Genomic DNA, 54,237 nt, shown 5'->3' with positions numbered 1-54,237 from the left:
TGCCGGTGGCCGACGCGGTGGGGCTGGCCTTCGCGGTGTCGGCGTCCTCCTTCTGCCCGCTCCTCGTCCTCGGCATCTGGTGGCGCCGGCTGACCCCGCCGGGCGCGGCCGCCGGGATGCTGGTGGGCGGCGGGTCGGCGTTCCTCGCCGTCGCCGCGACCATGGCCGGCTTCCCCGGCACGGGCGGCCTGCACGCGCTGCTCGCCTGGCCCGCGCTGTGGTCCGTCCCCCTGGGCTTCCTCACCATGATCCTGGTGTCCCTGGCCACCCCGGGGCGCGTCCCGGCCGGCACGGCGGCGATCCTGGCCCGCTTCCACCTGCCCGAGGAACTGCGCACGGAGGAGCTGCGGGCGGCGGAGACGAAGGCCGCGGAGACGACGGCCGCGGAGACGAAGGCCGCGGAGACGAAGGCCGGGGAGCCAACGGCATGAGCGGCTTCCTCGCGGGCGTCTGCATCGCCATCCTCCCCTTCCTCGCCGCGGGCTTCTGGCTGGGCCGCCGCACCGCACGCCCGGAAAGCCTGGGCGGGCTGGGCACCCCCGTCGAGCACGCCACCTTCCAGACCCTGCACACCGCCTCCCTCGCCGCACCCCCGCTGCGGGCCGGCCTCACGGAGGAGACGGCCCGCAGATCGGCCCGCAGACTGCGCACCCTGCTCGGCACGGACGCCCTGTGCCTGACCGACGAGAAGGAGGTGCTGGCCTGGGACGGAGTCGGCGCACACCACCGCGCCGAGATCATGGAGCGGCTCGCCGGCCCCCTGGAGAGCGGCCGCGGCGAGGCCTTCCGCCTGACCTGCGAACACGCCGACTGTCCCGTCCGCTGGGCCGTCGTCGCCCCGCTCACCGTCGACGACCGGGTGCACGGCGCCCTGGTGGCCTGCGCGCCCCGCGAGTCCGCCGTCCTGGTGCGGGCGGCCGGCGAGGTGGCCCGCTGGGTGAGCGTCCAGCTGGAGCTGGCGGACCTCGACCAGTCCCGTACGAAGCTGATCGAGGCCGAGATCAAGGCCCTGCGCGCCCAGATCTCCCCGCACTTCATCTTCAACTCGCTCGCCGTGATCGCGAGCTTCGTGCGCACCGACCCCGAACGCGCCCGCGAACTGCTCCTGGAGTTCGCCGACTTCACCCGCTACTCGTTCCGCAGGCACGGCGACTTCACCACCCTCGCCGACGAACTCCACGCCATCGACCACTATCTGGCCCTGGTCCGGGCGCGCTTCGGCGACCGCCTCGCCGTCACCCTCCAGATAGCGCCCGAGGTCCTCCCCGTGGCGCTGCCCTTCCTCTGCCTCCAGCCGCTCGTGGAGAACGCCGTCAAGCACGGCCTGGAGGGCAAGACCGGCACCTGCCACATCCAGATCACCGCACAGGACGCCGGCGCCGAGGCCCTGGTCGTCATCGAGGACGACGGCGCCGGCATGGACCCGGTCGCGCTGCGCCGCATCCTGGCCGGCGAGGTGAGCCCGTCCGGCGGCATCGGCCTGTCCAACGTCGACGACCGGCTCCGCCAGGTCTACGGCGACGACCACGGCCTGGTCATCGAGACCGCCCTCGGAGCGGGCATGAAGATCACCGCCCGGCTTCCGAAGTACCAGCCGGGCGTGCACTCGGCGGCCCGGCTCACCCCCGGGTGATCAGCTCGTCCTGGTCACGACCATCGCGAGCGTGATCAGCCCCAGCACGACCCAGCCGAACCACAGCCAGCCGTTGCTGCCGAGCGCCACCGTGTAGGCGGTCACCATGACGAGCCCGCCGACGGTGAGCGCCCCCATGGTCTTCGTGGAACTGTCCGTGGTACCGGCCATCGCGACACCCTCCTCAGGGCCGCCCTCGGCCGGGCGGGTCCCCCTCCATGGTGCCCCGGGTTCAGCGCCCGCGTGCCTGGAGCGACGCAAGATAGGCGTTGTACGCCTCCAGCTCCTGGTCCCCGTCGCGGTCGGCGGCCCGGTCCTTGCGCTTGGCCTGCCGCTGCTCGGAGCCGTACCACTGGAACAGCAGGGCGATCAGCACCAGCACGGACGGGATCTCGCTGAACGCCCAGGCGATGCCGCCGGCCGCGTTCTGGTCCGACAGCGCGTCGATGCCGAGCGAGGCGGGCGGGTTCTTGAACGTCTCGACCATCGGCTGCGAGGCCATCATCAACGCGATGCCGAAGAACGCGTGGAACGGCATGCCCGCGAACAGCTCCAGCATCCGCATCAGATAGCCCGGCCGGCTCGGGCCCGGGTCCACGCCGATGATCGGCCAGAAGAACACCACGCCGACGGCGAGGAAGTGCACCATCATCGCGACGTGCCCGGTCTTGGAGCCCATCAGGAAGTCGAACAACGGCGTGAAGTAAAGCGCGTAGAGACTCGCGATGAACAGCGGGATGGTGAACGCGGGATGCGTGATGATCCGCATGTAGCGGCTGTGCAGCAGCATCAGCAGCAGCTCACGCGGCCCCTTGCGGCCCCGGCCGGCGGCCGGCAGCGCGCGCAGCGCGAGCGTCATGGGCGCGCCCAGCAGGATCAGGATCGGCGACAGCATGCTGATCACCATGTGCTGCACCATGTGCACGCTGAACATGACCATCCCGTAGTCGTTCAGCCGGGTGCACATCATCAGCCCGACGGTCAGCACACCGACGACGAACGACACGGTCCGACCCACCGACCAGGCGTCCCCGCGCCTGCGCAGCCGCACCACCCCCCAGCCGTACAGACCGAGCCCCACCAGGCAGGCGACGAGGAAGAACGGGTCCGCCGACCACTGAAGACCCCGTCCCAGCGTGAACGGCGGCAGATCCATGGTCATGCCGTGCCCGCTGTGATCCATCCGCCGGCTCCTGATTCGTGGGGGGTTGTACGTTTCCTGCCGCCCACCAGAGTAGAGAAGCCCCCGGCGGCCTCCGGCACCGGGGCGGTTCACTCGGGCGGTCCCGACTCGGAAGCGTTCACCGCGGGGAGGCTTGTGCCATGTCTGTCATCTTCTTCGACATCGGCGCGACCCTGGCGGATCCCCGGAGGGAGCCGGACGGCTCCCTGACCCTGCGGCCCCTGCCGCGGGTCCTCGCCGCGCTGGACGCCCTGGGCGAGGCACGCAAGGGCATCATCTCCAACCCCGGGTCGGCCGAGGCCGCCGTGGCACGGGCGCTGGCGGAGGCGTTTCCCGGCCGTTTCACGGACGCGGCGCTGGTGAACTGGGGAGTGAAGGACAGCCGCGGCATCTTCGACCGGGCGGTCGCCGCCACCGGCGGCGCGGCCGACGCCTGCGTCTTCGTGGGCGAGGACGCCCAGGAACGCGGCTTCGCGCGGGAGGCGGGGATGCGCACCGCGGCCCACCCCGTGTTCGCCCTCGCGGCGGCGGAGGGCAGGCCCGTGCTTCGGGCGCGGATCGAGGTCCGCGACGGCCAGGACCTGCGCTCGTTGACCGCGGCCATGGACGAGACCGAGGCCGTGCCCGCCGAGGTGGTCTCCGAGCGGCTCGTGCTCGCCATGGTGACCACGCGGGGCGTCGATGCGCTGGAGCGCGCCGGTTTCACGGTGGACGTGCGGGGGCCGGTGGAGGAGACGGCCCGCGCCGACGCGCAGCAGGACGACGCCGAGCGCCGGGCGACCGAGAAGTTCGTCGACGACCTGCTGGCGCGCGGCGAGGCGGTCTACGAGGGTGAGGAGCCCACTCCCCGGACGACCCATGTGGTCGAGCGCACGGACGACGGACGGCTCTCCGTCCGTCGTCTGCGCTTTCTGAACTGAGCCGACGTGTCTACGGCCGACGTATTGCCGGCCGACGTGCTGACGCCGGCTTGGCGACCGCTGAGGCTCGGGGTCAGTCGAAGCCCCGCCGGACCAGGGCCAGGCCCTCGCCGGTCTCGCTCCGTGTGATCTCGTGGGTCTTCAGCCGGGCAGGGCTGTCGTCGACGAACGCCGTGGCGGAGCGGTGCTCCTCGGGCACATGGACCCGGCCGCGGCGGAACAGGTCCTCGAGGAACGAGGTGGCGACCCGCTCCGGGTCGGCGGGCCGCACCGAGCCGCCGGCCGGGTCGGAGCCCGCGATGCCGAAGCGTCGCTCCTGCGCCGGGGCGGAGAGGGAGAGCGGCTGGGTGACGCCGTACATCGCCCCCGGGACCGTCACGGCCGTCTGACCCTGATCGTCGGGTCCGCCGGGCGTCGCCTCGGCGATCGCGGCGGCGCGGCGGGTCAGCTCCGGCTCGGTGAGGGACGTGGCGGCCTCCAGGGAGAGGATGCCGTGCCGGATGAACGCCGAGCGCAGGGAGGGGCCGTACTTGCCGCCGTTGCGGCGCTGGTCCGCGGCGATCATGTGGCCCGCGACCTGCGCGTAGTAGGCGGACACCACGGGCGCGGCCACGACGGCGTCCACCAGGAGCTGTCCGGCCATCTCGGCGGAGAACGCCAGACCGGCCTGGTCCTGCAGGTCCTGCTGGTGGAAGATCCCGGCGACGATCTTCAGGAACGCGCCGCTGAAGACCCGGGAGAACGAGTGCGGCTCGCTGGTGAGCATGCTCGCGGGCCCGTTCGGCTGCAGCAGCACCGGGTCGAGGTAGAAGAAGCTGTTCGCCATGTTGCGCAGGCAGTCCGGGTCGACCCGCTCCGGATGGCGCTGACGGATCGCCCAGCCCAGCTGCTCGGCCATCCTCGACACCCGCGAGGACAGTTCGAGTTCGCCCTGCGTCTCGGCGAGCACGCCGATCCGCAGCGATTCCAGCCGGAGCGAGCTCAGCAGGGCGCTGATGTCGCCGAACGCCTCGTGAAGGGCGGCCGCCTCCGCGCTCGCGGTGTCGAACAGCTGGGGGCGCAGGGCGTCGAGGACCGCGTGCCCTGTCTCGTGCTCGACGATCTCGTTGCTCTCGCATGTGGCGACGAGGACGCCTGCCACGGTACGGCGGAAGAACCACAGGCCTTTACGGTCGTAGAAGGCGTTGAGGTCGTTGCCCGCGTCGAGGTGTGCGGTCAGGAGGCGTCCGACGCGCGGATGCCAGTGCGTCCCGGTCGGGACCAGCGGCCCCCAGGTCTGACTGGCCCTGCTGAGGGCGTCGGCCGCCACCCAGTACCGGAAGGCCTCGGTGCCGGGTCCGGCACCGTTCGGCTGCGGGGTGTTGCCCGCGATGGCCGTGGGGAAGGGCTGGGTGTCGAGCTGTGGCACGGGATGCGGTACGGGCATGTTGACCAGCGGAGGAAATCCGGGGTCGTCCTCGTACACCAGCACCGTCGGAAGGGTGACCTGCTGTTGCTGCACCGTCATGGGGACTCCCTGAGAGGGGAGGGAAATGGGGGGTTTGGTCCTGCGTGTTCAGTACGAGGCCCCAGGTGCCGGGTGTCAATTCGAACACGGGCGGGCGGTGACGCCCGAGGCGGCCCGCGCCCAGTGCGCACGGGCCACCGAAGCGTGACGGTTCGACGGCCGGACGGGTGACCGTCGGTGCGTCGAACCGTCGGACGACTAGAGCACGCACTCCGCTTCCGCGTACCGCTCCTGCGGAACGGTCTTCAGCGTCTCGACCGCCTCGGCGAGGGACACCATCACGATGTCCGTCCCGCGCAGGGCCGTCATGTTGCCGAACTCCCCCCGGTGCACGGCCTCCACCGCATGCCACCCGAACCGGGTGGCGAGCACCCGGTCGTACGCGGTCGGCGTGCCGCCGCGCTGCACATGCCCCAGAATCACCGGCCGCGCTTCCTTCCCGAGCCGCGACTCCAGCTCGATCGACAGCTGCCGGGCGATCCCCGCGAAGCGCTCGTGCCCGTAGATGTCCTTGGCGCCCTCGTCGAAGTCCATACCGCCGGGCGCGGGCTTGGCCCCCTCCGCGGCGACGACGATCGCGAACCGCTTGCCCGCCTCGAACCGCTCGCCGACCCGCCGGGCCAGCTCCTCGATGTCGAAGGGGCGTTCCGGTACGACGATGGCGTGGGCGCCGGCGGCCATGCCGGAGTGCAGCGCTATCCAGCCGGTGTGCCGCCCCATGACCTCGACGACCAGCACCCGCTGGTGGGACTCGGCGGTGGTCTTCAGCCGGTCGAGCGCCTCGGTGGCCACCCCGACGGCCGTGTCGAACCCGAAGGTGACGTCGGTGACGGCGATGTCGTTGTCGATGGTCTTCGGCACGCCCACGATGGGCAGCCCCGCGTCCGACATCAGCCGGGCCGCCTTGAGGGTGCCCTCACCGCCGATCGGGATGATCGCGTCGAGACCGAGCTCCGCGACATGGCCCCGGGCCCGCTCCACGCCGTCGCGCAGATGCGAGGGCTGGACCCGGGAGGAGCCGAGGATCGTGCCGCCGCGGGCCAGGATGCCGCCCACCGCGTCGAGGTCGAGCTTGAGATAGTCGCACTCCAGGAGGCCCTTCCAGCCGTCCCGGAAGCCGATGACCTCGTCGCCGTGGTCGGCGACGGCACGGTGCACGACGGACCGGATGACGGCGTTCAGGCCGGGGCAGTCGCCGCCGGACGTGAGGACACCAATGCGCATAGCCCGAAACAACCTTCTCCACGTGGGCCGGTCCGGACCACGCTGTCCGGCTCGAATCCCCGCCACCCTAGCGGCAGGAGGGGGCGGGGCCGTAGCACGCGTCCGCCTGCTGGACGTGCCCGCTCACCTGTGCGGACGCACTGTCAGACGGGCTGCTGACGGTGCGCTGAAAATCAGGTGAACATCCAGGTCAGGCAGGCTGCTGCGCAGCCGCGATGCGCTCGCCCCGCAGCGCCTCGTACCAGCGGTCGTCGATCGGCGGCAGCGCGTTCACGTCGAGCGCCAGCTTCAGCAGCAGGTCCGCGATGAGCGGGTTGCGCGCCAGCACCGGGCCGTGCATGTACGTCCCGAACACGGTGTCGTTGTACGCGCCCTCGGTGCCGTCGCCGGTGCCGTTGCCCTTGCCGAGCTGGACCCGGGCCAGGGGGCGGGCGGTCGGGCCGAGGTGGGTGACGCCCTGGTGGTTCTCGAAGCCGGTCAGCTGCGGCAGACCGAGCCGCGGGTCGATGTCCCCGAGGACGTCGCCGACGCACCGCTCGCCCTCGCCGCGCGTCGTCGTCACGTCCAGCAGGCCGAGACCCGGCTCGCGCTGCCCGAGGTCGTTGACGAACTCGTGGCCCAGGATCTGGTAGCCGGCGCAGACCGCGAACACGATCGCGCCGTTGTTCACCGCCTGGTACAGGTGCGCGTCCCGGCGCAGCCGCTCCGCCGCGAGCCGCTGCGGACGGTCCTCGCCGCCGCCGATGAGGTAGATGTCGCCGGACGTCGGGATCGGCTGGTCGCTGCGCACGTCGAGGCGCGCGACGTCGAGACCGCGCTGCCGCGCGCGGCGCTCGACGACGAGGGCGTTGCCCTGGTCGCCGTAGGTGCTCAGCAGGTCCGGGTAGATCCACACCAGCCGCAGTTGGTTGTCGCTCATGGAAACGTCCTTCGTGGTCAGTTGCCGACGCGGCGGCGCAGGTCCTGGAACGCGGTGTAGTTGGCGATGACCTCGATCCGGCCCGGCGGAGCCTGCTGCACTGCCTGGTCGAGGTTCTCGCACACCTGGAAGTGCTGGTTCGCGACCTCCAGACGCACCGCGAGGTCCAGCTTGCGGTCACCGACGACGAAGATCGGGTGGCCGGTCAGCCGCGTGTAGTCGACGTCCCACAGCCAGGAGGTGTCGGTGCCGTCGGCGCCGCGCGCGTTCACCGAGAGGATGACCGGGGCCGGCGGCGGATCGATCAGGCTGAACGTCTCGAGCCAGCCCGCCGGGTTCTTCGCGAGCAGGAGTCTCAGGTCGCGCTGCATGAACTGGACGACGTCGTAGCGTCCGGCGACGGCCTGCACCTGGTACATCCGCTCCAGCGCGACCTGCGGCGGCACCCCGAAGACGGCGGCCACGGCGGCCGAGGAGGCGGCGTTGGCCTTGTTGGCGCGGCCCGGCAGCTGCAGATGGATCGGCCAGGCGGACCCGTGCGGATCGAGCACATGGTCCCCGGACAGCACCCAGCTCGGCGTGGGCCGCCGGAACCCGCACTCGCCGCAGAACCAGTCGTCCCCGGGCCGCTGCATGACGCCGCCGCAGGACGGGCACGACCAGGCGTCGTCCTTCCACATCTGACCGGCGGCGACCCAGATCACGTTGGGCGAGGAGGAGGCCGCCCACACCACCAGCGGGTCGTCGGCGTTCGCCACGACGACGGCCTTGGAACCGGCAAGCCCCTCACGCCAGTTCTCCGCGAGCATGCGGGTCTCGGCGGCGCGGTCCAGCTGGTCGCGGGAGAGGTTGAGCAGCGCGATGCACTTGGGGGCGGTGTCGCGGGCCACGCCCGCGAGGTACTTCTCGTCGACCTCGATCACGCCGTAGCGCGCGTCGGAGCCGCCCGCGAGGGCCGAGGTGATGCCGGCCGGCATGTTGGCGCCGAGCGCGTTGGACACGACCGGCCCGGCGGCGCGCAGCGCTTCGGCGATCAGCCGGGTGGTGGTGGTCTTGCCGTTGGTCGCCGAGACGAGGACGACGTCCAGGTTCTGGGCGAGCCGGGCGAGGAGGTCGGGGTCGAGTTTGAGCGCCACCCGGCCGCCGATCACCGAACCGCTGCCGCGCCCCGCGGCGCGCGACGCCGCCGCGACCGCCTTGCCGGCGGTCACGGCGATCTTGGCCCGCGGCGTGAGCGGGTCCGAGTTGCCTGCCATCAGTTCTCGATCCTCCTTGCGTACGCGCCGCGCCTCTGCCGTACGGCAACGTGGTAGGTGGTCAGCCTATCGAGATCCATTCGCACTCCCGAATCCCGGGACCGCGTCACACCCGTGGACGGCATGCGCGTGTCAGAAAGGACCGTACCCTTGCCGCCATGCGACACGGCTCCATCCCGGGCGCCCGCGGGCGCGTCCGGCCCCTCACCCTGCTCGGCGACCCCGTCCTGCACGCCCGTTGCGAGGACGTCACCGACTTCGGCCCCGAACTCGCCCGCCTCGTCGAGGACATGTTCGCCACGATGTACGCGGCCAGGGGGGTCGGCCTGGCGGCCAACCAGATCGGCGAGCCGCTGCGCGTCTTCGTCTACGACTGCCCCGACGACGAGGACGTCCGCCATCTGGGCCATGTGGTGAACCCGAGGCTGGTCGAGGCGGACGGCATCGTGCTGCGGGGACCGGAGGGCTGTCTGTCCCTCCCGGGCCTGGAGGCGGGAACGGAGCGCTACGACCACGCGGTGGTCGAGGGCGTCACGGTGACCGGCGAGCCGGTCACCGTCGACGGCACGGGATTCTTTGCCAGATGCTTGCAGCACGAGGCCGACCACCTGGAAGGCCGCGTGTACGCGGACCGGGTGGAGGGCCGGCGCAGGCGGAAGCTGATGCGCCAGGTGGCCCGAGCCTCCTGGCGCCCAGGGCGCGGTCCGGTCTGAAGGGGCGCGGGGCGGCCCTCAGAACCCGGGACCGCCGATCTTGTCGCCGGCCGCCGCGAGGCGGCCCCACAACAGGTCGGCCAGACTGCGCACCAGTTCGGCCCGGGAGCAAGGCCGCTCGCCCAGCCACCAGTCCCCGGCCGCGTGCATCATCCCGACGATCCCGTGCCCCCACACCCGCGCGAGCTGCTGGCTCGCGGGCCCGAGATCCAACCGGTCCTCGATGACCTGGGCCAGCTCCTCGCCCATCCGCCGAAGCAGCGGAGCGGAGTGCTTGCCGACATCGAACCCCTGCTCCCCGGGTGACCCGTCGGCCGGATGCATCAGAAACCGGTAGACCTGAGGCCGGGCCTCGATCGCCGCGAGATAGGTGTCGAGGGTCGCCTCGACCCGCTCCCGGCGCTCGGCGGGGGCGTCCAGCGCCGCCCGCAGCGAGTCCAGCAGCGCGTCGGTGTGCCGTTTGGCGAGGGCGGCGTACAGCCCTCCCTTGTCACCGAAGTGGCGATAAAGGATCGGCTTGGTGATGCCCGCCTCCGCCGCGATGGCGTTCATCGAGGCCTGCGGCCCGTCGCGCAGCACCACCCGGTCGGCGGCCTCCAGCAGCTCGCGCCGTCGGCGGTCGGCGGACCGTTGCTGCTCGGTCCGCTGCGTGGTGTCCATGTGCTCTCCCCACCCGGTGCTGATTCGGTGACGCCTGCGCAAACTAACACCTGACAGCAGCCTGACATCGAACGGGCTGGCGGGCTCCGGGCCCGCCATCAGGAGTTGACTTTCCCTACCGATCGGTAACAGACTCTGGTTACCGCTAGTAACATGCACGTTCCGCCGCTGGAGGGGACATGGCCGAGTTCACCATGGAGCTCAACGACGAACAGAAGGAGGTCCGGGACTGGCTGCACGGCTTCGCGGCCGACGTCATCCGCCCCGCGGCCGCCGAATGGGACGAGCGTGAGGAGACTCCCTGGCCGGTCATCCAGGAGGCCGCGAAGGTCGGCATCTACTCCCTCGACTTCTATGCGCAGCAGTACTTCGACCCCACCGGCCTCGGCATCCCGATGGCCATGGAGGAGCTCTTCTGGGGCGACGCGGGCATCGCCCTGTCGATCGTGGGCACCGGCCTCGCCGCGGTGGGCGTCCTCGCCAACGGCACCGAGGAGCAGATCGGCACCTGGATCCCGCAGATGTACGGCGACGCGGGCGACGTCAAGGTGGCCGCGTTCTGCTCCTCCGAGCCCGACGCCGGCTCGGACGTCGCCTCGATGCGCACCCGTGCCGTGTACGACGAGGCCAAGGACGAGTGGGTGCTCAACGGCACCAAGACCTGGGCGACCAACGGCGGCATCGCCAACGTCCACGTGGTCGTCGCGGTCGTGGACGCCGAGCTGGGCTCCAAGGGTCACGCCTCCTTCATCGTCCCGGCGGGCACCCCGGGTCTCGCCCAGGGCCAGAAGTTCAAGAAGCACGGCATCCGCGCCTCGCACACCGCCGAGGTGATCCTCGACAACGTGCGCGTCCCCGGCTCCTGCCTCCTCGGCGGCAAGGAGAAGCTGGACGAGCGGCTGGCGCGGGCGCGCGAGCGGGCGAAGGCGGGCGGCGAGCGCGTCAAGAACGCGGCGATGGCCACCTTCGAGGCGTCGCGGCCCGCGGTCGGCGCCATGGCCGTCGGCACCGCCCGAGCCGCGTACGAGGTGGCCCTCGACTACGCCAAGACCCGGGAGCAGTTCGGCCGTCCGATCATCGACAACCAGGGCGTCGCCTTCCAGCTCGCGGACATGCGCACACAGATCGACGCCGCACGCCTGCTGGTCTGGCGCGCCTCGTGGATGGCGGTCAACGGCAGGCAGTTCACGGCCGCCGAGGGCTCCATGTCGAAGCTGTTCGCCAGCGAGACCGCGAAGAAGGTCACCGGGCAGGCGATCCAGATCCTCGGCGGCAACGGCTACACCCGGGAGTACCCGGTGGAGCGCATGCACCGCGACGCGGCCATCTACACGATCTTCGAGGGCACGAGCGAGATCCAGCGGCTGGTGATCGCCCGGACCTTGTCGGGGATGCCGATCCGGTAGCGCCGTCGGGGCGCCTTCCTCACCGGTGCCTCAAAGGCGTGAGCTGTTCGATGTCGTAGCGCTTCCTCAGTTCCTCGATCGCCGCGTGGTCCGGCGGGCCCCCGGGGGCCAGGATCTCGAGCAACTCCTCGAAGTAGCGCTCGTGGTCGGGGGGCGGGGACGCCTGGAAGAACACACGGGCCGTGGCGTCCGTCGGGTTGGCGAAGGCGTGGGGGCAGCCCGGGGGCACGACGATGACCGTGCCCGGGGTGGCCCGAACCACCCCCGCGCCCGAACTCGACTGCCAGAGCTGCCAGTTGTCGGCCGTACGCACCCGCGGCTCGAAGGCGAGGACGTCCAGCTCGCCTTCGAGGACGTAGAACAACTCCTCGCTGCGGGTGTGCACATGGGCGCCCACGTCGAAGCCCGGCGGGACCTCCACCTCGAAGGTGGAGGCCACGCTCGAGTGCGTGCCGGTGACCTTGAACGTCACCCGCTGGGCCGGGGTCTGGACGACCCTGCCGTGGCCCGGCGGCACCAGCAGCCCGTCGCTCACCATGGGACCGGGAGGGCTTCGGGGCCGCGGATCAACGCGCCCTTCCGGGGCAGGGTCTCGGTGATCGTCGTCTCTTCGGTCATGCGTGCTCACGCCCTCCCGTCGTCCGTGCGCTGCCAGCGCCCCAGTGTCATCTCGGCGGTGATGCCGGGCCCGAACCCGGCGAGCAGTCCGCGCGCCCGGTCGGCGGCGCCACCCTCGTCGAACAGCCGGCGCGCCGCGTCCAGGACGACGGCGCTGGCGATGTTGCCGTACTCGGTGAGCGTGGCCCGGCTGAAGCGGAAGGCGTGCGGGTCGACCTGCAGGAACACGCTGAGGTCGTCGAGGATGCGGGGGCCGCCCGCGTGGACTATGTAGAAGTCCAGGTCGGCAGCGTCCCAGCCATGCTTGCCCGCGAGGTCCTGCAGGGCCGGCGCGAGCGGCTCCATCGTGGCCGGCACCCGCTTGTCCAGCAGGAAGTGGAAGCCGGTCGCCCGGACGTCGTACATGATCCACTCTTCGGTCTTGGGGATCACGTACGAGCCGTTGCGCTCCAGCCGGATGCCCTCGCCGCCCCGGCCGCGCACCACGGCGGCCGCGATGCCGTCGCCGAACAGGCCGTTGCAGAGCAGGGATCCGACGCCGAGGTCGGTGGGCTGGTAGCACAGCGAGCAGAACTCGCAGGCCACGATGAGGGCGTTGGCCTCGGGGTAGGCGGTGCAGAAGTCGTGCGCCCGGTTGATCGCGGCACCGCCGGCCGCGCAGCCCAGCTGGGCGATCGGCAGCTGCCGGGTGGTGCTGTCGAAGTCCATCTCGTTGATCATCCAGGCCGTCAGCGAGGGCATCATGAAGCCCGTGCACGACACGTAGATGATGACGTCGATGTCGCTGGTGAGCAGCTCCGCCTCGTCCAGCGCCCGCTGTACGACCGCCGGGACACGGGCCTTGGACTCGGCCACGTAGACCCTGTTGCGTTCCTCGAAGCCTGGATGTTTCAGGGTCTCCTCGATGGGCTGCACGAGGTGTCGGGTCCGGACGCCGGTGTTCTCGATCAACCGGAGAGCCAGCGGCAGCTGGGCGTGGTCCCCATGGCGGGAGCGCGCCAGTTCGAGCGTCTCCTCCATCGTGATCACGTGCTCCGGAACCGACACCGAGGGCCTGCACAAAGTCGCCATGAACCGTCCCTCCAAAAGGTGGTTCACCACTGGGGTGCGTGCACACCCACGATCACCCGTTAGGGCGACGACTTCGCGCGGTGCTACTCCATTCGGGGGATATTTCCAGGTCAGGGGCGCGGGGAACTGCGCGACCAGCCCCAGGGCACTACGGCGCACCCCCGCTGCTGTGCGCGATACAAGCCACATCGATACGATCGGCAAGCTTTGCGAGCTCAATGGTCAAAGCAGCAACGGTGTCCTCGTCAAGCCCCTCGGCCCCGGCCTCGACAAGATGCAGCCACCGTCCACCCAACGTGCGGAGCAGCTTGCTCACGTCGGCCGCAGCCACCTGCAGGGTCCCGCGGTCATCGACGATCAGAGGCAGAGTCACTTCGCGGTTCACACCCGGGATCGTAGCCGCGCGGCGCTCACGCACCGTGCCAAACCGTGGTGATGTTGCAGAACTCCCGGATTCCGTGCCCGGACAGCTCACGGCCGTATCCGGACCGCTTCACCCCGCCGAACGGGAACCCCGGATGGGACGCCGTCATCCCGTTGACGTACACCCCGCCGGCCTCCAGATCCCGTACGAAACGGTCGACCTCGGCCTCGTCCCGGGTCCATACGTTGGAACTCAGACCGAACGGCGAGTCGTTGGCGATGAGCACCGCCTCATCGAGGTCGGCCGCCCGATACAGCGTGGCCACGGGCCCGAAGGCCTCCTCCCGGTGGATCCGCATCTCGCGCGTGATGCCGGCGAGAACAGTCGGCGGGTAGTACCAGCCGGGCAGCTCGGGCCGGCGGAGCCGATGCCCGCCGCACAGCACCGCCGCTCCACTGCGCCGGGCGTCCTCCACCAACTCCTCCAGGTCCGACCGCCCCTGTTCGCTCGCCAGCGGCCCGACCTCCGTCTCCTCCTGAAGCGGGTCGCCGACCTTCAGCGCCGTCATGCCCGCCACGAACCGTTCGGCGAACGCGTCGTACACGTCCGTGTGAACGATGAACCGTTTGGCCGCGATGCAGGACTGCCCGTTGTTCTGTACGCGCGCCGTCACCGCCACCTGCGCGGCCCGGTCGACGTCCGCCGACGGCATGACGACGTACGGGTCGCTGCCGCCCAGTTCCAGCACCGTCTTCTTGATCATCTCCCCGGCGGTGGAGGCGACCGCCCGCCCGGCCGGCTCGCTGCCGGTCAGCGTCGCGGCCTTGACGCGCTCGTCGCGCAGCAGGTCGTCCACCGCCCCCGACCCGATCAGCAGCGTCTGGAAGCAGCCCTCGGTGAAGCCGGCCCGATGGAACAGGTCCTCCAGGTACAGCGCGGTCTGCGGGACGTTCGAGGCGTGCTTGAGCAGCCCCACGTTGCCCGCCATCAGCGCCGGCGCGGCGAACCGGACCACCTGCCACAGCGGGAAGTTCCACGGCATCACCGCGAGCACCGGACCCAGCGGCCGGTAGCGGACCAGGGCGCGCGAGGCGCCGGAGTCCTTCACGTCGGCGGCGGCCGGCTCCTCGTCGGCGAGCAGTTCCTCCGCGTGCTCGGCGTACCAGCGCATCGCCTTGGCGCACTTCGCGGCCTCCGCGCGGGCCTGCTTCACCGGCTTGCCCATCTCCGTGGTCATGATCCGGGCGATGTCCTGCTGGTCCTCGTCCAGGAGGTTCGCGGCCTGGATCATCAGGCGCGCCCGGTCGACGAAGCGCGTCGCCCGATACGTACGGAACGTGGCCTCCGCGAGCTGGAGCCGGCGCTCCAGTTCCTCCTCGCCCATGGCCTCGTACGTGCGAAGCGTCTCGCCGTTCGCCGGGTTCACCGTCGCGATGGGCATGACCGACCTCCTGAAGAGCTGCCTGTGTCTCGACCTTCCCGCGCCGGACCCGAGGCCGCAACGCGTGCGCATCCGCTCAGGGCGAGTGCTCCGTCAGGCGGTCGAGAAACGCGGACTGCGCCGTGACGATCACCTCGTGGGCCCGGGCGAGACCGAACCAGGCGACCCGGTCCAGTTCCGGGAACTCCTGGAGGCGTCCGGATCTCGGCGGCCACTCCAGGGTGAACGTGCCGGGGACGATCGTCGCCGGGTCGAGGTCCGCCTCGACGGCCCACGCCGTGACGATCTTGCCGTTCTTCTGGCGGACCTCGCCGAGCGGTATCGCCTCCCCGTCGGGCGGGGGCAGCCCGAGCTCCTCCCGGAACTCGCGGCGGGCCGCCTCCCAGGCCGGTTCGCCGGGTTCGTACTCGCCCTTCGGGACGGTCCACGCCCCGGCGTCCTTCCTCGCGAAGTACGGGCCGCCCATATGGCCGAGCAGCACCTGAGGGCCGTCGTCCGTGCGCCGGAACAGCAGCAGGCCCGCGCTGCGCCTCGGCGCGGCGGGCGTCGCGGGTGTCGCGGGTGTCACGGGTGCACCTCCGGGTGCGCGGCGAGCAGGGTCTGCACGGTGTCCGCCTCCGCCGGGCGCTTGTCCTCGCGGTAGCGGACCACGCGGGCGAAACGGAGGGTGACGCCGGCCGGGTAGCGGGTGGAGCGCTGCAGACCGTCGTAGGCGATCTCGACGACGAGTTCGGGGCGTACGGTCACCACATGGCCGTCGTCCTCGACGGCGAGCTCCTTCAGGCGGTCGGTCTGCCAGGTGAGCATCGCGTCGGTCATGCCCTTGAACGTCTTGCCGAGCATGGCGAAGCCGCCGTCGGCGGTGCGGGCCCCGAGGTGCAGGTTGGAGAGCTTCCCGACGCGCCGCCCATGGCCCCACTCGGCGGCCAGCACCACCAGGTCGAGCGTGTGCACGGGCTTCACCTTCAGCCAGGACGCACCGCGCCGGCCCGCGCTGTAGGGCGCGTCGAGGGCCTTGACCACGACTCCCTCGTGGCCGCGCAGCAGCGTCTGGCTGGTGAACTCCTCCGCGGCCTCGGCGTCCTCGGGGCCGGACACGACCCTGCGGCGCACCCGCATCGGCTCGGGCACCAGCCGGGCCAGCTCCGCGTGCCGTTCGGCGAACGGCAGGTCGAGCAGGTCCCGGCCGTTCACGGACAGCGCGTCGAAGAAGACGGGGGAGACCGGGACCGCCTCGGCGGCCGTCGCCACGTCCACGCGGGAGCCGACGCGGCCGGCCGTCTCCTGGAAGGAACGGGGGCGTCCCGTCTCGTCGAGGGCGATGATCTCACCGTCCAGGATGAAACGCGACCCGGCCAACTCCCTTGCCGCGGCTGTCACTTCGGGCAGTCGGTCGGTGATGTCGTCCAGCGTGCGGGTGTAGAGGCGGATGTCGTCGCCGGCGCGGTGCACCTGGACGCGGATGCCGTCCAGCTTCTCCTCCACCGCGCAGACGCCGAGCTTGCCGACCGCCTCGGTGACGGAGGACGCGGTGTGCGCGAGCATGGGCAGGACCGGGCGACCGACGGTGAGCCGGAACGTCTCCAGGGTCGGCGGCCCGTCCGCGAGCAGCGCCTGCGCCACCGTCTGCAGGGAGCCCGCCAGCATCACCGCCCGCCGTACGTCAGCCGGCGGCGCGCCGGTCGCCTGCGCCAGACCCTCCACGGCTACGGCGTCCAGCGCGCCCTGCCGGACCTCGCCGGTGATGAGGCCCAGCAGGAAGCGCTGCTCGTCCGCGGTGGCCGCGCCCATCAACGCGCCGACCAGCCGCGCCCGTTCGGCCTGCGACCCGGGGCCCGACACCGTGCCGAGCTCGGTGAGGAGGGCGTCCACCTCGCGCACGGTCAGGGTCGGCGCCCCGGCCGGGGCGACCGGTTGGCTCAGCACCTTCCAGCCGACGCCCAGGCGGCCCTGGGGGAGCCGCCCGGCGAGGTAGGGGATGACGATCGGCACGTCCTCCGCCTCCGCGTCCCGGAAGAGTTCGGCGAGCAGGGCGATCTTGCGGGAGCGCGCCGAGGTGGCGGCGACCTCCCGGGACACGTCGGCGAGCCGGGTCAGCAGCATGCAGCCATGGTGCGGCGCGCTCCGCTGTTTTACCCGCCGAGGAACGGGGTCGTTTTTTCGTTCGCGGGCGTGTCGTGGCCGCTCGCGCCGTTCCCCGCGCCCCTTAGGGTGCTGCGTCCAGGTCGGCCATCAGCAGCTCCCCGTTGATCGCGGCTCCGGTTCGGTAGCCGCGGCTCGCGGCGTTCACGACCTGCTCGGCGAAGCCCGAGACGTTGCCCGCCGCCCACAGTCCGGGGACGGTCGTCAGGCCCCGTCCGTCGACCACGGGGTACGTCCCGAAGGGGGTTTCGGCGGTCTCGGCGCCCAGCCGGGTCAGCAGGTCGGTCTGCGGGACCGCCCGGGGCGCGACGAACAGCACCTCCCGGTCGTACACCCGGCCGTCCGTGAGCCGGACCCCGGTGAGCCGGTCGTCCTCGACGACCGGCTCGGCCACCTCGCCGGGGACGACGTGCACGCCGGCCGCGGCCAGCCTGCGCAGGTCCGCCTCGGTCAGCTCCTCCTCGGCGACCGTGTGCAGGAAGAGGGTCACGTCCTTCGACCACTGGGTCACCATCAGCGCCTGGTGGACGCTCATCGGGGTCGTGGCGAGCACCCCGAAGGCCTGGTCGCGGACCTCCCAGCCGTGGCAGTACGGGCAGTGGAGCACGTCCCGGCCGAAGCGCTCGGCGAGACCCGCGACCGGCGGCAGCTCGTCCTTCAGTCCGGTCGCGACGACGAGCTGCCGGGCGTGCACGGTCCGGCCTCCCCCCGGAAGGGCGCCCTCGGCGAGCCGTACGGCGAAGTCCTCGCCCCTGACGGCGTCCACCACCCGGTCGTGGATCAGCTCGACGCCGTACCGCGCGATCTCCGCACGGCCGGCGGCGAGGAACTCGGCGGGCGGCATCCCGTCCCGCGACAGATAGCCCTGCAGGTGCGCGGCGGGCGCGTTGCGCGGCTCGCCCGCGTCGACGACCAGCGTCCGGCGCCGGGCCCGGCCCAGGACGAGCGCGGCGGACAGGCCGGCCGCGCCGCCGCCGACGACGATCACTTCGTACTTCTCGGTCATGGTGACCACCTCCGCCGTCACGCTCGCCGGACAGGTGCGGGATTGACAAACCTCTTTGCCGGTTCCGCAATATGGAGGCATGACTACCGATGACGTTCTCGCGGAGGTCGGGCCGAGGCTCAGACGGATCCGGAAGGAGCGGGAGGTGACCCTCGCGGCGCTGTCCGAGTCGACCGGGATCTCCGTCAGCACCCTCTCCCGGCTGGAGTCGGGGCTGCGCAAACCCAGCCTGGAGCTGCTGCTGCCGATCGCGCAGGCCCACCAGGTGCCGTTGGACGAGTTGGTCGGCGCGCCGCCGGTGGGCGACCCCCGGGTGCGCGCCAAGCCGCTCGTACGGCACGGGCGCACCTTCTGGCCGCTGTCCCGGCAGCCCGGCGGACTGCAGGCCTTCAAGGTGCTGGTGCCCCAGGGCGAGGAGCAGCCGGAGCCGCGCACCCACGAGGGCTACGAATGGCTGTATGTGATGTCCGGGCGGCTGCGGGTGGTGCTCGGCGAGCACGACGTGGTGATGACGGCGGGAGAGGCCGCCGAGTTCGACACGCGCGTGCCGCACTGGTTCGGATCGACGGGGGAGGGTCCGGCCGAGTTCCTGAGCCTGTTCGGGCCGCAGGGTGAGCGGATGCATGTGCGTGCCAGGCCCCGGCAGGGGTGACGGAGGCGACTCTTGCGCCGTCGGCTGTTCCCTCCCGGCAAGCGACCGCTTAGTATGCGATCGACCCCGGCGGAACACGCCGGTCGGACGACGCAGTCCCGTGGAGGCTCCGCATGCAGGCATGGCAGGTGCACGAGAACGGCGAGCCGAGCGAGGTGATGCGGCTGACGGAGGTGGAGCGGCCCACGCCCGGCGAGGGCCAGGTCCTGCTCAGGGTGCGTGCCGCGAACATCAACTTCCCGGACGTGCTGATGGCCCGGGGCCACTACCAGGTGCGGCCCCCGCTGCCGTTCACCCCGGGCGTGGAGATCTGCGGCGAGACCGAGGACGGCCGCCGCGTCATCGCCAACCCGGCCCTGCCGCACGGCGGTTTCGCCGAGTACGCCGTCGCCGACGCGGCCGCCCTGCTGCCCGCGCCCGAGTCGCTGGACGACGCCGAGGCCGCCGCGCTGCACATCGGCTACCAGACGGGCTGGTTCGGCCTGCACCGCAGGGCGCGCCTGGAGGCGGGCGAGACCGTGCTCGTCCACGCTGCCGCGGGAGGGGTCGGCAGCGCGGCCGTACAGCTCGCGAAGGCGGCGGGCGCGCGGGTCATCGGCGTCGTGGGCGGGGCCGGCAAGGCGGCCGTCGCCCGCGAGCTGGGCTGCGACGTGGTCATCGACCGGCGGGCCGAGGACGTCGTCGGCGCGGTGAAGGAGGCCACCGGCGGCCGGGGCGCGGACGTGATCTACGACCCCGTCGGCGGCGACGCCTACACCCAGTCCGCGAAGGTCGTCGCCTTCGAGGGCCGGATCGTGGTCGTCGGCTTCGCGAGCGGGACCATTCCGAGCCCCGCACTGAACCACGCCCTCGTGAAGAACTACGCGATCCTCGGCCTGCACTGGGGCCTGTACAACACCAAGAACCCCAAGCTGGTCCAGCACTGCCACGAACAGCTCACCGAGCTGGCCGCCCGGGGCGCGATCGCGCCGCTGGTCAGCGAGCGCGTGCCGCTCGAAGAGGCCGCGGCCGCCGTGCAGCGGGTCGCCGACGGCGTCACCACCGGCCGTGTCGCCGTGCTGCCCACGCTGCGGAACGGAGCCGCCGCATGACCGTCGACGCAGCCGAACTCCAGCGCCGCACAGCCGAGTTGCTGGCCGCGCACCCGCCCGGGACCACGGACCGGCTCGACTTCCTGAGGGCCCGATTCGACGCGGGGCTCGCCTGGGTCCACTACCCGCAGGGCCTCGGCGGCCTCGGCGCGCCCCGCTCCCTCCAGGCCGTCGTGGACGCCGAACTGGAGGCCGCCGGCGCCCCCGACAACGACCCGCGCCGCATCGGCATCGGCCTCGGCATGGCCGCGCCGACGATCCTGAAGTACGGCACCGAGGAGCAGAAGCAGCGCTTCCTCAAGCCGCTGTGGACGGGCGAGGAGGTCTGGTGCCAGCTCTTCAGCGAGCCCGGCGCCGGCTCCGACCTGGCCGCGCTCGGCACCCGGGCCGTACGGGAAGGCGACGAGTGGGTCGTCAACGGGCAGAAGGTGTGGACGTCCAGCGCCCACCTGGCCCGCTGGGCCATCCTCATCGCCCGCACCGACCCGGACGTGCCCAAGCATGCGGGCATCACCTACTTCCTCTGCGACATGACCGACCCGGGCGTCGAGGTCCGGCCCCTGCGCCAGATCACCGGTGAGGCCGAGTTCAACGAGGTCTTCCTCACCGGCGTCCGCATCCCCGACTCCCGCCGGCTCGGCGAGGTCGGCGACGGCTGGCGGGTCGCGCAGACCACGCTCAACAACGAACGCGTCGCCATCGGCGGCATGCGCCTGCCCCGCGAGGGCGGCATGATCGGCCCCGTCTCCAGGACCTGGCGCGAGCGCCCCGAGCTGCGCACCCACGATCTGCACCAGCGGCTGCTGAAGCTGTGGGTGGAGGCCGAGGCCGCCCGCCTCACCGCCGAACGCCTGCGCCAGCAGCTCGCCCTGGGCCAGCCCGGCCCCGAGGGCGCCGGCATGAAACTCGCCTTCGCCCGGCTCAACCAGGAGATCAGCGGCCTGGAGGTGGAACTCCGCGGCGAGGAAGGCCTGTTGTACGACGACTGGACGATGCGCCGCCCGGAGCTCGTGGACTTCACCGGCCGGGACGCCGGGTACCGCTACCTGCGCTCCAAGGGCAACAGCATCGAGGGCGGGACCAGCGAGGTCCTGCTGAACATCGTCGCCGAACGCGTCCTGGGCCTGCCGTCCGAGCCGCGCACCGACAAGGACGTCGCCTGGAAGGACCTGTCCCGATGAGCGCACAGCCGGATCTCCTCTACTCCGAGGAGGAAGAGGCGCTGCGGTCCGCCGTCCGGGACCTGCTCGCCGACCACTGCGACGCGCCGGGCGTCATCGCCCGCACCGAGTCCGACATCCCGCACGACCTGACGGCCTTCAAGGCGCTCGGCGAGGGCATGGGCCTCGCGGGCCTGCTGGTGCCCGAGGAGCTGGGCGGCCAGGGCGCCACGCATCGCGAAGTCGCCGTCGTACTGGAGGAGTTGGGCCGCGCGGTCGCCCCGGTGCCGTATCTGACCAGTGCCGTGGTCGCCACGGAGGCCCTGCTGGCCGTCGGCGACGAGGAACTGCTCGGCCGGCTGGCGTCCGGGCGGACCGTCGGCGCCCTGGCGGTCGCACTGCACACCGCCCCGGGCGCGCCCTTCAAGGCGGTGCACGTCGAAGGAGGCTTCCTCCAGGGGGAGTTGACCGGCATCGCGGACGCCGCCGCGGCCGACGTGCTGCTCGTGCCGGCCGACGACGGCGGGCTGTACGCCGTGGACGCGCAGGCCGTGACCGTCACCCCGCAGGTCGCCTTCGACCTGACCCGCCCCCTCGCGACGGTCACCCTCGCCGACGCCCCCGGCCGTCGCCTCGGCGACGCCGAACCCGCCGTACGCCGCGCCCTGCGGGCCGGAGCCGGGCTGCTCGCCTCCGAGCAACTCGGGCTGGCCGACTGGACGTTGACCGAGACCGTGCGCTACCTCAAGGAGCGCAAACAGTTCAACCGGCCGGTCGGCGGCTTCCAGGCGCTCAAGCACCGGCTCGCCCAGCTGTGGCTGGAGGTCGTCAACCTGCGCGCCGCCGCCCGGGGCGCGGCCGACGCCCTCGCCACCGGCCAGGACGTCGACATCGCGGTGGCCGTCGCCCAGGCCTACGCGGCAGGGGTCGCCGTGCACGCCGCCGAGGAGGCGCTGCAACTGCACGCCGGGATCGGCATGACCTGGGAGCACCCGATCCACCTGTACCTCAAGCGGGCCAAGGCCGACTCGATCGCCTACGGCACGGCCGGCGCCCACCGTCAGGCGCTGGCCGCACTGGTCGATCTGCAGGCCCCCTGACCGTCACCCGGTGAAGCCCGCCCCACCTGGGGCGGGCTTTTTCGTGCGCCTGCGCGGAAGGAGTGAACACACGACGGCGGTCCGGCCAACTCCTGGCAGGTACAGGTTCCTTGGCGCTCGGACCGACTCATACTCCCTGTGGCTCGGACCCGCCCCACAGGGAGGAACAGCATGGCCCTCATCACCCGCCGCAGAGCTCTCACCGGCTTCGGCGCCACCCTCGCCGCAGTGCTCGCTCCGCCGGCCGGCAGCGCGTTCGCCGAGGGACAGCACCACGGCCCCCGGCCGTTGTGGCGCGCCCACGCCCACAACGACTACGAGCACCCCCGCCCCCTCTTCGACGCGCTCGACCACCGCTTCGGCAGCGTCGAGGCCGACATCTTCCTCGTCGACGGCGAACTCCTCATCGCCCACTCGGCGGACGAACTCGACCCGACCCGCACCCTGGAGTCCCTCTACCTCGCCCCGCTCGCCGCCCGTGTGAAGGCCAACCACGGTTCGGTGTACCGGGGTTACCGGCAGCCGCTGCAACTGCTCATCGACATCAAGACCGAGGGCTCCTCCACCTACCTCGCCCTGGACGAGCAGCTCTTGCGCTACCGGCGGCTGTTCACGACGTACGCGCACGGCCGCATCCACTCCGGCCCGGTCACCGCCGTCATCTCCGGCGACCGCGCGGCCCGTACGCCCATGGAGGCGCAGACCGTCCGCCGGGCCTTCTACGACGGCCGGCTCACCGACCTCGGCGCCTCCGAGGCGTCGTTCGCCTCGCTGATCAGCGACAACTGGACCCTCAACTTCACCTGGCTCGGCGTCGGCGCCTTCCCCGCAGCGGAACGGCAGAAGCTGCGCGGGATCGTCGACGCGGCCCATGCGCGCGGGCAGAAGGTGCGGTTCTGGGCCACGCCCGACCTCGCCGGCCCCGCCCGGGACGCGCTGTGGACGGAACTCCTCGCCGCCGGCGTCGACTACCTCAACACCGACGACCTGGCAGGCCTGGAGAGCTTCCTCGACGCCCACCGGACGGCATAGCGCCACGGCTTCGCCGCCACCCGTCCGCCACCACCCGCTGACACCGCTCGTCGACACCACCCGTTCGGCGGACAGGGCTCCCGCCCGGACGAACCCTCCGTTACGCCACACTTGCGGCCGAACGCCGTGAAAGCGGACGTGGCGGAGGAGGTTGACGGTGGCCATTTCGATTTCCGCGGTGCTGTTGCTGCTGCTCCTGGCGGTGATCTTCCTGCGCAACGGCGGACTGAAGATCTCGCACGCGCTGGTCTGCCTGCTGCTCGGGTTCTTCCTGGCCGGCACCAGCGTGGCTCCCACCATCCACAGTGGCCTCACGGCGACGGCCGACATCGTCGGCAGCCTTCGACCGTGAGGCCCTGCGGGGCCACCGGGGTTACTTGGTGAAGACGCCGATGCCGTTCGCCACCGGGCGCTCATAGCCGTCGGACGGGTGGTTGCGGACCGTCACCCTGCTCGCCCCGGCCGGGCGGGCCACCAGGGTCGACGAGCCGCCGCCGTCCAGGCTGAAGCCCTCGGTCGCACCGAGGCTCTTCAGGGCCGTGGCGACCTCGGCGATGGTCAGGCCCTTGCGGTAGGCGACGGCGCCGTCCAGCGCGAACAGCAGCACGCGCTTCCCGCCGTTGCCGATGCCGAGGGCCGTCCGCACGGCCGAGACCGAGGTGTTCAGACCGGACAGCGGCTTCCCGCCCGCGAGGACCGGGTAGCCGCCGACGGCGAAGCCGTACGCCGACTGCGACGCGGACGACAGCCCGTACCGCACCGCCACCCGCTGGCCCTTGACGAGCTTCTTCAGGCGCTGCGCGCCCGCCTCCCGCCCGACCAGGACCGTGGTGCCGGCCGCGATGGTCCCGCTGCCGGGCGTGGCCGACGTCGAAGCGACCCGGCCCTTCTTGAGCACCACCTCGTAGGTGCTGGTGCTGCACTCCGCGGCCCGTTCGGTGTCCGTGCCGCAGGTGGCCCGCTTGCGCGAGACGCTGCCCCAGTCCGAGGTGTACGCGCCGACGGAGTTCTCCGGCAACGCGTACTGGTTGAGGCCGCCCAGCGGCAGCCGCCGCCCCAGGGTGCTGAACGTCCCGTTGAGGGACAGGCTGTCGATGCGGGCCCTGCCGTCGGCGCCGACGCCGACGACGGCCCTGGTGTTCGTGCCCGGCGGCAGGGCGGGCCCGAACCGCTGCGCGTTCGGGACCGCGCCCTTGAGCGCCCTCCCGTTCACGATCGCGGGACCCACGCTCGCCCCCGTCGCCGCGACGCCGGGGTGCTGCGTCTCGGAGATGTTGAAGAAGTCGCCGTTGATGCCGGCGACGGCCTTCTGGCTGTCGGCCAGCGAGGAGACGGCCGCACGGGCCGCGACCGCGCCCGGATACAACAGCCCCAGCCGCACATGGGTGTTGGTGAGGTCGACGCTGAGCACATGCACATGCGTCGTCCCGGCGGCCGCCGGCAGGTCGTACTGTCGGTACGCCACGCCCGCCGCCACGGTGGTCCAGGTCGCGGCCTCGGCCGGGATCGCCCCCGCGAAGGTCGCACCGGCCACGGTGCCGAGTCCGACGAGCAGCGTCAGCGGCTTTCGGTGTACCCCGGACCCTTTCTGATGTGGTGTCACAGACCCCCCCTGGGTAGTTCGGTTCGGGCCGCAACTCTCTCACGACCTGCGGGAACACCCGCCAAGAGGGTGGGGGCGATGCCACGGGAACGGGTGAGAAAACGCACGAATGCGGGTGTCCCCGCCCCCCGTTCCGCAGCGCCGCCCCACCGCGTGTGCTATCGCGTGTCCGACAGGCTTCAGGCGTACGGGGTGAAGTGGGCCGGGGGGTGGTCGATCGGGAGGTTCGGGCGCCAGGCGGTGAGGGACTGGGCGCTGCATACGAACAGGGACGGCGGCAGGTGGTCCAGGGAGTACCAGCGCCAGTCGCCGACGCGCTCGCCTGGCTGGTCGGCCGGCTCGCCCGTCCAGTCGGTGACGACGGCGCCGACCGTCATCCGCACCACACCGTCGACCCGGTCGAGGAGCGTGCCCAGCAGGCGCACGTCCGACGGGTCCGCCCGCAGCCCGGTCTCCTCGCGCAGTTCCCGCACGACCGTCTCCCGGAGCGACTCCCCGGGTTCCACCGTGCCGCCCGGCAGCTCCCAGGTGCCCCGGCGGTGGCGGCCCAGGAGCAGTCCGCGGGGGCCGTACAGGATGGCGCCGACGCCGAGGGCCGCGTGCGCGACGGGCGGGAGGTTCGTGCGGGGGCGGGCGCGGACACGCAGCGGGCGCCGGGCCCGGAAGACGCGGTAGGAGGCGCGGTTGGCCGGGTCGGGCGCCGTCACCGGCACGACGTCCTCGACGTGCAGCCCGTGCTCGGTGAGCAGTTCCTCCCACACCTCGGCGGCGGGCACCCACATGCGGACCGCTCTCTCGCCGCCGCCCGCGAACCGCAGCGTCTCCGGCCGGGCGACGAGGTCCGAAGTGGGCCCGTCTCCCCGGGAGTTGGTGTGCAGCACGGAGAAGCACAGGGTTCCGCCCGGGGCGAGCGCGGTCGCCAGGGCGGGGAGCAGCCGTCGCGGGTCGATGAACGGGACGGCGTTGACGGAGTAGACGACGTCGTAGGGCCGCGCGGCCCGCAGGTGTGCGACGGCGTCGGCGTGGCAGAGCCGTAGCCCGGGCAGGGAGCCGTACCGGGCCCGGGCGCGTGCGATCTGGCCCGGCGCGGAGTCGACCGCGTCGACGATCGCCCCGTGCGCGCGCACGAGCCGGGCGGCGTGCCGGGCCGTGCCGCAGCCGAGGTCCAGGACGCGCCGGCCCGTCAGCTCCCCGAGGAACGCCTCGTCCGGCCCCGAGTCCGGGAACCCCCAGTCGATCCGCTCCGCCTCCGGCAGGACCGTCCCGCGCTCCAGATGGTGTGCGGCGTAGGCCTGCCAGGCGTCGGCGTTGACCGACTCCGGCCCGTCGCCGAGGGCGTCGTCGGCGGTGTCGTCCAGGGAGTGGGGGCGGGGCATGGGCGGGGCCTCCGGGGTGGGCGGTCGGTCGGTGCTCGTCGGCCGGGTGATTCTTACCGGCCCGGCGCCCCGGGATGCATGGCTCAGTGCACGGGATGCCTGCTGAGGATCGACACCCGGTTGAAGGCGTTGATGGTGACGGCCACCCAGATCACCGCCGAGAGCTGGTCGTCGGTGAGGACCTGTCGGGCGTCGGCGTACGCGGCCTCCTGTGCGGCGGCGTCGGACGGCACGGTGGTCGCCTCCGCCAGCGCCAGGGCCGCGCGCTCCGGGGGAGTGAAGAGGTCGGTGTCCCGCCAGGCGGCGAGGACGCCGAGCCGGCGGGTGTCCTCCCCCGCCCGCAGGGCGGCCCTGGTGTGCACGTCCAGGCAGAACGCGCAGCCGTTGAGCTGGGAGACGCGCAGGTTGACCAGTTCCACGAGGGTGCGTTCCAGACCGGCGTCGGCGGCGGTCGCCCGCACGGCCTCGGACGTCTGGACCAGGGCGTGGTAGGCCTTGGGGCTCTGCTTGTCTATGAAGATCCGTCGAGTCACAGTTGAATATCAAACCACTCATGGGGCGGGGTGTCCGCCCGACCCGGGCGGCGGCTGCCATGGCGAGCCGTTCGCCCGGGAGGGGCGTGGTGCTCAGCGGTAACAGGTGGTGAGGCCGGGCCGCCAGGGGCAGGCGAGGGCGGCGAAGCCACCGTTGCCCACGACGTCGACGTCGAGTGTGTCGCCGCCGCGCAGCACGCGACGGTCCTGGACGAGGCCGTCGGCGCCGTCCCGGATCGTCTCGACCAGCCACCGTCCGGAGCCGAGGGACAGCGGCACCTGCGCGGTGTGGGCCGCGCCCGCGAACACCCCGCCGAGGAACCAGCGGTCGCCGCTGCGCCGGGCCAGTACGGCCTGCTGCCCCGGCTGTCCGGCGAGCAGCCGGGTGTCGTCCCAGGCGGCGGGGACCTGGTCGAGGAAGCCCCGGGCGAGCGGCCGTACGTCGTAGGACTCCGGGGTGCCCGCGAACATCTGCAGCCCCGACTCGTAGACGACGGTGAGCCCGACCTCGGCCGCGTCGGAGTTGGGGCGCAGGCCGACCCGCTGGAAGGCGCCGGGGGTGAAGTCCATGGAGCCGATGACGTTGCGGGTGAAGGGCAGGGTGGTGAGGTGGGCGACGGTGTTGGTGCGTTTCTCCTCGCCGCCGACGCCCTCCAGGGTCATCACCTGCGGCCAGGTGCGCTGGATGCCCTTGGGGATCGTGGAGCCGTGGAAGTCGACCATGAGGTGGTGGGCGGCCGTCTCCGGGAGGATCGTGTCGTACCACTGGAGCATGGACTGCGCCTCGGAGTTCATGAAGTCGATCTTGACGCCCTTGACGCCCCACCGTTCCAGGGTGGGCAGCCACTGGGCGCGTTCCTCGGGCGTGTCGAGGTCGCGCTGGTGGATCCAGACGACGATCCCGACGCCCTTGGCGCGGGCGTACTCGACGAGTTCGGGCATCCAGCTGGTGGTCTGCCAGTCGGGATCGGTGACGTCCCACTCGTCCTTCTTGAAGTACCAGCCCGAGTCGACGGCCTCGTAGGGCCAGCCCCGTTCGGCCGCGTAGTCGACGTACGCCTTCTGTGCCGCGAGGCTCTGACCGGCCGGACGGCCGCCGGCCAGCCAGGTCCACAGCACGGTGCCCGGCCGGATCCAGGAGGGGTGGGCGACCTTGGAGGCGGGGGCGAGGTCGTCGGTGAACGTGGACCGGGTGACGGTGGCGAGGTCGCCGGTGACCATGGCCCGCCACGGTGTGGCGAGGGGCCCGCCGGTGCGGACCCGGTCGTCGGCCAGCCGGATCCGGTACGCGCCGGCGCCCTGGGTGTGGGCGAGCCGGGCGCCCGAGTAGGCGCCGGTGAGGTCGGACTCGGCGAGCAGGGTGTAGCCGCCGGGCGTGGCGAAGAGCGCCTGGTCGGAGTAGTCGTTGGTGGGGGCGCTCGCGGCGGTGTACGGGGCGAACTGGCCCTCGTTGTCGACCCGGTAGGTGCTCAGCCAGGCGCTCGCGTCCGACGGCAGGTTGAACGCGGAGGTCTCGCCGAGCACGTCGCCGTACCCGGCGGGCAGGACGTACCGGTAGGCGATGCCGTCGGCGGAGGCGCGCACCACGAGGTCGAGGCGGGCGCCGGCGGCGGTGGCGAACGACAGCCGGGTCTCGTTCATCCGGACCGTGCGGTCCAGGCGTTTGCCGGACCTGGCCCGGTACCGCTCGTCGACCCGCTTGTCCTTGCGGTGCAGGAAGCGCAGCCCCTGGGACAGGTCGGCCTGTTCGGTGACGATGCCGACGGGCGACGGCTCGATGACGGTACGGCCGTCGCGGGACACCGCGAGGCTCAGTGTGCCGGTGGTGGCGTCCAGGGAAATCCGCGCGCGGGGTGCGTGCGCAGCCGCGGAGACGGCCCAGACGTGGTCCTGCTGCTCGGCCCGTGCGGGCCCGGTCGTGAGGAGTGCGGCCACCAGTCCGGCGCAGAGCGCGGCGACCGCCGTTCTGATCGGAACAGCCATGAGAACCCTCCCTGTCGATGAGGTGGGGCGGAGTGTGCAGCGTGTTCGCCGGTCTCTACGGCAGTCCCCAGGCCGGACCCGGTTCGCTGACGGCGACGGGCTTGACGACGAGGTCGGGCCGGGAGCCCGAGTGGACGAGCACCTCGCGGCCCTTGGGCAGGTCGATGGCGAGGGTGCCGTCGGCCAGGGCGTGGGTGCGGGCCGGGCTGCCGTCGTCGAGGAGCACGGTGAGGGCGCCGGTGAGGCCGTGCCGGAGCTTGAGCGGCTCGCCGGCCAGGCTCCTGATCCGGATGAACCGGGTCCTGCCCGCCTTGCGGACGGCGCTGACCAGGAACGCGCCCTGGGTGCGGAAGTCGTGCAGGGTGACGTCCGCCCAGTCGGACGGGACGGCAGGGAAGACGCGGATCACGCCGCCCCAGCTCTGGCAGAACATGTCGTGCAGGGACTGCGAGGCGGACAGCGGGGTCTCGATGACCGGACCGGCCTCGGTGTAGTGCGTGTTGGCCTGGCAGGGGTAGCGGGTGGTGGTGTCGAAGAACTTCCGCAGATAGCCGATCGCGGTGTCGCCGTCGCCGGTCATCGCGTAAAGGGAGGCGGCGCCGGTGTAGCTGTAGCCGCGGTGCGCGCCGGTCAGCGCGTGCCAGCGCACGACGGACCTGGTGATCAGGTCGCGGCTCTCGGGCTGGTCCCAGTTGACCAGGTACAGCGGGTACACCATCAGCAGGTGCGAGTAGTGCCGGTGGGACTGCGCGTACGGGGTGTCGGCGCCGATCATGAAGCCGTTGTCGTCGACCGGGTACGGCGTGAGCCTGGCCAGCACATCCCGCCAGCGGGGGATCAACTCCTCGTCGACGCCCAGCAGTTCGGCGGACTCGATGAGGGTCTGACAGCCCCAGCGGATGAGCGCCAGGTCGTAGTTGGTGTCCTGCGGGGGCACGACGGGGTACTCGGGCGAGAGCGTGCTCGGCAGATGCAGCCTGCCGTCGCTGCCCGGGGTGAGGAAGTGCAGGTAGTAGGCGATCGCCCGGCGCAGCACCGGGTGGATCGTGTCGCGCAGCAAGGAGGTGTCCATGGAGTGCCGGTAGGACAGCCACACGTTGTGCAGCGCCCAGGTGAGGTCGCCGGTCTCGGCGCCGGTGCCCGGGCGGCCCACCTCCCGGTTGCCGAACATGTCGGAGCTGCGGCCGATGCCGGAGCTGTCCGCGCGGTAGGCGGTGGGCACGTTGGCGATCAGCTGTTCCTGGTTCTGCCGCAGGGTACTGGCGAGCGAGTCGAGTTCGGGGTGGTTGGAGCCGTGGATGAGCCAGTACTCCAGCTGGACGTTGAGGTTCCACCACACCGCGGGCCACGGGGTGGGCTCCAGCCAGGGTCCGGAGGTGGCCATGACGGGGCCGCCCGCGCGGCTGGCGGAGGCGACCTTGTAGAGCTGGATCCAGTGGAAGCTCTGCAGCCGCCGGTCGGGGAACGACACGAAGCTCTTCGGGTAGAACGCGTGCCACCAGCTGGTGTGACGTCGCCGGAGGGCGCTGTACGACGCGGCGCGCCGCAGGTTGCGCAGCGAGTCGGCCTCGGCGGCGGTGTCGGAGGGGAAGCTGTGCCCGACGCTGACGAGGAGGTCGTCGCCGGTGCGGCGGTACGCGGTGGCGGTCTGCCCGCCGCCGCTGAGCGGCTGGAGCACCTGCTCGGTGCCGTCGGCGGCGGTCCGGGTGGTCCAGGCGGGATTGGCGGTGTAGTCGGTGGGCGGGGCCTCCTGGATCTTCCGGGGGCTGATGGCCTCCTCGGGGTGGAAGGTCCAGGTGACCCGTTCGCCGCCGCCGGCCGTGACCCGGGCGGCCAGGACCTCGTCGTGAATGAGGGCGGAGAGGGTGAGGGTGCCGGCGGTGGTGGTCACGGTGCCGGTGAGTTCGGCGTTCCACAGGCTCAGTCGCCAGTCGACGGCGGTGATGGTGCCGACCGGGTCGAGCGTGAGGTGTCCGACCGGCAGCCGGCAGGTGCCCCAGCCGCTGCCGAACTGCGGCCGGTGGTCCTGGACCCGGCCGTGCTGGACGGTGAAGCGGATCCGGTTGGCGCCCGGTTCCTGGTAGATCATGCTGCCGAGCAGCCCGTCGCCGAGGAACGGACCCTCGTACCAGCGGGTGGGCAGCCTGGTCCACAGCAGGTCCTGGTCGCGCAGGAACCTGCTCCAGGCGCCGTCGGTGGTCATGGTGGAGCTGAGCTTCCAGGGGCGTTTGCCGACTGCTGAGGACGGCTCGGCGTGGGCGGTCCCCGGCAGGGCTGTGACTGCCGCTCCGCCGAGCGCGGTGCCGAGTACGGCTCTGCGAGGCACGGGTAAGCGCTTCCCCGGTTGCGAGGTCATCATCGTCCTCCAGATCTGACAGGTCATCAGTACAGGGAATACATCGGGTGTATCGGGGACCGTAGGCAGGGGTTCAGGGACCTGTCAATGGTTCAAGTCCTTGACTCCTCCGATGTATTGAGGTTGCCTGCTGGTATGTACCTGGCATGTTCCTGACTTTCATCTGACCGGAAAGGAACACCCGATGAACCGGAGATCCGTCTTACGGGCCGGGGCCGGCCTGCTGGCCGGCGGCGCCACCGCGATGGCCGCACCGGCCGCCGATCCCACCGACGGCTGGACGCGGACCTCGTTCGCGTACAGCTGGCAGAAACCCTGGAACCTCGACCTCGCCGACCGGCACAGCTACAGCGGCGGCGTCCACCGCATGTGGGTGAACGCCACCGACGAGCCGTTCGAGGAGGGCAGCACCACCGACCCGCGCACCGAGATGCGCTGGAAGGTCGACTACCGGACCGGCGACCACATGTGGGACGCCGACGTCTACCTGCCGTCCGGCACCGACGGCGCGTCCTTCGTCCAGATCCTGCGCAGCGTCCACCCCTCGGGCACCCCGGCCACCGACATCATGCTCAACGTCTACGACACCGGCGGCGGCACCGTGCGGCGCTACGACGGCACGGTGCTCAAGACCGGTGCGTACGACACCTGGTTCAACGTGAAGATCGCCCACGGGGCGAGCGGCGGGACCGGGACCGTCAAGGTCTACTTCGACGACTCCCTCGTCCTGACGGTCGCCGACCGGGGACCGGCCACCCGCTACTTCAAGAACGGCGTCTACGACCACGGTTCGGGCCGCGCCGAGGCCCGCTTCCGCAACCTCGCCTACTGGACCCGCTGAGCGGGAGCGTGCACTTCTCGACGATCTCGGGCGAACCGTCTTGGCCGGATGCGTGGTCAGGACGATGACACGCCGGGCTCCGGCGACGAGGTCCATCGCCCGGCCCATCCCCAAGACCATGGCCCCCGGGATGCTCCAGCTCGCGAGACCTCCCGAGGCCGACACCTGCATCGCACCGAGGATCGACACGTCGACGTGCCCACTCCGGATCATCCCGAAGGAGCTGACCGAGTCGAAGATGCTCGCCCCGGGCGGTGCGGTCACGGTCTCCTTTCCCGCGTTGACGAGATCCGCGTCCTCGTCGCCCTCGTACGGGAAGGGCCGATGTGCCCGTGCGGCGGGCCGAGCGCGATGACGGTCTCGCGCACCAACCAGCCGATCCGCATGCCCTTCGCCGCTTCCGGCTCTGCTGGTGTCTCCGCGGTCGGCGCTGGATGACCTGGATCCACGTGCCGGCGTGGGGTCGGGCCCTCTGAGACGGTATGTATCGAATACGCTGTGAGTCGGCGCGTCTCACAAGCTGCCGTGCGAGAAAGAGGTGTTCCGATGCCCCGGACCAACGACGACCCCCGCGCCCTGCGCAGCCGCGCCGCCGCCCTGGCCGCCGCCACCGAACTCCTCGTCGAAGGCGGCCCCGAGAACGTCACTCACGCCACCGTCGCCCGACGTGCCGGAATCGGCCGCGCCACCGTCTACCGGCACTGGCCCGACCAGCAGACCCTCCTCATCGACGCACTCGCCAACGACGTCCGCCCCCTGCTCACCTTCGACGACACCCCTGTCCGCGACCAGCTGATGGCTCAGATGGACCAGATGACCCATCGGTTCAACCAGCCAAGCGCTGTGTCGGTCCTCGCCACGGTCATCCAGCGGGCCGAGCGGGACGAGGATGCGCGGCGCATCCGTGAGGAGATCTTCGGCCGGGCCGACGAGGGCTTCGCCCGCGCGCTGGCTGCCGCCGTCGAACGCGGTGAACTCCGCCCCGGCGTCCAGGAGCACGCCGCAGATCTCATCGCCCGCATAGTTGGGCCGCTGCTCTTCCAGCGCTTCCTGCTCGGCGTGCACCTCGACAAGGAGTTGGTGGTCAGCCTGGTCGACGCCGCGCTCGCGCCCTGGCTCCCCACCGCATGCGCGCCCGACGGTACGACGCACTCCGCCACCCCGTAGATACGGCCGAGGTCGGCGGGAAGCGGCGCGGCAGCTACCGGACGCACCGGGACGGGGGGCTGTCCCCGGGTCTACGGCGGCGTAGCACAGCGCGTTGGTGACCGGACCGCCCCGACGCTGTCACCGCCGCACTTGGCGCCCGGGAATCATCCGCGTTGCCGGCAAGAGCGTGCGCGTCTTCGTACCGGCCGACGGCAGTCCGGGTGGGAGAAGCCGGTTCCGCGACCGCGTCGGCGAGTTCAACGGCCGCTGTATCTGGTGCTGACGCGGCTCCCCATGGCTCCCCATGGCTCCCCATGGCTCCCCATGACGGCCTGCCGGCGCCCCGGCGCACTGATACCGCCCTCAGCTACCGCCCTCAGCGCAGACTGCGAGGCAAAGTGACTCACAGATTTCTGAGACAGGTTGACTCACAATCCCTCTCCGATACATACTGTCTCACAGATGCCAGTACGGGATGCCAAGGAGGCACCACATGTTCATGAACGAGAACGCCGTCGCCCTCCGCTTCGCCGACCGCGCCACCGCCTACCAGGCCCTCAGCGACCTCAAGCACCTCACGTCCGCCACCGTCGAGGTCCGCGGCGCCGTCCTGATCGAGCGCTTGGAGGACGGCACGGTCCGCGTTCCGGAGGGGCTGGAGACCGAGGCCGGACGCCACACCGCCGTGGGCGGACTGGTCGGCTCGCTCGTCGGCATCCTCGGCGGTCCCCTCGGTGTACTGACGGGCTGGGGCATCGGCGCGGCGATTGGCAGCGGCTACGACTACAAGCGCGCCGAGGAAGCCACAGGCGCCGTCACCCTCTTCACCCAGCACATGCCGCCCGGCGGCACCCTGATCCTCGCCGAGGTCCGGGAGTCCGACCCACAGCCCCTGGACCTGTTGGCCATGCGCTACGACGCCGTCCTGGAACGCCGTCCGTCGGACTCGGTGCGCACCGAACTCAAGGCCATGGAGGAGGCCGCCGACCACATCCGCAAGGAGGAGGCGAAGGAGAGGCGCGACCGCAAGCGCGCTGAGACCGAGCAGAAGATCAAGGGCGGCGTTGCGCAGCTGAAGCAGAAGATCACCGGCTAGCCGGCTCCACGAGCGCGGGGCCATACCCCTGACCGGGGGACACCGCCCGGCGGATCACCGCGCACGTCCGACCCGCGGCCGCAGCCGGGGTGGAGGCCGTCCGGCCGGCTCCGAGGCGGCGGAGATCCTGTTCCCGCCGGCGCCGATGGTCGCGCCCCGCTGGGCCGCCGCCGGTACGATCCTCACCCAGATCGCCGACCGGGTCCCCTACGTGCGGATGTACGCCGAGGACGAGGCCCACACCCTCGGCAAGGGTCTTGCCTTCGGGAAGCCGGGCATCGCGTCCTTCGACCTCTCCGACGGCGGCTGCGTCTTCTCGCCGAAGCCGACGGCGTGACCCGGCGCTCGGCTCCGCACAACGTAAACGCCCATTCTCCGGCCTGGGCGCTGATACGTGCCGGAGATGCCTGCCGGCCTGTCAGTTTCTCGGTAGCCAGGGGGCCAGCGCGGCGTCGATCTCGCCCGCGACGGTGTCCTCGTCCAGCCGTTCGCCGAGCATGGAGCGGCGGAAGAACAAGGGGCCGACGATGCGGGCCACGAGTTGCTTGGCGTGTACCTCGACGCCGGGGCGGAGTTCGCCGCGTCGGGCGGCGGCGCCGAGTGCGTCCGTGAAGTTCTGGTCGACGCGACTGAACATGTCCTCGCGGATGCGCCGTGCGTTCTCGTCGCGCTCGGCTCGTTCGACGACGGCGGCCATGACGGCCGCGGTGGCCGGTTGGTTGAACCAGTCGGCCTGCCGTTGGAGCTGTGCCTTCAGTTGGTCGAGGACGGGGGTGTCGGCGAAGGCGAACAGCGGGCGGACGCCGGCCGCGAGTGCGTCGATGAGGAGGGTCTGCTGGTCGGGCCAGTGCCGGTAGACGGTGGCGCGGCCGATTCCGGCCCGTCGGGCGACGGTGGCGTGGGTGACGTGTTCGGGGCCGCCTTCGACGAGCAGTTCGGTGGCGGCGGTGAGCGCGGCGGCGCGGCTGCGCAGGGCGCGGGGGTCGTCGTTGGTCCGGGGCATCGGGGCACCTCTTCCCATGAAATCTCCGAGACGGTTTGACTCATAAATCTCTTCGATACATACTGTCTCACAGATGGCCGGGTGCCCACCCGGCCGATCGAGCACCGTCAGTCGCAGGTCCGCCATGGGTCTGCCGCAGGCCCCGAGGAGACGGCTCATGCCCATGAACGAGAACGTCATCGCTCTTCGCTTCACCGACCGAACCGCGGCGCACCAGGCGCTCAGCGGTCTCAAGCACCTCAGTGCGGCCAACGCCGAGGTCCATGGCGCCGTACTGATCGAGCGCCTTCAGGACGGCGCGGTACGCCTCACCGAGGGAGTGGGCAGTGCGGCGGGGCGGAACGCGTCGGACGACGCCTGCATCGCACAGGCCCCGCCCGGCGGCGCGGTCGTCCTGGCCGAGGTCGGCGAAGCCGGCACCGACACCCTGGACATGCTGGCGCTCTGGTACGGCGCAGTCCTGAAGCGCCTTCCGGCCGACTCCGTGCATGGTGGGCTGCACGCGGTTGAAGGGGGCACAGGTGGAATGGGGAAGGCGGAAGCGACGGGCCGGCACGGCGGCGGGCGCGCCGAAGCCGCGAACAAGTCCGCGGGCGGCGTCGCGGTGCTGAGGCGGATGAGCGCCGCGTAGCCGGCCCCTGCTCCGCATGTGAGTGCGGGCCTGGTGCGGGCTGCCGGGTGGTCGCCGACCGTGACCGCAGGGCGTTGGTGATCGTGGCCCGCGGCGGGGTCCGCGGGCAGATGAGCAACAGCGTCTTGCGGAGGTGGCGACTCCCTTGAGGGCGCATACCATCTGTGAGTGTATGGGCGGATTTCCTGGTGAGCGGGAGTCGAGGTGACCGCTGACGATGCCGGCCCCGACGACCGCGCAGAGGAGCAGCCTCTGCCGGTGGCGTCCGGCTGCCCGGTGACCTGGGACGAAGGGGGGCCGGGGGAGGGAGCGCCGGGCAAGGAGACCATGGAGATGCTGGGCCTGGTGCTTCAGCAGGCGACGACGTGCCTGGGAGCCCTGGTGTACCGGTGGGACCCCAATGCCGGTCGGCTGCGCCTGGCGTCGGTCAGCGGGATCGACCCGGCAAGTGCCGAACCGTGGGCAGATCTGCATGCCGAGCAGGACGTGGCGCCGGTGCGGGCGGTGCGGGGCGGCGACTTCTTCTGGGTGGCCGGGGACAGCCTGGGCGTCGGGGCGACCGGCACGGCGGCGGTGCCACTCCCGGGGGTCGACGGGCCGGTCGGAGTGCTGTCTGTACTCACGGCGGAGGCTGCTGAACCCAGTGAGGTACAACGGTCCTTCCTGCGCGCGGTGGCGGGGTGGGCTGCTGGGCGCCTGGGCGGCGGGCCAGGCATGCCGCCGGGGGCGGGCCCGGTGGCCGGGGCCGATCGCCCCGTCCGTATGGGTGAGCTGACCGCAGCGCTGGCCGAGGCCGTCACCTCACAGGACGTGGCGGAGGTGTTCGCCAAGCATGTCCTGGCTCCGTTCGGAGCCGACGGGCTGATGTTCACCGTGCTGGAGGGCGGGCGGGGCCATGTGGTCGCCAGCATCGGCTACCCACCGGAATTCCTCCAAGCGGTCAGCGACTTGCCGGCCTCCGCCAGTGCCCCGGTCCTCGACACAGTGCGCATCCGTGTCCCCCGGTTCGTCGAATCGGGTGCGGAGTTCTTGCACCGATATCCGACGATGAGGGGCTTGTGGGAGCTGGCGCCGAAGGAGGCCTGGGCGTTCCTGCCCCTGATGGCGTCCGGACGCGTCTTGGGCATGTGCGCGGTGTCTTTCACTCATCCACGTTCCTTCGGCGACGGGGAGCGCACCTTGCTGACGGCTCTCGGTGGTCTGGTCGGGCAGGCGCTGGAGCGGGCCCGTCTGTACGACGTGGAGCACGCCCGTGCCCAGGAACTGCAGCGCGGTCTGCTGCCCAGGATGCTGCCCCGCCTGCCTGCCGTCAGCGCCGCCGCCCGCTACCTGCCCGCGGGAAGGGACGAAGATGTGGGCGGTGACTGGTACGACTTGATCCCGCTGTCCGCCGACCGGGTCGCCCTGGTGATCGGGGACGTCATGGGGCACGGCATCACCGAAGCGGCCACCATGGGCCGTCTGCGCACCGCCGTACGCACCCTCGCCGACCTCGAAATGTCTCCTGACGAACTTTTCATCCGTCTCAACGACCTCGTCAGCGACCTCGGCGAGGACTACTACGCCACCTGCCTGTACGCCGTCTTCGACCCCGTCGCGGGTAGGTGCGCCTATTCCCTGGCCGGTCACCTCCCGCCCGTCGTCGTCCACCCCGACGGCACCGTCCACATACCCGACGTGATCCCGGACCCGCCGCTGGGCGTCGCTGAACCGCCGTTCGACACTCACCAGTTGGACCTGCCCGACGAGAGCCTCCTCGTCCTGTGCACCGACGGCCTCGTCGAATCGTCCACCCGGGATGTTGACCAAGGACTGGCTCAACTCCGGCACATCGTGTCCCAGGCCGCTGCCCACACCGCGTACTTCGACCCCGCCGACCAGGACAGCGACGTTCGGCGCTTGGAAGATCTGTGCGACACCGTCGTCTCGGCTCTGCTGCCCGACCCCGGGCTGACACATGACGACGCCGGCCTGCTCATCGTCCACACCCGGTGCACCGCTGCCGGTGATGTCGCCTCCTGCAGTCTCCCGGATGACCCCCAGGCGGCCGGACAGGCCCGCGCATACGTGCGCGAACACCTCGACGCGTGGGGCTTGGAGGACCTTGTACCCGCCACGGAGCTGCTGGTGAGCGAGCTGGTCGGTAACGTCGTCCGGCACGCCAAGGGCCCCATCAGCCTGCGCCTGATGCGCAGCCACTCACTGACCTGCGAGGTTTACGACAGCAGCCTCACGACCCCTCGCATGCGCCGTGCGACCTACACGGACGAAGGCGGACGCGGCTTGCAACTCGTCGCGGCGCTGTCCCAGCGCTGGGGCGCCCGGTATCTCGACGACGGCAAATGCATCTGGACGGAGCAGGACATCCCGCACGGGGATGCCTCCAGTGAGCCTGGCCCAGTACATGCCGCGGCGGTATGACTGACGACGGCGGTGTGACTGACGACGGCGGATGAAGAGCCTGGCGGCGATGATCTGGCTGTAACAGTCGATGTTCTCCGCGGTGGGCTCGATGCCGGCGTGGGGCAGCAGGGTGGGCATGGCGGGGGCGAGGACGGTGCCGACGGCGCGTTTCGCGGCTGTCCATCAAAGCGCCACCTCCCACGCCGTGGAGCGACGCCCGGGAACTGCGGGTACTGCGGGCCTCTGCCGGAGCCGTTGCTCAACCTGCGGATTCTGGTCCGCCGGACCGTGCTGTTCGGCGTGCTGGGCGGGGGCTTGGCCGCCGACGGCGAGTAGGCTCAGGCCGATGTACATCAGCAGCCGGGGGCCGGTCCGCTGGCTTGCTGGTCCTGATGCTCGCGCACGACACGGTCGGGAAGATCATCCTCGGTGCCGTGATTTTTGATCTCGGGCGCGGTTTCTCGACAGGAGCCATGCCGAACCTGGTCGCCGCCCTTGTGTTCGTCACCCTGGTGATCGGTGCGATCTTCCTTCGCGCACGCGACGGCGATGCGGCCGAGAAGCCGGCCGCGGCAGCCGCCCAGGAATCCGCTCTCCCCGTGTGAGGCCACTTGCTCGGCCGTGACGGTCACCAGGCTGACCGCCCGGCAGGGCCCTTTTCCAGAGATGACAAGCCGCACGCGACGCACAGCGTGTGATCGCACTGCTGCTGATGCCCCTGGCAGTCGCCGCTACGAGCCGAGTCGAGGGCTCCGCCTCGGTCGGGCCGGACACGCGAGCTCCGTCCTGCCGTGGGGAGTTGGCCGTCCGCTGACGGGACGGCCGTCCTGAGACCCTCCCCGCCGAGCAATCGGCCGGCCTCGGACAGGCCGACGGCTGCAACCGATACGGCCTCGGCCACCTGTCGGTCGTCGGGCAACAGGCGGGCGGACGGTGACGCGGACCGGTCTGATGTTTCAGCTCTGTCCCGGTGCAGGTCAGCCGCGCACCGAGGTGATCTCGCTCGCGACCACGGACGGCCAGCGGGTCAGGATTCGCAGGACACGCGTGTGCAGGTCGCCGATATGGTCCCGGACTCGTGTCGCGGCGGCATCGCCGTCGCGGCGTTCGATGAACTCGTTCACCAACATGCCCAAGGAACTGGAGGAGGCGGCGATCGTGGACGGCTGCGGGCAGTTCCGCATCTTCTGGCGGATCCGCTTTCTGCACACCGTCACCGGCCGGGAACTCCTCGCGGAGAAGCGCCCGTACACCTGGTACCCGGGACCCCGGGTGCACGCACCGCGTGGCGATGGCGCCTACCGCCTGGAGCAGCACTTCGAGGCACACGAGGGGGAGCGGATCTTCGGCCTGGGCCAGCACCTGCACGGCCGGCTGGACCAGAAGGGCCTGGTCACCGAATTCGAGACCGGTGTCTGTCAGTCGAATGTCGGGAAGCCGACGGCAACAGTTCCGTGAAGGCGGTCCGCAGGTCGAGCCGGGCGAGCCGCGTAGTCGCTGGGGTCGCGATGTGCGGCGGCGTAGCGCAGACGCACGGTCGCGTCGGCCGGTATGGTCGCGTCGCCGACGCTCACCGGCGCGGTCGCCGGCGGCGACAGTGGCTTGCGCGGCCAGTGAACTCCGCACCGGGATCGTTGACCATCACGGCCGCGCCTTCCGCGGCCGGCGCCAAGGCGTGCGCTCTGCCTGTGCAGCGGCCTCCGCGCGTGACGATCGCGACCTTGCCGTTCAGGATGGCCAATTGCCTCTCACTCTCCTTCTCGGCGGCGGGGGCGCGACAGTTGCTTCCACCGCCGCCGCCCGTCACCGGGTCGATCGATGGCGGCCGCTCGAATCCGGACATCCGTGAAAAGGGTTTGTCAAGGGCTGGTCGCCCAGGGCTGAGCACCGTCCGGGAGTCCGATGGAAACTGTCCGTACCAGGTCAAGCCTGTCAAGGCTGCTTCCGATACCGGCCTGGAGCCGTGCCGTGCGCTCTCTTGAAGGCGTTGGCGAACGCGAACTCCGAGGTGTAGCCGACGTTGTTGGCCACGGTGGCAAGTGGGGCGTCGGATTCACGGAGGAGCCTGGCGGCGATGGTCATGCGCCACCAGGTCAGGTAGCTCAACGGCGGCTGGCCGAGCAGCGTGGTGAACCGCCGGGCCAGGGCGGGCCGGGACAGTCCGGCGTGAGCGGCGAGTTCCTCGACGGTCCACTGCCGGGACGGATCGGCATGGATGGCCTGTAGCGCCGACGCTGTGGCGGGGTCGCGCAGTGCCGCGGCCCAGCCGGTCGTCCTGTGGTGGGTCGCCTGTGTGTCGTGCCAGGTGCGCAGAATGTAGAGCAGGAGCATGTCCAGCAGTGCGCGCACGATGACGTCGGCGCCTTCGCGTGGGTGTTCCAACTCGCCGTTCAGCAGCTCGATGGCGGAGCGTAGCTCGGGTAGGTGCCCCTGGCGTGCCGGAAGGTGGATGAGCTCTGGAAGTTCTTGGAGCAGAGGGTGGGGTCGGGACTCGTCCAGCAGATACGCGCCGCAGAGCATGACGGTGGGCGCGGCCGCCGTGTCCGTCGCGTTCCCCGGAACCGCGGCGTGGGGTTCGCTGCGCCTGATCGACACGCCGACCAGTGTGGGGACGGGTGCGTCCGCCATGGGTGTGGAGGGGTGGTCGGCAATCCCGACTTCGGAGCCGTGACGCAGGAATGCCACATCGCCGGAGTCGAGCGGGATCGGTGCGCCGTGCCGCGGGACCAGCCAGCACGTCCCCTGGAGTACGACCTGGAAGCCGGCTCCGGGGATGGTGGTGGGCAGGCGCCCGGCGAACGGGCCGTGGTGCTCGAAGCGGGCAGAGTGTGCGCGGCCGATGCGCATGGCCGCGATCACGTCGCTGAGCACATCCATGAGGGCAGCCTATTGCCCGCTGCGAGAGTTTGGCGCATGAAGTTGAGAGTTGTACTTATTGGGGGTCTCGCTCTCTTGGCATACCGTGGCCTCGTAGCGGATGATCAATGTCCGCACGGTCCTCACGGAGACAGGTATGACGACCGCGACCTGCGGCGCGAGTGGTTACATGGCCCACCCTCAGGCGGGGGTTTTCCACCTCCACGTACCTGCAGTCACCTGATGCTGTCGGACCCGTGTACGCCGCTTGATGCCCGCGGTGCCGAGTCCGCCGTACGCGAGCGTGCGGGCACACGACTCCACTGGCCGTATCGTCGGCCGCTGGACCTCCTCCCGAGTCCCGTGCTCTTCTCTGCCCTGAGGTCGCGGAGTGCACGTCGGAAGAGGACGCCGAGCTTTCAACACCTTCTGAGGAGCACGGAATGAAGATCTGGATACGGTTGGCCGTCGGGGTTCTGCTGCTCTTCTTTGGGGTGGTGTGGAGCCTGCAGGGCTCAGACGTGATCGGGGGCAGCGGCATGTCGGGGCAGGCCCAGTGGCTGGTGATCGGGCTGTTCGTGGCCGTCATCGGCGCGGTCCTGCTCGTCGGCGGAGTCAGGAAGCTGCGGGCGGGAGAGAGGGTTTGACCGAGAACGGGGACCGCGAGGGCAGGCCCGTCGGGCGACGGGTCATCCTCGGAATCCTCGGACTCGGCGCCGTCGCAGTACCCGCCGGCGCCCGCCTGCAGGACGTGACGGACGGCTTGCTGGCCACGGTGAGCAGCAAGGACCCCACAGGGCTGACCGGGCTGCTGCCGGGCGGCGGGGGTTTCCGCTTCTATTCGGTCGCCGACAGCATCCCGCATCGCTCTTCCGCCGACTACCGGCTCACCGTGAAGGGCCTCGTGGACCGCCCGGCGTCGTACACGCTGGAGCAGTTGAAAGCCATGCCGCGCACCCGCCTCGTCCGGGACGTTCAGTGCGTCACCGGCTGGCGGGTGCCGCAGACGCCTTTCGCCGGGGTACGGCTGTCCCACCTGCTGGCGACGGCCGGAGTGAAACCGGGGGCCAAGGCAGTGCACTTCACATGCTTCGACGGCGTTTACACCGAAAGCCTCACCCTGGAGCAGGCGCGGCGCCCCGACATGCTTGTCGCCTACGAGATGCAGGACAAGCCGGTCACCGCCGCGCACGGCGGTCCCGTGCGGCTGTATGCCGCGCCGATGTACTTCTACAAGTCGGCGAAGTGGCTCTCCGAGATCACGGTCACCGACCGCGTGATACCCGGCTACTGGGAGCCGCGCGGTTACGACATCGACGCCTGGGTCGGCAAGTCGAACGGACGCAACGATGACTCGACCGGCTGAACCGTCCGAGCTGATACGGCGCTTCACCGTCGCCGAACGCTGGATCCACCGCGCCACGGCCGCGCTGATGGGCACCGCGCTGGTCACCGCGGCCTTCCTCTACCTGCCCGCACTGGCCGAGCTCGTGGGCCGGCGAAGCATGCTGGTGACCGTGCACGAGTGGGCGGGCGTCACCATGCCCGTCCCCCTGCTGGCCGGGCTGGTCTCACGGGCGTTTCGCGCCGACCTCGTCCGCCTCAACCGGTTCGGTCCGCACGACCGCGGCTGGATACGCGCGACGCTGCGTCGGCGCCCGCATCCCTCGGGGAAGTTCAACGCGGGGCAGAAGCTGTACGCGGCCGTGATCTCGGGAGCCGCGTTGGTGATGATCGGCACCGGCCTCATCATGTGGTTCCCGCGTCTCACACCGCTGTTCCTGCGGACCGGGGCGACGTTTGTCCATGACTGGCTGGCTCTGCTCATCGGTGCCCTGGTCACCGGCCACATCTGGATGGCGTCCCAGGATCCCGAGGCACGCAGCGGCCTACGCACCGGCCTCGTTCCCCGCTCATGGGCCAAGCGCCACCACCCGCTGTGGGAGGGAGAACAGCCAGGTGACCACCAGTCGATGAAGGTCGCTGCACCAGTCCACTCAGCTGCCGAGTCTGCCGGGAGCGACGCCGGCCCGCTCGGCTGAGTGCGGCCCGGACAGCCGACGGACCCTCGCGGAACCGGTTGGAGAAGAGCACCATCATCGTGGTCGGCCCCTTCTTCGTGGACGACTCCCCAGAGATCCCGCTCGGCGGGGACATGGCCTTCGGCGCCCCGGGAGAACCCTGCTGGGTCGAGGGCACCGTCACGGACACCGACGGCGCCCCGGTGCCCGGCGCACGCCTGGAGGTGTGGGAAGCCGACGAGGACGGGCTGTACGACGTGCAGTACGGCGACGGCCACACGGCCGGGCGCGCCCACCTGTACACCGACGACCAGGGCCGCTACGCCTTCTGGGGACTGACTCCGACGCCGTACCCCATCCCGCACGACGGGCCGGTGGGGCGCCTGCCCGAAGCGACCGGGCGCTCTCCGCTGCGCGCGTCCCACCTGCACTTCATGGCCACCGCACCAGGACTGCGCACCCTCGTCACTTCACCCGCACCGGCGCCACGCGGGTCCTCCTGATCACGAGCCGGAGCTCTGCCGCATGGGCGGACGCCGCCACCGCACGGCTGCCCGTCGCCCACCGATTCGGCGAGACCCTGGTCCATGTGCCCGCCGACCTCGCCGACCGCGCACGCGCCGCGGCGGCCACGGCCGGTGCCGATCTCCTCATCGCGGTGGGCGGAGGATCGGCGATCGGTCTCGCGAAGGCGGTCGCCCTCACCAGCGGCCTGCCGATCGTCGCGGTCCCGACCACGTACGCCGGTTCCGAAGTCACGCCGGTGTGGGGCCTGACCGACAACGGGGTCACGTTCTCGCGTTCAACGCGCCCAGCGCGCCTGCCGCGGCCGAACGGATCGCGCGGAGCCTCGGCACCGCGGACGCGCTGGAAGGCATGGCCGACCTGTACGACCGCACCCACAGCCGCCGCGCGCTCCGCGACCTGGGGCTGTCCCGCGAGGACATCACCAACAGGAGGTCTCGGGATCGGACCTCGGTCGGTAGGAGACGACGGCAGGTTCGACAACCCCGACCACTACTCCTGCCGGGACAAGACCGCAGGAACACCCGCCTCCTCAACGACCGGCCCGCCGAAGGAGGGATCCCGGCGGTGCTCGGCTCCCACGATCGTGTTGCGCAGGATCCCGAGGCGCTCGACTTCGACCTCCACCACATCGCCGGGGTGCAGCAGCCAGGGCGGGGTGCGGGCATAGCCGACGCCGGAGGGGGTGCCGGTGGCCAGCAGGTCCCCGGGGCGCAGCGTGAGGGTGCGCGAGATGTGGGACAGCGTCTCGCCCACGCGGTGGATCATCTGGGTGGTGGAGGCGTCCTGGACGGTCGTGCCGTTGACCCGGGTCCGCACCCGCAGCCCGTCCCGCAGGTCACCCACCTCACCGGCAGGCACCATGGGGCCCAGCGGGCCGGAGCGGTCGGCGTTCTTCCCGAGGATCCACTGAGACGTCAGTTTCTGCGCCCGCCGTGCCATGACGTCGTTGAACGTCGAGTAGCCGACCACCGCCTCGAGTGCCTCCGCGGGGGACGCGTCCACCAGCGTCCGGCCCACCCAGGCCACGATCTCGCCCTCCCAGTCCAGCCCGTCCTCGGTGGCGGGCACGGGGATCTCGGCCCCGCCGACCGTCAGCGACCGCGCCCACCGTGCGAACAGCGTGGGGTGCTCGGGCAGTTCCTTGTCCCGGAAGGACCCCTCGGCGACGTGGTCGAGGTAGTTCAGCCCCACGCACAGCTCAACGGTTGCCTGCGAGTCCGTGGATCACTGCCGCCTTCGCGCATACCGAAGGGCGAACCGCCCGCCCAAGGTGTCGGCGTGATGGACATCGCTGCGACGCCGGGGTTATCGTCCGAGCTGATTGAAAGCCACTTTTATTCTCCGAAAGTTGAGGAGCGGCGATGGGATGGCTGGGGCTGGAGGGCCGGCGGGCGCTGGTGATAGGGGTCGGTGGGCTGGGGGCCGCGTGCGCCCGGGAGCTCGCGGAAGCCGGGGCACGCCTGGCCGTGGTGGACATCGACGAGGCGAGACTGAAGGCGCTGCGCGACGAGCCCGCGCTCGCGCAGGCCGACGTGCGCGTGGTCCGGGCCGACGTGACGACCTCACAGGCGTGCGAGGAGGCGATCGCGGCGGTGGCCGACGAGTTGGGCGGGGTGGATCTCCTGGTGCACGCCGTGGGCATGAACGACCGCCGCCCGGTACTGGAAACCCCGGACGAGGTGTGGGAGCGCATCCTCACGCTGAATCTGTCGAGCGCGTTCTACGCCGGGCGGGCCGCGGGACGCCTCATGCGCGAGGGCGGGGGCGGCAGCATGGTGTTCTTCTCGTCGGTCTCCTCCCGGCTCGCCCATGAGCACCACGCTCCCTACGCGGCGACCAAGGGTGGCCTCGACCAACTGGTGAGGGTGATGGCCCGGGAGTGGGCGGCCGACGGGGTGACCGTCAACGCGGTCGCCCCGGGCTACACGGAGACCGAGCTGACCAGGGAGTACCTGGACCGGCCGGGGATGCGCGAGGAGATGGTCGGCCTGGTCCCGGCCGGGCGTCTGGGCACGCCGGAGGACGTGGTCGGGGCGGTGCTCTTCCTCGCCTCGCGGCGAGCGTCGTTCGTCACCGGGCAGGTGCTGTACGTGGACGGCGGCCGCACGCTCGTATGAACCGGCGCCCCTCAGGCCCCACCGAGCAGCCGTGTGATCTCCTGGCAGGCCTCCAGCAGCGGTGGGCGCAGATCATCGTGCAGGCGGGTGACCGGGAACTCCATCGCGGGGACGGCGACGTTGACAGCGGCCACCACCGCGCCGGAGGCGTCGCGCACGGGAGCGGCGACCGAGCGCAGGCCGTAGGCGAGTTCTTCGTTCTGTACCGCCCAGCCCTGCCCCCGGATCTCGGCCAGGGCGGGCCGCAGCTCAGCGAGCGACCGCAGCGCGTCGGGGCCGGTGATCCCGGCGAAGGACGCCCCGGATCAGGTACAGCACGCGGTCGTCGGAGAGGGTGCCCGGGTTCACCGCCTGCCCGGAGGTCGCGGCGAGCCGGCGCAGCGGTCCGTCGGCCGGCTCCACCAGGTCCAGGCCGCGCCGGGCCGAGCAGCCGAGCGTGAGCTCAGTGGTACGCCGGTCTCGGCGGCCATGTCGGTGAGCTTCATCGACGGCCGCTGCTCGGTGAACAGCACGAGTATCCGCAGCCCCTTGGTCAGCGCCTCGACCTGGTAGGTGCGCTTCGGCGTGGTGCCGTCGGCGGGCGGAGGGGCGGGTTCGTCACGCGGCGGCACTCGGCGCTCGCTTTCTGCAGGGGTGTAACGTCTGACCAAGCACGGTCACTTTCATTGTACGGAAGTCGATATCGCGCAAGATGCTTGCTTGCGCGACAACGAGGGCCGAGGAGAAGGCATGGCAGCGCGACTGACCGGGCTGCTGCCCGGAAAACTGGACGAGGAACAGACGGAGCTCTACCGGGCCATCACCGGCGGCCCACGCGCGGCAGGGCCGCAGGCGTTCGCGCTGACCGATGCGGAGGGGCGGCTGCGCGGGCCGTTCAACGCCATGCTGCTCAGTCCGACGGTGGGTCTTGCCGTGCAGGCTGTGGGCGCGGCCGTGCGCTACGGCTCCGTGCTGGGCGACCGGGCGCGGGAGTTGGCGATCCTCGCGGTGGCCGCGCACTGGAACAGCGCCTTCGAGCGCGAGGCCCACGAGGCCGTGGGCCGGGCGGCCGGGCTGACTGGGCCGGAGATGGCAGCGCTGCGCACCGGAACGGTGCCGGAGCTCGCCGATCCCGGTGAGCGGGCAGTCCTGAGGGCGACTTGGGCGCTGCTGCGCGGCGGCGCACTGAGCGACGAGGAGTACGCCGACACGGTGTCCGAGGTGGGGGAGCGGGGTCTGTTCGAGCTGACGACGCTGGTCGGCTACTACGGAACCTTGGCCCTGCAGCTGCGAGTTTTCGCAGGTGAGGGGCCTTGATAGGCCTTGACGACCGATCTATACGCGACCCATACTCACATGGCGAATTCAGCTTTCACCCAGCGAAAGGAAGAGCGGCTGGTGCTGCCGCTGGAGGTGCGCAGCACCCGGGATTACTTCGAGCGCGAGGGCAAGGTCCTGGAGACCGGTGAACGGCTGTCCCGGGACGACGTGAGGCTGCGGGCGCCGATCGTGCCGAAGAAGTTCACCTCCGCGCGGCAGTGCTCCCGGTCGGATGGTCTGCCGTGCCCACGCACGGGTCTGCGCGAGCCGGCCCGCGGCCAGGTCGGGCGGATTGCCCGCTCCGGCGAGCAGCCGTGCGGTGGCCGGGGCCGCGTAGGTGTGCACGAGCGCGCTGGTGATCGAGCAGACCTCGAACCACATGGGAGGCACCGACAGGCTCACGACGTCGCCCCTGTGGAGCATCAGCGGGTCGATGCGGGCAGAAGTGGTCTCCAGGTGTTCCAGCAGGGCGGTGGTGGCTGCGGGAGGCTGAGGGTCGAGACTCGCCAGGAACTGGTCGAAGATGGGTTCATGACAGGCGAAGCGAGCGAGATCGTTCTGAGCAAGCAGGATCTTCGTGAGGTCACCGCGTTCGCCGCGGCGTGCGCGGAGATGGCCCTCGAAATATTCGAGGCCGATCAGCCGGACGACTCGCGGCCTCGAGACGCTGTGGGTGCCGCGTGGGAATTCGCTCGGGGTGGCGAGCGCGGGAAGTCTCTGCGCGACACGGCGTCGGCGGCCCTCAAGGCAGCCAAGAGCGCGGACACTGCGGCTGCGCGCGATGCGGCGTGGGCAGCGATGTCTGCGGCAGGCGCCGCCTATCTGCATCCGCTGGCCAAGGCCACCCAGGTCAAGCACATCCTCGGAGCCGGTGCTTACGCCGCCAGAGCGGCCGAACTCGTTGCTTGTGACGATCGGAGCGTTGCTTCCGAGCAACTTGAGCGGGCGACGCATCACGCGACCCCGGTTGTCGTTGACGTACTCAAACGTTTCCCGGCGGCGCCAGGCGGGGGCGGACGGGTTGGTGAGTTGATTCGCCTGCTGGACGCTGATCTTCGTTCACTCGTCCTCATTGAGTGAGTTTCAGGTCCGGCTGTGGCCAACGCCTGAAGCGGTTGAGCAGATCTCGCTGTGCGGCGTTGCGCCAGTCGCCGTGTTCGCGGCGGCGGCGGCAGTGGGCGTTATGCCTGTCACCGCCAAGCTGTTGATTCGAGTGTTTGTGCTTCTGCTTACAGAGGGTCAACGCTTCGCCCGAAGTGAGCGCTTTCCCTGTCCCGTGAGTCGGCCCAGTCGCGTACCGCATCTCGGACCGATGGACTGATCTGCGGTGCGAAACGCCCGCCATCAGCAGGGTCATCCGCAGCAGATGGGCCGGGCCCGAGACGGCGACGGGGGACGGGGCGGCCTCGTCGACCGTGACGCCCGGCCCACCCCCGGCACCAGCGGGTCCGCCGTGCGGCGGTGCGGCACGGCGGACCCGGGGGCGTGCGGATGACTCAGGCGGTGAGCTCCTTGGTGATGCGGTCGAGCATGAAGGCCGACGACTCATGGGCGCGTTCTTCCCAGGCGAAGACGCAGGCGGTGGCGACGCCGTCGAAGTTCAGCTCGCGCAGGGTGCTGAAGAAGGCGTTCCAGTCGACCTCGCCCTGGCCGATGTCGAGGTGCTGGTGGATGCGGGCGGGGGTGCCGGGCGGGTTGAGGATGTAGCGCAGACCGCTGGAGCCCTTGTGGTTGAAGGTGTCGGCGATGTGGACGTGCTGGAGCTTGTCGCCGGCGTAGCGCATCATCGCGGCGACGTCGGCGGTGGGGTCGGCGCCGGAGAGGTGGAAGGAGTGGGGTGCGCAGTAGAGGTAGTTCACCCAGGGCTTGTTGATCGCGCGGACCAGGTCGACGGCCGGGGCGTTCTCCTCGCAGAAGTCGTCCGGGTGGGCCTCCAGGTTGAGGGCGATGCCCTCGCGCTCGAAGAGGGGCAGCAGCTCCTCCAGCGACCGCCAGAACGCGGCCTCGCTCGCCGCGGCCTGCTCGGGGCGGCCGTTGAACTCCGAGTTCATCAAGGGGCATTCGAGATCCGACGTGATCTCGATCATCCGCTTCCAGTAGCGCACGGCCGCCTGCCGTTCGGTCTCGTCGGGCGAGGACCACTTGTACAGCGGCAGCACGGAGGACAGCTGAACGCCGTGCGTGCGCAGGGAGTTCTTCAGCTCGGCGATGCGCTCGTCGTCGGCGCGCGGGTGCAGGAAGAACGGCATGAAGTCCTCGCGCGGCGAGAGCTCGATGTACTCGTAGCCGAGTTCGGCGACGGTGCGCACCATGGCGTCGAGGGGCAGGGCGCGGAACATGTACGGGTCGAGGGCGATCTTCACGCGGCGCCTCCGTAGAACGCGGGGCGGGGCTTGAGGTCGGTGGCGACGACGCGGCCCGATTCGAGGGCGTCGACGGTGGCGCTGGTGATGACGGTGGCGGCGTAGCCGTCCCAGGCCGAGGGGCCGGTGGGCGCGTCGCCGACGGCGACGCCCGCGATCCACTCCCGGAACTCGGTGTCGAAGGCGTCGGCGAACCGGCCCACCCAGTCCGTGAGCACCTCCGTGCTGTGCTGTCCGGCGCTGCGCACGCCGACCGACGCGGGGTCGGGCAGCCGGACCAGGCCGTCCTCGCCGACCGTTTCGCACTGGATGTCGTAGCCGTACTGGCAGTTGACGAAGACCTCCAGGTCGATGCGGACGCCCTTGGCGGTCTCGAAGAGCATGATCTGCGGGTCCTTGAGGTGCGGGTGCCGTTTGCCGGTCGCGCGCGGGGTGACGACCTGGGTGGAGACGATCTCGTCGTCCAGCAGCCAGCGCAGTACGTCGACCTCGTGGACGGCCGTGTCGAGGGCGGCCATGGCGGAGGTGTAGGACTCGGGGACGGTCGGGTTGCGGTGGGCGCAGTGCACGATGAGCGGCTCACCGATGCGGCCCGAGTCGATGACCTGCTTCATCTGCCGGTAGCCGGTGTCGTAGCGGCGCATGAAGCCGACCTGGACCAGGCGGCGGCCGTGCGCCGTCTCGGCCTCGACGATCTTCAGACAGTCCTCGGCGGTCGTCGCGAGGGGCTTCTCGCAGAACACCGGCTTCCCCGCGGCTATCGCATCGAGCACGTGTTCGGCGTGGGTGGGGCCCCAGGAGGTGACGAGCACCGCGTCCACGTCGTCCGCCGCGATCACGGCCGCGCCGTCGGGCAGCACCCGGGCGCCCACCGGCGCCGCCGCCTCCTCGGCGCGGGCGACGTCGAGGTCGGTGACCGCGGTGACCCGGGCGCCTGTGACGACGTCGGTGAGACGCCGGATGTGCTCCTTGCCGATCCAGCCGGCGCCGATGACGCCTACACGTACGGTCATGGGTGGTGGTCCTTTCGGGGTACTGCCGAGAACGGGGGAGGTCAGGAGAAGCGCGAGCGGAGTTCGGCTTCGAGGGTTTCGAGGGTGCGGCCCCTGGTCTCGGGGACGTAGCGCTTCACGAAGGCGAGGGAGAAGACGCCCGCCGCCACGAAGAGGAAGAAGGTGTTGGAGACGCCGATCCCGTCGACAAGGGACGGGAAGACCAGGCCGATCGTGAAGTTGGTCAGCCACAGCACCACCGCCGCGACGCCCATGCCGAAGCCGCGCATCCGCATCGGGAAGATCTCCGACAGCATCAGCCAGGTCACCGGCGAGATCGCGCCCTGCTGGAAGGCGAGGAAGGTGACGGTCATCGCGAGCACCGCGTACGCCCGGCCGTCGCCCGCGGGCAGTGTCAGGGAGAACACTCCGATGAGCAACAGGGCGGCCGTGGTGCCCAGTTGACCGATCATCAGCATTGGGCGGCGGTCGACCCGGCCGAGCAGCCAGATGCCGACGAAGGTGGCCAGCACCGAGATGACGCCGTTGGCGATGTTCGCGGTCAGCGCGCTGTCGGAGGCGAAGCCGGCGTCGGTGAGGATCTGGGTGCCGTAGTACATGATCGTGTTGACGCCGGTGATCTGCTGCACGATCGCGATGCCGAAGCCGACGAACATCAGCTTGCGCAGCCACGGCGTGGCCTTCATGTCCTGCCAGCCGCCGAGCCTCTCCCGGTCCTCCTTGACGGCGAGCGCCGACACCTCGGCGAGTTCGGCCTCGGCGCGCTGCCGGGACCGCACCTGCCTCAGCACCTGGAGCGCCTCGTCGAAGCGGGTCTGCGAGGCCAGCCAGCGCGGGCTCTCCGGCATCACCAGCATGCCGAACCAGAGCGCGACGGCCGGGACGGTGGCCAGGACGAGCATCCAGCGCCACACTCCGCCGGACTCGCCGCCGACCCGGGCGATGACCGCGTTCGAGGTGAAGGCCAGCAACTGGCCGCTGACGATCATGAGTTCGTTGCGGGTGACCAGCGCGCCGCGCCGTTCGGCGGGGGAGACCTCGGCGAGATAGACGGGCACGGTCACCGACGCCCCGCCGACCGCGAGTCCGAGCACGAACCGGGCCACGACCATGACGGCGGTGTTCGGCGCGAGCGTGCAGCCGAGCGCGCCGACGAAGAACACCACGGCGAGGACGAGGATCGTACGGCGCCGTCCTCGCGCGTCCGACAGCCGGCCGCCGGTGACCGCGCCCAGGGCCGCGCCCAGCAGCAGCGAGCTGGTCACCATGCCCTCGGTGAAGGGGGTCAGACCGAGGTCGTCGGTCATATAGGGCAGGGCGCCGTTGATGACGCCGGTGTCGTAGCCGAAGAGGAGTCCGCCGAACGTGGCGATGACGGTGATCAGCCGCAGCCGGCGGGTGACCGCCGGGGGTGCGTCGTCGGCCGCGGGAGTGGAGCCGCGGGTCTTCAGCGCGTTGTTCGTGACGTCCATGCCGCCTCCTACCGGTCGAGGATCGGGCGGCGGGTACCCGTGAGTCCGCAGCCGGCGAGGTGCTCGCGGGTGCGTACGGCGATGGGCAGGGGCACCTCGGGGGCGCAGGGGTAGAGGTCCTGCTCGACGATCACGAACAACTCGGCGTCCAGCTTGGCGAGTTCGGCCACGACGTCGGCGGGGTTCGGCACGCCTGCGGGCGGGGAGACGCACACCCCGCGCTTGACGGCCTCGCCGAAGGAGAGGTCCTCGGCGGCGACCTGGGCCAGCACGGCGGGGTCCATCTGCTTGATGTGGACGTAGCCGACGCGTTCGCCGAAGCGGCGGATCAGGTCGAGGTTGTCGCCGCCGCCGTAGGCGACGTGTCCGGTGTCCAGGCAGAGGTTGGTGTAGCGGGAGTCCGACTCGTTGAGCAGCCGTTCGATCTCGGGCTGGGTCTGGATGTGGCTGTCGGCGTGCGGGTGGACGACGAGGCGGACGTCGTACTCGTCCAGGAGCAGCTTGCCGAGCCGGTCGGCGCTGCGGCCGAAGCCGGCCCACTGCTCGGCGGTCAGCTCGGGCGGCTCGGTGAACGCGCCGCTCTTCTCGTCCCGGTACATCGGCGGGATCAGCACCAGATGGTGCGCGCCCGCGGCCGCGGTCAGCGCGGCGACCTGGCGGACGTGGGCGAGCATCTCCTCCCAGGCCTCGGGCCGGTGCAGCGCGCCGAACGCGGTGCCGCCGGAGACCTGCAGGCCACGGGAGTCGAGCTCCTCCTTCAGTCGCTGCGGATCGGTCGGGAGGTAGCCGTACGGGCCCAGCTCCAGCCACTGGTAGCCGGCCTCGGCCAGCTCGTCGAGGAAGCGGGTGTGCGACACCTGGTGTTCGTCCTCGGGGAACCAGACGCCCCAGGAGTCGGGGGCGGAGCCCAGGCACAGGTTGCCGACGGTGGTGCGGAGCGGGGTTGGCGCCGTTGCCATGACGTGTCCTTTGCGGGGAGGGACAGGGGCCAGGAAAGTGTCGCGCTCTACTAGCGCGCTCTAGTGCGAGTACGATGACCCCTGTCCAAATGTCATGTCAATAGCCTGTTGCCGGGAGATTTCGAGAGCGCCGTTAGGGTGACGGCGTCGGAAGGCGGATTCGGCGTCGGAGGGTGGGTTCTCAGGTGGGAGCATCGGGCAAGCAGCGGCCGACGATGGCGGACGTCGCCGCGAAGGCGGGCGTCTCCCGGGCGCTCGTCTCGATCGTCTTCCGCGACCAGCCGGGAGCGAGCGAGGAGACCCGGCAGCGGGTGCTGCGGGTCGCCGACGAGATCGGCTACAGCCCCGACAGCGCGGCCCGGCTGCTGGCCCGCGGCCGCAGCCGCACCCTCGGGGTGATGTTCACGGTGCACCAGATCTTCCACACGGACCTCATCGCGGGCATCTACCCCGAGGCCGAGCGCCTCGGCTACGACGTCCTGCTCTCCGCGGCCGCCGAGGGCCGCAGTGAGGCCAAGGCCGTCGAGGCCCTGCTCAGCCACCGCTGCGAGGCGCTGATCCTGCTGGCCTCCGACGCCGAAACCCCCTACCTCGACGAACTCGCGCACCGGACGGCGGCCGTCTCGGTCGGCCGGCGCGCCACCGGCGCCCCCGTGGACTTCGTGCACTCGGCCGAGGGCAGGGGCGTACGGCAGGCCATGGACCACCTCGTCGAACTCGGTCACCGCCGGATCGTGCACATCGACGGAGGGCGCGGCCCAGGCTCGGCCGAGCGGCGGCGCGCCTACCGGGCGGCGATGCGCCGGCACGGGCTGGAGTCCGAGGTGCGGGTGATCCCCGGCGACCACACGGAGCAGTCCGGGATCGAGACCGGCCGACTGCTCCTGGACGAACGCGACCGGGGGCAGCCGCTGCCGACCGCGGTCCTGGCGGCCAACGACCGCAGCGCCATGGGCCTGTTGATGGCCCTGACGCGGGTCGACGTGGAGGTTCCGCGCGACCTGTCCGTCGTCGGCTACGACGACAGTCACCTCTCCCATCTGATGCCGATCGGGCTGACCACCGTCCGTCAGGACGCGGTGCTCCTCGCGGAACACGCGGTGCGGTTCGCGGTGGAGCGGCTGGAGAACCCCGAACTGGCGCCGCGGGAAGCGGTGTTGGAGCCGAAGCTGGTGGTGCGCGCCTCCAGCGGCCCGCCGCCGGAGGGCGCGGGCTGAGGTCAGGGGCGCGGGCTGAGGTCAGAGGCGCGGCCTGCGGTCAGGGGTGAGGGCTGAGGTCAGAGGTGCGGCCTGAGGTCAGAGGCGCGGGCTGAGGTCAGAGGCGCGGCCTGCGGTCAGGGGTGAGGGCCGGCAACGCGGGTGCGCTGCCGGCCGGTCACCTCGTTGCGCTCGCGGTCACCTCGTTACGTTCCCCGTCACGGTCGTTGCGCTCGTGGTCAGCGCGTGCCCTTCGCGGCGAATGCGGCGACGGCGTCCGCGTTGTCCTTGGTGATGAAGGCGGGGCCGGTGAGGACGGGTGCGGTGCTGCCTCCGCTGAT

Annotated in this window: 55 protein-coding genes and 3 pseudogenes (1 of these 58 only partly in view); 28 read left to right on the top strand and 30 right to left on the bottom strand. The window is 71.1% G+C overall.

Annotated elements, in window-relative coordinates:
- On the top strand, positions 1 to 431 hold the 3' portion of the coding sequence (locus ACZ5SK_RS35175) for a sodium/solute symporter (protein ID WP_468576935.1). Its footprint begins 1,360 nt before the window's first position; 431 of the gene's 1,791 nt are visible here — the last part of the coding sequence; its start codon lies beyond the left edge, outside the window; the stop codon is at positions 429 to 431.
- Positions 428 to 1,633, top strand: a complete 1,206-nt coding sequence (locus ACZ5SK_RS35170; protein WP_334583009.1) for a sensor histidine kinase — start codon at positions 428 to 430, stop codon at positions 1,631 to 1,633. Before ACZ5SK_RS35175 ends, ACZ5SK_RS35170 begins: the two co-directional genes overlap by 4 nt.
- Here the strand turns inward: ACZ5SK_RS35170 and ACZ5SK_RS35165 are convergent, their stop codons facing one another.
- Together ACZ5SK_RS35165 and ACZ5SK_RS35160 are read right to left on the bottom strand one after the other, a co-directional pair.
- Positions 1,634 to 1,804, bottom strand: a complete 171-nt coding sequence (locus tag ACZ5SK_RS35165) for a hypothetical protein (RefSeq protein ID WP_107472669.1) — start codon at positions 1,802 to 1,804, stop codon at positions 1,634 to 1,636.
- Between the two features lie 61 nt (positions 1,805 to 1,865).
- Positions 1,866 to 2,816, bottom strand: coding sequence for a cytochrome c oxidase assembly protein (locus ACZ5SK_RS35160; protein ID WP_361709028.1), 951 nt, complete (start codon positions 2,814 to 2,816; stop codon positions 1,866 to 1,868).
- A 140-nt stretch (positions 2,817 to 2,956) separates the two neighbouring features.
- Here ACZ5SK_RS35160 and ACZ5SK_RS35155 point away from each other — a divergent pair, with 140 nt between their 5' ends.
- The gene (locus tag ACZ5SK_RS35155) at positions 2,957 to 3,736 is read left to right on the top strand and encodes an HAD family hydrolase (protein WP_334583007.1); all 780 of its coding nucleotides are present in this window, start codon (positions 2,957 to 2,959) and stop codon (positions 3,734 to 3,736) included.
- 73 nt (positions 3,737 to 3,809) lie between these two features.
- Here the strand turns inward: ACZ5SK_RS35155 and ACZ5SK_RS35150 are convergent, their stop codons facing one another.
- From ACZ5SK_RS35150 to ACZ5SK_RS35135, 4 genes are all read right to left on the bottom strand, one after another.
- Positions 3,810 to 5,243, bottom strand: coding sequence for a gluzincin family metallopeptidase (locus ACZ5SK_RS35150; protein WP_334583006.1), 1,434 nt, complete (start codon positions 5,241 to 5,243; stop codon positions 3,810 to 3,812).
- Between the two features lie 198 nt (positions 5,244 to 5,441).
- The gene (locus ACZ5SK_RS35145; RefSeq protein ID WP_319344939.1) at positions 5,442 to 6,467 is read right to left on the bottom strand and encodes a 6-phosphofructokinase; all 1,026 of its coding nucleotides are present in this window, start codon (positions 6,465 to 6,467) and stop codon (positions 5,442 to 5,444) included.
- Between the two features lie 190 nt (positions 6,468 to 6,657).
- The gene (locus ACZ5SK_RS35140; protein WP_079663763.1) at positions 6,658 to 7,386 is read right to left on the bottom strand and encodes a type 1 glutamine amidotransferase; all 729 of its coding nucleotides are present in this window, start codon (positions 7,384 to 7,386) and stop codon (positions 6,658 to 6,660) included.
- A 17-nt stretch (positions 7,387 to 7,403) separates the two neighbouring features.
- Entirely contained in the window at positions 7,404 to 8,642 is a 1,239-nt protein-coding gene (locus ACZ5SK_RS35135) for a MurT ligase domain-containing protein (protein WP_334583005.1), read from the bottom strand.
- A gap of 158 nt (positions 8,643 to 8,800) precedes the next feature.
- Between ACZ5SK_RS35135 and def the strand changes: the two genes are divergently transcribed.
- Complete coding sequence (gene def / locus ACZ5SK_RS35130; RefSeq protein ID WP_334583004.1) at positions 8,801 to 9,355, top strand: peptide deformylase; 555 nt, start codon at positions 8,801 to 8,803, stop codon at positions 9,353 to 9,355.
- 18 nt (positions 9,356 to 9,373) lie between these two features.
- Here def and ACZ5SK_RS35125 read toward each other — a convergent pair whose 3' ends face one another.
- Positions 9,374 to 10,015 carry a TetR/AcrR family transcriptional regulator gene (locus ACZ5SK_RS35125; protein WP_334583003.1) on the bottom strand — a complete coding sequence of 214 codons (642 nt, stop codon included), beginning with the start codon at positions 10,013 to 10,015 and terminating at the stop codon, positions 9,374 to 9,376.
- 179 nt (positions 10,016 to 10,194) lie between these two features.
- Between ACZ5SK_RS35125 and ACZ5SK_RS35120 the strand changes: the two genes are divergently transcribed.
- Positions 10,195 to 11,421 carry an acyl-CoA dehydrogenase family protein gene (locus ACZ5SK_RS35120; RefSeq protein WP_334583002.1) on the top strand — a complete coding sequence of 409 codons (1,227 nt, stop codon included), beginning with the start codon at positions 10,195 to 10,197 and terminating at the stop codon, positions 11,419 to 11,421.
- Positions 11,422 to 11,440: 19 nt separating this feature from the next.
- Here ACZ5SK_RS35120 and ACZ5SK_RS35115 read toward each other — a convergent pair whose 3' ends face one another.
- The 7 genes from ACZ5SK_RS35115 to ACZ5SK_RS35085 all read right to left on the bottom strand — a co-directional run bounded on the left by ACZ5SK_RS35115 (position 11,441) and on the right by ACZ5SK_RS35085 (position 18,063).
- Complete coding sequence (locus ACZ5SK_RS35115; RefSeq protein ID WP_334583001.1) at positions 11,441 to 11,959, bottom strand: cupin domain-containing protein; 519 nt, start codon at positions 11,957 to 11,959, stop codon at positions 11,441 to 11,443.
- Between the two features lie 86 nt (positions 11,960 to 12,045).
- Positions 12,046 to 13,110: a type III polyketide synthase gene (locus ACZ5SK_RS35110; protein WP_079663769.1), complete on the bottom strand. Its 1,065-nt coding sequence runs from the start codon at positions 13,108 to 13,110 to the stop codon at positions 12,046 to 12,048.
- Positions 13,111 to 13,258: 148 nt separating this feature from the next.
- Positions 13,259 to 13,495, bottom strand: coding sequence for a DUF6213 family protein (locus tag ACZ5SK_RS35105; protein WP_057580803.1), 237 nt, complete (start codon positions 13,493 to 13,495; stop codon positions 13,259 to 13,261).
- Between the two features lie 25 nt (positions 13,496 to 13,520).
- Positions 13,521 to 14,915 (bottom strand): NADP-dependent succinic semialdehyde dehydrogenase, encoded by a 1,395-nt coding sequence (locus ACZ5SK_RS35100; protein WP_334583000.1) that lies wholly within the window; start codon positions 14,913 to 14,915, stop codon positions 13,521 to 13,523.
- A 76-nt stretch (positions 14,916 to 14,991) separates the two neighbouring features.
- On the bottom strand, positions 14,992 to 15,483 hold the full coding sequence (locus ACZ5SK_RS35095) for an NUDIX hydrolase (protein WP_334582999.1): 492 nt from the start codon (positions 15,481 to 15,483) through the stop codon (positions 14,992 to 14,994).
- Positions 15,480 to 17,018, bottom strand: coding sequence for an ATP-dependent DNA ligase (locus ACZ5SK_RS35090; RefSeq protein WP_334582998.1), 1,539 nt, complete (start codon positions 17,016 to 17,018; stop codon positions 15,480 to 15,482). The genes ACZ5SK_RS35095 and ACZ5SK_RS35090 overlap by 4 nt, the downstream gene beginning before the upstream one ends.
- Before the next feature lie 103 nt (positions 17,019 to 17,121).
- Positions 17,122 to 18,063: an NAD(P)/FAD-dependent oxidoreductase gene (locus ACZ5SK_RS35085; protein WP_334582997.1), complete on the bottom strand. Its 942-nt coding sequence runs from the start codon at positions 18,061 to 18,063 to the stop codon at positions 17,122 to 17,124.
- A gap of 79 nt (positions 18,064 to 18,142) precedes the next feature.
- Between ACZ5SK_RS35085 and ACZ5SK_RS35080 the strand changes: the two genes are divergently transcribed.
- The 6 genes from ACZ5SK_RS35080 (at position 18,143) to ACZ5SK_RS35055 (ending at position 23,450) form a co-directional block, all read left to right on the top strand.
- A complete protein-coding gene (locus ACZ5SK_RS35080; RefSeq protein ID WP_334582996.1) occupies positions 18,143 to 18,715 on the top strand; it encodes a helix-turn-helix domain-containing protein in 573 nt (190 codons plus the stop codon).
- Positions 18,716 to 18,828: 113 nt separating this feature from the next.
- Positions 18,829 to 19,806 (top strand): NADPH:quinone oxidoreductase family protein, encoded by a 978-nt coding sequence (locus ACZ5SK_RS35075; RefSeq protein ID WP_334582995.1) that lies wholly within the window; start codon positions 18,829 to 18,831, stop codon positions 19,804 to 19,806.
- Entirely contained in the window at positions 19,803 to 20,987 is a 1,185-nt protein-coding gene (locus ACZ5SK_RS35070; RefSeq protein WP_457495538.1) for an acyl-CoA dehydrogenase family protein, read from the top strand. Before ACZ5SK_RS35075 ends, ACZ5SK_RS35070 begins: the two co-directional genes overlap by 4 nt.
- A complete protein-coding gene (locus ACZ5SK_RS35065) occupies positions 20,984 to 22,066 on the top strand; it encodes an acyl-CoA dehydrogenase family protein (RefSeq protein WP_468418030.1) in 1,083 nt (360 codons plus the stop codon). Before ACZ5SK_RS35070 ends, ACZ5SK_RS35065 begins: the two co-directional genes overlap by 4 nt.
- Positions 22,067 to 22,237: 171 nt before the next feature.
- On the top strand, positions 22,238 to 23,098 hold the full coding sequence (locus tag ACZ5SK_RS35060; RefSeq protein WP_361709006.1) for a phosphatidylinositol-specific phospholipase C/glycerophosphodiester phosphodiesterase family protein: 861 nt from the start codon (positions 22,238 to 22,240) through the stop codon (positions 23,096 to 23,098).
- Positions 23,099 to 23,255: 157 nt separating this feature from the next.
- Positions 23,256 to 23,450, top strand: coding sequence for a hypothetical protein (locus ACZ5SK_RS35055; protein ID WP_319677462.1), 195 nt, complete (start codon positions 23,256 to 23,258; stop codon positions 23,448 to 23,450).
- 21 nt (positions 23,451 to 23,471) lie between these two features.
- Here ACZ5SK_RS35055 and ACZ5SK_RS35050 read toward each other — a convergent pair whose 3' ends face one another.
- The 5 genes from ACZ5SK_RS35050 to ACZ5SK_RS35030 all read right to left on the bottom strand — a co-directional run bounded on the left by ACZ5SK_RS35050 (position 23,472) and on the right by ACZ5SK_RS35030 (position 30,949).
- Complete coding sequence (locus ACZ5SK_RS35050) at positions 23,472 to 24,701, bottom strand: phosphodiester glycosidase family protein (RefSeq protein ID WP_468418032.1); 1,230 nt, start codon at positions 24,699 to 24,701, stop codon at positions 23,472 to 23,474.
- A 179-nt stretch (positions 24,702 to 24,880) separates the two neighbouring features.
- On the bottom strand, positions 24,881 to 26,077 hold the full coding sequence (locus tag ACZ5SK_RS35045) for an NUDIX domain-containing protein (protein ID WP_468418034.1): 1,197 nt from the start codon (positions 26,075 to 26,077) through the stop codon (positions 24,881 to 24,883).
- A gap of 83 nt (positions 26,078 to 26,160) precedes the next feature.
- Complete coding sequence (locus tag ACZ5SK_RS35040; protein WP_079663780.1) at positions 26,161 to 26,610, bottom strand: carboxymuconolactone decarboxylase family protein; 450 nt, start codon at positions 26,608 to 26,610, stop codon at positions 26,161 to 26,163.
- Positions 26,611 to 26,703: 93 nt separating this feature from the next.
- Positions 26,704 to 28,593 (bottom strand): glycoside hydrolase family 97 protein, encoded by a 1,890-nt coding sequence (locus ACZ5SK_RS35035; protein ID WP_468158726.1) that lies wholly within the window; start codon positions 28,591 to 28,593, stop codon positions 26,704 to 26,706.
- A gap of 55 nt (positions 28,594 to 28,648) precedes the next feature.
- Entirely contained in the window at positions 28,649 to 30,949 is a 2,301-nt protein-coding gene (locus ACZ5SK_RS35030; RefSeq protein WP_334582988.1) for a glycosyl hydrolase family 95 catalytic domain-containing protein, read from the bottom strand.
- A gap of 184 nt (positions 30,950 to 31,133) precedes the next feature.
- Between ACZ5SK_RS35030 and ACZ5SK_RS35025 the strand changes: the two genes are divergently transcribed.
- Positions 31,134 to 31,790 carry a polysaccharide lyase family 7 protein gene (locus ACZ5SK_RS35025; RefSeq protein WP_334582987.1) on the top strand — a complete coding sequence of 219 codons (657 nt, stop codon included), beginning with the start codon at positions 31,134 to 31,136 and terminating at the stop codon, positions 31,788 to 31,790.
- On the opposite strand, the pseudogene ACZ5SK_RS35020 reads toward ACZ5SK_RS35025, so the two are convergent.
- Positions 31,780 to 32,111 (bottom strand): annotated as a pseudogene (locus ACZ5SK_RS35020) (CoA-transferase); the annotation flags it as partial. The gene ACZ5SK_RS35025 and the pseudogene ACZ5SK_RS35020 overlap by 11 nt on opposite strands.
- A 225-nt stretch (positions 32,112 to 32,336) precedes the next feature.
- On the opposite strand from ACZ5SK_RS35020, the gene ACZ5SK_RS35015 reads away from it, so the two are divergent.
- From ACZ5SK_RS35015 to ACZ5SK_RS35005, 3 genes are all read left to right on the top strand, one after another.
- On the top strand, positions 32,337 to 32,957 hold the full coding sequence (locus tag ACZ5SK_RS35015; RefSeq protein WP_334582986.1) for a TetR/AcrR family transcriptional regulator: 621 nt from the start codon (positions 32,337 to 32,339) through the stop codon (positions 32,955 to 32,957).
- 475 nt (positions 32,958 to 33,432) lie between these two features.
- Positions 33,433 to 34,035, top strand: coding sequence for a hypothetical protein (locus ACZ5SK_RS35010; RefSeq protein ID WP_334582985.1), 603 nt, complete (start codon positions 33,433 to 33,435; stop codon positions 34,033 to 34,035).
- A gap of 145 nt (positions 34,036 to 34,180) precedes the next feature.
- Complete coding sequence (locus tag ACZ5SK_RS35005) at positions 34,181 to 34,372, top strand: hypothetical protein (protein WP_334582984.1); 192 nt, start codon at positions 34,181 to 34,183, stop codon at positions 34,370 to 34,372.
- An 81-nt stretch (positions 34,373 to 34,453) separates the two neighbouring features.
- Here the strand turns inward: ACZ5SK_RS35005 and ACZ5SK_RS35000 are convergent, their stop codons facing one another.
- Positions 34,454 to 35,038 carry a TetR/AcrR family transcriptional regulator gene (locus tag ACZ5SK_RS35000; protein WP_334582983.1) on the bottom strand — a complete coding sequence of 195 codons (585 nt, stop codon included), beginning with the start codon at positions 35,036 to 35,038 and terminating at the stop codon, positions 34,454 to 34,456.
- A 157-nt stretch (positions 35,039 to 35,195) separates the two neighbouring features.
- Here ACZ5SK_RS35000 and ACZ5SK_RS34995 point away from each other — a divergent pair, with 157 nt between their 5' ends.
- The 3 genes from ACZ5SK_RS34995 to ACZ5SK_RS34985 all read left to right on the top strand — a co-directional run bounded on the left by ACZ5SK_RS34995 (position 35,196) and on the right by ACZ5SK_RS34985 (position 38,677).
- The gene (locus ACZ5SK_RS34995) at positions 35,196 to 35,669 is read left to right on the top strand and encodes a hypothetical protein (RefSeq protein ID WP_334582982.1); all 474 of its coding nucleotides are present in this window, start codon (positions 35,196 to 35,198) and stop codon (positions 35,667 to 35,669) included.
- Between the two features lie 204 nt (positions 35,670 to 35,873).
- The gene (locus ACZ5SK_RS34990) at positions 35,874 to 38,090 is read left to right on the top strand and encodes an ATP-binding SpoIIE family protein phosphatase (protein WP_468576923.1); all 2,217 of its coding nucleotides are present in this window, start codon (positions 35,874 to 35,876) and stop codon (positions 38,088 to 38,090) included.
- A 374-nt stretch (positions 38,091 to 38,464) separates the two neighbouring features.
- Positions 38,465 to 38,677 (top strand): hypothetical protein, encoded by a 213-nt coding sequence (locus ACZ5SK_RS34985; RefSeq protein WP_334582980.1) that lies wholly within the window; start codon positions 38,465 to 38,467, stop codon positions 38,675 to 38,677.
- A 372-nt stretch (positions 38,678 to 39,049) separates the two neighbouring features.
- Here the strand turns inward: ACZ5SK_RS34985 and ACZ5SK_RS34980 are convergent, their stop codons facing one another.
- Positions 39,050 to 39,196: a hypothetical protein gene (locus tag ACZ5SK_RS34980; RefSeq protein WP_334582979.1), complete on the bottom strand. Its 147-nt coding sequence runs from the start codon at positions 39,194 to 39,196 to the stop codon at positions 39,050 to 39,052.
- A 4-nt stretch (positions 39,197 to 39,200) separates the two neighbouring features.
- Here ACZ5SK_RS34980 and ACZ5SK_RS34975 point away from each other — a divergent pair, with 4 nt between their 5' ends.
- Positions 39,201 to 39,530: a hypothetical protein gene (locus ACZ5SK_RS34975; RefSeq protein WP_334582978.1), complete on the top strand. Its 330-nt coding sequence runs from the start codon at positions 39,201 to 39,203 to the stop codon at positions 39,528 to 39,530.
- 474 nt (positions 39,531 to 40,004) lie between these two features.
- Here ACZ5SK_RS34975 and ACZ5SK_RS34970 read toward each other — a convergent pair whose 3' ends face one another.
- Entirely contained in the window at positions 40,005 to 40,949 is a 945-nt protein-coding gene (locus tag ACZ5SK_RS34970) for an AraC family transcriptional regulator (protein WP_334582977.1), read from the bottom strand.
- A 422-nt stretch (positions 40,950 to 41,371) separates the two neighbouring features.
- Here ACZ5SK_RS34970 and ACZ5SK_RS34965 point away from each other — a divergent pair, with 422 nt between their 5' ends.
- From ACZ5SK_RS34965 to ACZ5SK_RS34945, 5 genes and pseudogenes are all read left to right on the top strand, one after another.
- Positions 41,372 to 41,575: a hypothetical protein gene (locus ACZ5SK_RS34965; protein ID WP_334582976.1), complete on the top strand. Its 204-nt coding sequence runs from the start codon at positions 41,372 to 41,374 to the stop codon at positions 41,573 to 41,575.
- On the top strand, positions 41,572 to 42,294 hold the full coding sequence (locus tag ACZ5SK_RS34960; RefSeq protein WP_468418041.1) for a molybdopterin-dependent oxidoreductase: 723 nt from the start codon (positions 41,572 to 41,574) through the stop codon (positions 42,292 to 42,294). The genes ACZ5SK_RS34965 and ACZ5SK_RS34960 overlap by 4 nt, the downstream gene beginning before the upstream one ends.
- Entirely contained in the window at positions 42,278 to 42,970 is a 693-nt protein-coding gene (locus tag ACZ5SK_RS34955) for a cytochrome b/b6 domain-containing protein (RefSeq protein WP_457495545.1), read from the top strand. The genes ACZ5SK_RS34960 and ACZ5SK_RS34955 overlap by 17 nt, the downstream gene beginning before the upstream one ends.
- A gap of 59 nt (positions 42,971 to 43,029) precedes the next feature.
- Positions 43,030 to 43,419, top strand: a pseudogene (locus tag ACZ5SK_RS34950) (dioxygenase family protein); the annotation flags it as partial.
- Between the two features lie 23 nt (positions 43,420 to 43,442).
- Positions 43,443 to 43,673 (top strand): annotated as a pseudogene (locus ACZ5SK_RS34945) (iron-containing alcohol dehydrogenase); the annotation flags it as partial.
- Positions 43,674 to 43,966: 293 nt separating this feature from the next.
- Here the strand turns inward: ACZ5SK_RS34945 and ACZ5SK_RS34940 are convergent.
- Positions 43,967 to 44,668 carry a fumarylacetoacetate hydrolase family protein gene (locus ACZ5SK_RS34940; RefSeq protein ID WP_361708973.1) on the bottom strand — a complete coding sequence of 234 codons (702 nt, stop codon included), beginning with the start codon at positions 44,666 to 44,668 and terminating at the stop codon, positions 43,967 to 43,969.
- Between the two features lie 170 nt (positions 44,669 to 44,838).
- Here ACZ5SK_RS34940 and ACZ5SK_RS34935 point away from each other — a divergent pair, with 170 nt between their 5' ends.
- On the top strand, positions 44,839 to 45,594 hold the full coding sequence (locus ACZ5SK_RS34935) for an SDR family NAD(P)-dependent oxidoreductase (protein ID WP_334582972.1): 756 nt from the start codon (positions 44,839 to 44,841) through the stop codon (positions 45,592 to 45,594).
- Between the two features lie 11 nt (positions 45,595 to 45,605).
- Here ACZ5SK_RS34935 and ACZ5SK_RS34930 read toward each other — a convergent pair whose 3' ends face one another.
- A complete protein-coding gene (locus ACZ5SK_RS34930; RefSeq protein ID WP_334583811.1) occupies positions 45,606 to 45,860 on the bottom strand; it encodes an IclR family transcriptional regulator domain-containing protein in 255 nt (84 codons plus the stop codon).
- Positions 45,861 to 45,938: 78 nt separating this feature from the next.
- Entirely contained in the window at positions 45,939 to 46,205 is a 267-nt protein-coding gene (locus ACZ5SK_RS34925) for a helix-turn-helix domain-containing protein (RefSeq protein ID WP_334582971.1), read from the bottom strand.
- Positions 46,206 to 46,323: 118 nt separating this feature from the next.
- Between ACZ5SK_RS34925 and ACZ5SK_RS34920 the strand changes: the two genes are divergently transcribed.
- Both ACZ5SK_RS34920 and ACZ5SK_RS34915 read left to right on the top strand, forming a co-directional pair.
- Positions 46,324 to 46,890, top strand: coding sequence for a carboxymuconolactone decarboxylase family protein (locus ACZ5SK_RS34920; protein WP_361708969.1), 567 nt, complete (start codon positions 46,324 to 46,326; stop codon positions 46,888 to 46,890).
- A gap of 39 nt (positions 46,891 to 46,929) precedes the next feature.
- Positions 46,930 to 47,973, top strand: coding sequence for a putative immunity protein (locus tag ACZ5SK_RS34915; protein WP_361708966.1), 1,044 nt, complete (start codon positions 46,930 to 46,932; stop codon positions 47,971 to 47,973).
- A gap of 416 nt (positions 47,974 to 48,389) precedes the next feature.
- On the opposite strand, the gene ACZ5SK_RS34910 is transcribed toward ACZ5SK_RS34915, so the two are convergent.
- The 4 genes from ACZ5SK_RS34910 to ACZ5SK_RS34895 are packed head-to-tail and all read right to left on the bottom strand — an operon-like array spanning position 48,390 to position 52,700.
- Entirely contained in the window at positions 48,390 to 49,256 is an 867-nt protein-coding gene (locus ACZ5SK_RS34910) for a sugar phosphate isomerase/epimerase family protein (RefSeq protein WP_334582969.1), read from the bottom strand.
- Positions 49,253 to 50,269, bottom strand: a complete 1,017-nt coding sequence (locus ACZ5SK_RS34905) for a Gfo/Idh/MocA family protein (protein WP_361708964.1) — start codon at positions 50,267 to 50,269, stop codon at positions 49,253 to 49,255. The genes ACZ5SK_RS34910 and ACZ5SK_RS34905 overlap by 4 nt, the downstream gene beginning before the upstream one ends.
- A 41-nt stretch (positions 50,270 to 50,310) precedes the next feature.
- Positions 50,311 to 51,741: a sugar porter family MFS transporter gene (locus ACZ5SK_RS34900; RefSeq protein WP_468576920.1), complete on the bottom strand. Its 1,431-nt coding sequence runs from the start codon at positions 51,739 to 51,741 to the stop codon at positions 50,311 to 50,313.
- Between the two features lie 8 nt (positions 51,742 to 51,749).
- Entirely contained in the window at positions 51,750 to 52,700 is a 951-nt protein-coding gene (locus ACZ5SK_RS34895; protein WP_334582966.1) for a TIM barrel protein, read from the bottom strand.
- A gap of 215 nt (positions 52,701 to 52,915) precedes the next feature.
- On the opposite strand from ACZ5SK_RS34895, the gene ACZ5SK_RS34890 reads away from it, so the two are divergent.
- Positions 52,916 to 53,917, top strand: coding sequence for a LacI family DNA-binding transcriptional regulator (locus ACZ5SK_RS34890; RefSeq protein ID WP_334583809.1), 1,002 nt, complete (start codon positions 52,916 to 52,918; stop codon positions 53,915 to 53,917).
- Positions 53,918 to 54,237: the final 320 nt, after the last annotated feature.

The sequence above is a fragment of the Streptomyces sp. NPDC031474 genome, from assembly GCF_055581185.1.
Note: the sequence above shows the minus strand (reverse complement) of the source record. Positions and strands in the feature narration are given on the sequence as shown.

Bases quoted from the DNA above. Each gene is read 5' to 3' on its own strand.
- ACZ5SK_RS35170 (WP_334583009.1), top strand. From the start codon at position 428: ATGAGCGGCTTCCTCGCGGGCGTCTGCATCGCCATCCTCCCCTTCCTC.
- ACZ5SK_RS35165 (WP_107472669.1), bottom strand. From the start codon at position 1,804: ATGGCCGGTACCACGGACAGTTCCACGAAGACCATGGGGGCGCTCACC.
- ACZ5SK_RS35160 (WP_361709028.1), bottom strand. From the start codon at position 2,816: ATGGATCACAGCGGGCACGGCATGACCATGGATCTGCCGCCGTTCACG.
- ACZ5SK_RS35155 (WP_334583007.1), top strand. From the start codon at position 2,957: ATGTCTGTCATCTTCTTCGACATCGGCGCGACCCTGGCGGATCCCCGG.
- ACZ5SK_RS35150 (WP_334583006.1), bottom strand. From the start codon at position 5,243: ATGACGGTGCAGCAACAGCAGGTCACCCTTCCGACGGTGCTGGTGTAC.
- ACZ5SK_RS35145 (WP_319344939.1), bottom strand. From the start codon at position 6,467: ATGCGCATTGGTGTCCTCACGTCCGGCGGCGACTGCCCCGGCCTGAAC.
- ACZ5SK_RS35140 (WP_079663763.1), bottom strand. From the start codon at position 7,386: ATGAGCGACAACCAACTGCGGCTGGTGTGGATCTACCCGGACCTGCTG.
- ACZ5SK_RS35135 (WP_334583005.1), bottom strand. From the start codon at position 8,642: ATGGCAGGCAACTCGGACCCGCTCACGCCGCGGGCCAAGATCGCCGTG.
- def (WP_334583004.1), top strand. From the start codon at position 8,801: ATGCGACACGGCTCCATCCCGGGCGCCCGCGGGCGCGTCCGGCCCCTC.
- ACZ5SK_RS35125 (WP_334583003.1), bottom strand. From the start codon at position 10,015: ATGGACACCACGCAGCGGACCGAGCAGCAACGGTCCGCCGACCGCCGA.
- ACZ5SK_RS35120 (WP_334583002.1), top strand. From the start codon at position 10,195: ATGGCCGAGTTCACCATGGAGCTCAACGACGAACAGAAGGAGGTCCGG.
- ACZ5SK_RS35115 (WP_334583001.1), bottom strand. From the start codon at position 11,959: ATGGTGAGCGACGGGCTGCTGGTGCCGCCGGGCCACGGCAGGGTCGTC.
- ACZ5SK_RS35110 (WP_079663769.1), bottom strand. From the start codon at position 13,110: ATGGCGACTTTGTGCAGGCCCTCGGTGTCGGTTCCGGAGCACGTGATC.
- ACZ5SK_RS35100 (WP_334583000.1), bottom strand. From the start codon at position 14,915: ATGCCCATCGCGACGGTGAACCCGGCGAACGGCGAGACGCTTCGCACG.
- ACZ5SK_RS35090 (WP_334582998.1), bottom strand. From the start codon at position 17,018: ATGCTGCTGACCCGGCTCGCCGACGTGTCCCGGGAGGTCGCCGCCACC.
- ACZ5SK_RS35085 (WP_334582997.1), bottom strand. From the start codon at position 18,063: ATGACCGAGAAGTACGAAGTGATCGTCGTCGGCGGCGGCGCGGCCGGC.
- ACZ5SK_RS35080 (WP_334582996.1), top strand. From the start codon at position 18,143: ATGACTACCGATGACGTTCTCGCGGAGGTCGGGCCGAGGCTCAGACGG.
- ACZ5SK_RS35075 (WP_334582995.1), top strand. From the start codon at position 18,829: ATGCAGGCATGGCAGGTGCACGAGAACGGCGAGCCGAGCGAGGTGATG.
- ACZ5SK_RS35070 (WP_457495538.1), top strand. From the start codon at position 19,803: ATGACCGTCGACGCAGCCGAACTCCAGCGCCGCACAGCCGAGTTGCTG.
- ACZ5SK_RS35065 (WP_468418030.1), top strand. From the start codon at position 20,984: ATGAGCGCACAGCCGGATCTCCTCTACTCCGAGGAGGAAGAGGCGCTG.
- ACZ5SK_RS35060 (WP_361709006.1), top strand. From the start codon at position 22,238: ATGGCCCTCATCACCCGCCGCAGAGCTCTCACCGGCTTCGGCGCCACC.
- ACZ5SK_RS35045 (WP_468418034.1), bottom strand. From the start codon at position 26,077: ATGCCCCGCCCCCACTCCCTGGACGACACCGCCGACGACGCCCTCGGC.
- ACZ5SK_RS35035 (WP_468158726.1), bottom strand. From the start codon at position 28,593: ATGGCTGTTCCGATCAGAACGGCGGTCGCCGCGCTCTGCGCCGGACTG.
- ACZ5SK_RS35030 (WP_334582988.1), bottom strand. From the start codon at position 30,949: ATGACCTCGCAACCGGGGAAGCGCTTACCCGTGCCTCGCAGAGCCGTA.
- ACZ5SK_RS35025 (WP_334582987.1), top strand. From the start codon at position 31,134: ATGAACCGGAGATCCGTCTTACGGGCCGGGGCCGGCCTGCTGGCCGGC.
- ACZ5SK_RS35015 (WP_334582986.1), top strand. From the start codon at position 32,337: ATGCCCCGGACCAACGACGACCCCCGCGCCCTGCGCAGCCGCGCCGCC.
- ACZ5SK_RS35010 (WP_334582985.1), top strand. From the start codon at position 33,433: ATGTTCATGAACGAGAACGCCGTCGCCCTCCGCTTCGCCGACCGCGCC.
- ACZ5SK_RS35005 (WP_334582984.1), top strand. From the start codon at position 34,181: ATGGTCGCGCCCCGCTGGGCCGCCGCCGGTACGATCCTCACCCAGATC.
- ACZ5SK_RS35000 (WP_334582983.1), bottom strand. From the start codon at position 35,038: ATGCCCCGGACCAACGACGACCCCCGCGCCCTGCGCAGCCGCGCCGCC.
- ACZ5SK_RS34995 (WP_334582982.1), top strand. From the start codon at position 35,196: ATGCCCATGAACGAGAACGTCATCGCTCTTCGCTTCACCGACCGAACC.
- ACZ5SK_RS34985 (WP_334582980.1), top strand. From the start codon at position 38,465: ATGCTCGCGCACGACACGGTCGGGAAGATCATCCTCGGTGCCGTGATT.
- ACZ5SK_RS34975 (WP_334582978.1), top strand. From the start codon at position 39,201: ATGCCCAAGGAACTGGAGGAGGCGGCGATCGTGGACGGCTGCGGGCAG.
- ACZ5SK_RS34970 (WP_334582977.1), bottom strand. From the start codon at position 40,949: ATGGATGTGCTCAGCGACGTGATCGCGGCCATGCGCATCGGCCGCGCA.
- ACZ5SK_RS34965 (WP_334582976.1), top strand. From the start codon at position 41,372: ATGAAGATCTGGATACGGTTGGCCGTCGGGGTTCTGCTGCTCTTCTTT.
- ACZ5SK_RS34955 (WP_457495545.1), top strand. From the start codon at position 42,278: ATGACTCGACCGGCTGAACCGTCCGAGCTGATACGGCGCTTCACCGTC.
- ACZ5SK_RS34935 (WP_334582972.1), top strand. From the start codon at position 44,839: ATGGGATGGCTGGGGCTGGAGGGCCGGCGGGCGCTGGTGATAGGGGTC.
- ACZ5SK_RS34920 (WP_361708969.1), top strand. From the start codon at position 46,324: ATGGCAGCGCGACTGACCGGGCTGCTGCCCGGAAAACTGGACGAGGAA.
- ACZ5SK_RS34915 (WP_361708966.1), top strand. From the start codon at position 46,930: ATGGCGAATTCAGCTTTCACCCAGCGAAAGGAAGAGCGGCTGGTGCTG.
- ACZ5SK_RS34905 (WP_361708964.1), bottom strand. From the start codon at position 50,269: ATGACCGTACGTGTAGGCGTCATCGGCGCCGGCTGGATCGGCAAGGAG.
- ACZ5SK_RS34900 (WP_468576920.1), bottom strand. From the start codon at position 51,741: ATGGACGTCACGAACAACGCGCTGAAGACCCGCGGCTCCACTCCCGCG.
- ACZ5SK_RS34895 (WP_334582966.1), bottom strand. From the start codon at position 52,700: ATGGCAACGGCGCCAACCCCGCTCCGCACCACCGTCGGCAACCTGTGC.
- ACZ5SK_RS34890 (WP_334583809.1), top strand. From the start codon at position 52,916: ATGGCGGACGTCGCCGCGAAGGCGGGCGTCTCCCGGGCGCTCGTCTCG.